Origin of the sequence: Microbacterium sp. Root280D1, from assembly GCF_001428975.1 — a bacterium.
GTDB lineage: Bacteria > Actinomycetota > Actinomycetes > Actinomycetales > Microbacteriaceae > Microbacterium.
In genome coordinates this window covers 1-56,952 of sequence record NZ_LMJK01000002.1, presented here as the reverse complement: position 1 = coordinate 56,952, position 56,952 = coordinate 1, and the positions used below count along the sequence as shown (strand labels likewise).

Genomic DNA, 56,952 nt, shown 5'->3' with positions numbered 1-56,952 from the left:
GATCACGTGCTCGCCGAGCGTGATGGGCCCGCCCTCGGCGGTGATCACGGCGCCGTGCAGCACTTGGCAGTCCGGTCCGATCGTCACGTCTCCGGAGATCACGGCGGTGGGAGCGACGACGGCGGTGTCATGGATCCGGGGCCGAGCCCCGAGGTGCTCGTACAACATGACGCCAGCGTAGTGGTGCAGCGCACGGGACGAGAAGGCCGACGGCGGCGTCCTGCTACGCTGACGCCCATGCAATGCAGGTGACTCGATCTCTCCCCCGCCTCCGGCCGCCCCTCGGCATGCCGCGGCATCCTCGATCGAAAGGCATCCTCATGCACTCCGCCGACCTTCCCCTGCTCGGACGCACCGCGCTCGTGACCGGCGTCTCGCGCAGGCGCGGCATCGGATTCGCGACCGCCACGACGCTCGCCTCCCTCGGCGCGAACGTGTTCGTCCACCACTTCCGCCCGCATGATCTCGACCACCCCTGGGGCGGCGACGATCTCGACGCCGTCCGCACCGGCATCCGGGACTCGCTCGCATCCGGAGCGGTGATGGGCGACGCCGAGGCGGATCTCCGTGACCCCGACAGCATCGAACCGCTGCTCGATGCGGCGTCCTCGCTGTCAGGACGGCTCGACATCGTCGTCTGCAATCAGGCGATGAGCGGAGGCGACGGGACGATCTTCGACATGACCGCCGACCGGCTGGACGCGCACTGGCAGGCGAACGCGCGCGCATCGCTGCTGCTCACCGCGGGCCTGGCGCGTCGAGTCCGGGTCGAGCTCGGCGGCGCGGACACCCCCGTCGCCCGCCCGGGCGACAGCATCCCCTCACTCGGCCCGTTCGAGAAGCCGACGGCGCACGTCATCTGGATGACCTCCGGTCAGGGCCACGGAGCGATGCGCGGAGAGATCTCCTATGCGACGAGCAAGGCCGCGCTCGCGGGCATCACGCGGTCGACGGCGGCGGAGCTGCTCGACGTCGGGATCGTGCTGAACACCGTCAACCCGGGCCCCGTGAACACGGGCTACCTCGATGCGGACACCACGGATCGCGATCTCTCCGGCGTCGACGAATGGATCGCCGGCACGCCGTTCGGCCGAGTCGGTCGACCGGACGACCCGGCGCGGCTGATCGGCTGGCTGTGCACCGACGCCGGCTCCTGGGTGGTGGGTCAGGTGCTGACCACGGACGGCGGGTTCTCGCTGTGACGCACGCGAGGTCGCTGCGCCGCGCCTAGGCGTCGACGGTCTTCTCGGCCGAGACGGGCTCGGGGAAGATCGCGGTGAACAGCTGCCCGACCCACTCGAGCAGCTCGGCCGCCTGCAGCGGTTCGAGGCCGACTCCCACGGCGGCCGGCACGGTGGGCATGGGCACCACGAGGGCCTCACCCCCGGCGACCAGCTTCGCCTTGGGATACAGCCGCTGCAGACGCACCTTGATCGAGTCCTCGAGCCGCGCCGGCGCGATGCGCAGGTTCGATCCCATGACCACCACGTCGGAGAGTCCTGCTCTGGCCGCACGCCGACGCAGACGTGCGACGGCGATCAGACCCTCGACCTCGTCGGGCGGGGTGCCGTAGCGGTCGGTGAGCTCGTCGATGACGAGGTCGATCGCGTCGTCCTTCGCCGTGGCCGCCGAGGCGGCGGAGAGCTTCTGGTAAGCCTCGAGACGGAGTCGCTCGCTGTCGATGTAGTGCTCGGGAATACGCGCGTCCAGAGGCAGCTCGAGTCGCAGCTCCTGTCCCGACTCGACATCCTCGCCCCGGAACGTCGCGACGGCCTCGCCGATCATCCGAAGATAGAGATCGAATCCGACGCCGGCGATATGCCCGGCCTGCTCGCCGCCGAGCAGGTTGCCCGCACCGCGCAGTTCGAGGTCCTTGAGCGCGACCTGCATGCCGGAGCCGAGGTCGTTGTTCACGGCGATCGTCTGGAGTCGGTCAGCCGCCGTCTCGCTCAGCGGCTTCATCTCGTCGTAGAGGAAGTAGGCGTACGCACGCTCGCGACCTCGCCCGACACGTCCGCGCAGCTGATGCAGCTGGCTGAGTCCGTACTTGTCGGCGCGGTCGATGATGATCGTGTTCGCGTTCGAGATGTCGAGGCCGGTCTCGATGATCGTCGTCGACACAAGCACATCGAACTTGCGCTCCCAGAAGTCGTCGACGACCTGCTCGAGCGCGTGCTCGCCCATCTGACCGTGTGCGACCGCGATGCGCGCCTCGGGCACGAGCTCGGCGAGCTGCGCCGCGACCCGCTGGATCGACTGCACACGGTTGTGCACGAAGAACACCTGTCCCTCGCGCAGGATCTCGCGCCGGATCGCCGCCGCGATCTGTTTGTCGCTGCGGGGGCCGACGAACGAGAGGATCGGATGCCGGTCCTCCGGCGGGGTGGCGAGCGTCGACATCTCGCGGATGCCGGTGACCGCCATCTCGAGCGTGCGCGGGATCGGCGTCGCACTCATCGCGAGGATGTCGACGTTGGTCTTCATCTTCTTGAGGGTGTCCTTGTGCTCGACGCCGAAGCGCTGCTCCTCGTCGATGATCATCAGACCGAGGTCCTTGAACATGACCTGGTCGGTGAGGATGCGATGCGTGCCGATCACCATGTCGACCGTGCCGTCGAGCAGGCCGTCGAGCGTGAGACGAGCCTCCTTGTCGGTCTGGAAGCGGGACAGCGGCCGCACCTTGACCGGGAATCCGGCGAAGCGCTCGGTGAAGGTCTCGAGATGCTGCTTCACGAGAAGCGTGGTCGGCACCAGCATCGCGACCTGTTTGCCGTCCTGGATCGCCTTGAACGCCGCACGCACGGCGACCTCGGTCTTGCCGAACCCGACATCGCCCGAGAGCAGGCGGTCCATCGGGATCGGCCGCTCCATGTCGGCCTTGATCTCGTCGATGGTCTGCAGCTGATCGAGGGTCTCCGCGAACGGGAACGCCTCTTCGAGCTCGCGCTGCCAGGGCGTGTCCGGACCGAAGGCATGCCCCTTGGCGCTCATCCGCGCCGAATACAGCTTGACGAGCTCGACGGCGATGTCGCGCACGGCCTTGCGCGCCTTGCCCTTCGCCTGCGACCAGTCGCTGCCGCCCATCTTCGAGAGCGTGGGGCCCTCGCCGCCGACGTACTTCGAGAGCAGGTCGAGCTGGTCGGTCGGCACGTAGAGCTTGTCGCCCGGGTAGCCGCGCTTCGACGGCGCGTACTCGAGCACGAGGTAGTCGCGCACCGACTTGGTCGCATTGCGGCCCCCCGTGGAGACCTCGCGCTGCGTCATCTCGACGAAGCGGCCGATGCCGTGGGTGTTGTGCACGACGAAGTCGCCCTGTTTGAGCTGCAACGGGTCGACGACGTTCTTGCGACGCGAGGCGAGCTTCTTGACGACCCGCTGGTCGCCGCCGATGGTGCGGCCGTAGAACTCGTTGTCGGTGAGGACGGCGAGCTTCGCCTCGCCGATCTGGAAGCCGGCCTCGACGGATCCTGTGACGAGCGTCGCGACGCCGGTGTCGGGCGCCTCGATGAGCTCGGAGACGATGCGCGCGGCGATGCCGCGGTCGGAGAGCACGTCGCGGGCGCGGTCGACGAGTCCGGCACCGGCGGCGATGACCACCACGCGCCACCCCTCGGCCACCTTGGCGTCGACGAACGAGATCGCGCCGTCGACGTTGCCGTGGAACGACGGGATGACCTGGGCGTCGATGGTCTCGGCGTCCTCGCCACCCATCGCGAACGGGCTCAGCCGCCACCACACGCCGCCACGGTCGCGGACGACCTCGCGCAGTCGGGCGATGGTGAGGAAGTCGCCGGCGCCGAGGTCGATGGGAGCCGATGCGCCGGACGTCGCCGCACTCCAGGCCGCATCGAGGAACTCGCGGTTCGTCTCGCCCAGCGTGATGGCCCGCGCGCTGGAGCGCTCGGGATCGACGACCGCGGTCGCGCTGCCCTCGGGCAGATACTCGGCCAGGGACTTGAGCGGACCGGACACCGCCGGGAGCAGCGACTCCATTCCCTCGACCGGAATGCCCTCTGCCATCTTCTCGAGCATGCCGGCGATCGCCGGGAAGCCGCCGATCAGCGCCCGCGCACGATCGCGCACATCGGGGGTCAGCAGCAGCTCGCGGCTCGGAGGCAGATCGACGCCGTCGACGTCGCCCGGAAGCGAGCGCTGGTCGGCGACGGAGAACGCGCGGATCTGGTCGACCTCATCGCCGAAGAACTCGACGCGGAAGGGGTGTTCCGAGATCGCGGGGAAGACGTCGAGGATGCCGCCGCGCACGGCGAACTCGCCGCGACGCGACACCATGTCGACGCGCGAGTAGGCGCGCTCGACCAGCTGCTCGACGACGCGGTCGAGCTCATGACCGCGCGTGCCGGCGCGCAGCTCGAGCGGAGCGATCTCGCCGAGGTTGCCGGCGATGGGCTGGAGCGCTGCTCGCACCGAGGCGACGACGACGAGGGGGTGATCACCCGACCACTCGGCGACGCGACGGAGGGTCTGCAGTCGCTGACCGACGGTGTCGGGGCTGGGACTCAGTCGCTCATGCGGCAGTGTCTCCCACGCGGGGAAGGTCACGACCTCGGCGTCGGGGATGTAGGCGCCGAGCGCCGCGGCGAGGCTCTCGGCGCGCCTCCCCGTGGGGACGACGGTCAGCAGCGCTGCGGGATGACCCGCGGCGCGGCGCTTCTCGAGCAGGCCGGCGAGCGCCGGCGCGTCGAGGCCGTCGACGAGGCCGAGATCGGCATCGGTCTGCGCCCAGCCGAGGGCGTCACGAAAAAGAGACGCCTCTTCCAAGGCGCGCAGAATCCCCGGAACAGTCACCGGACAAGCCTAGTCGCGGCCGCCGACACCGGGACCGGGAGCCGCGCGCACACGCGTTCTCCGACCCGTAGGATTCCGGGATGGAACCGGTCACCCTCACCACGGACCGCCTCACGCTGCATGTGCCGGACGAGTCGGACATCGACGCGATCGTCGCAGCCTGCCAGGATCCGGAGATCCCGCGGTGGACGACCGTGCCGAGCCCCTACACGCGAGAGCACGCCGCGGACTATGTGCGCCTGATCGGCGAGTGGTGGGCCGACGGGAGCCAGACGATCTGGTGCGCGTATCGCGACGAGGAGCTCGTCGCCTCGATCGGGTTGCACCACATCACGCCGCACCACACCGGCGGGCACGCGGAGCTCGGATACTGGGTCACCTCTGCCGCGCGCGGCAACGGCTACCTCGTCGAGGCCGCGCGCGCCGTCGTCGACTGGGGCTTCGACGAGCTCGGTCTCGCACGGCTGGGCTGGCGGGCGGTCGCGGGCAACATCCCGTCGGCACGATCGGCGAGGGCGCTCGGGTTCCGCTACGAGGGATTCGCACGCCAGGCGCTCACGAGCGAGCGCGGCCGCGACGACGGGTGGTTCGGCGGACTCCTCGCGTCCGACGACCGCACACCGGTCGACTGGCCGGTGCTCTAGTCGCGTGTCCGACCCCGATGGCAGGATGAACGCATGCCGGAGATGCCGGAAGTACAGGGCCTGACCACATTCCTCACCCAGCGCGCGGTGGGGCGGACGATCGTGCGAACCAGCGTGGGCGCGATCGCCGCGCTCAAGACATACGACCCGCCGAACTCCGCACTGCACGGTCAGCAGATCACTGCGGCCTCCCGACGGGGAAAGTTCGTCGTGCTCTCGTGCGGCGACGACCTGCATCTCGTCTTCCACCTGGCCAAGGCGGGCTGGCTGCGCTGGTACGAGACGCTGCCCACGACGCCGATCAAACCCGGCAAGTCACCCATCGCCGTCCGTGTCGGCCTCGACGACGAGAGCGGATTCGACCTCACCGAGGCCGGCACCAAGAAGTCGCTCGCTGTGTATGTCGTGCGCGACCCGCAGGACGTCCCGGGGATCGCCCGGCTCGGGCCCGACCCTCTCGACGAGTCGTTCACCCGGGAGGTCTTCGGCGGTCTGCTCCAGGGGCGGCGCACGCAGATCAAGGGCTTGCTCCGCGATCAGGGCGTGATCGCCGGAATCGGGAATGCCTACTCCGACGAGATCCTGCACGCCGCGCGGATGTCGCCGTACGCGATCGCCGACAAGCTCGACGACGACGAGGTCGATCGCCTGTATGCCGCCATGCAGACGACTCTCGCGGATGCGGTCGCCGAGGCCTCGGGCAAGCCGCCGGCCGACCTCAAAGACGCCAAGCGCCGTGGGATGCAGGTGCATGCCCGTCGTGGCGAGGCCTGCCCCGTGTGCGGCGACACGGTGCGCAGCGTCTTCTTCGCAGATCGCTCGATGGAGTACTGCCCCACGTGCCAGACCGGTGGCAAACCGCTCGCCGATCGCCGGTTGTCACGGCTGCTCAAGTAGCACTTCGACGCGGAATGAAATGCATCCGGATGTGTTGAGTACACTCAGAGCATCAACGTGCTCCGGGGTCGGTGAGAATCCGAACCGGCGGTGACAGTCCGCGAGCGTCTCGGTTCTCCGAGATGCCGATCCGGTGGAATTCCGGGACCGACGGTGGTGCGAGGCCCAGCCTCGCTAGTCCGGAAGGGAGGCAGCACGGTGCGCCGCCGCGCGCGCGTACTGCCGACGTCTCCCTCGAGGAGATCCCCCGGAGCCTCAGAGAGGACCACGGATGGCAGTGAACGAGGCGGAACGCCGGGCGATGACCCGTGCGCTCGAGCTCGCGACGCTCGGCCCTCGCGGAGTGAACCCGCAGGTCGGCGCCGTCATCCTCTCCCCCGACGGCGAGATCATCGCCGAAGGCTGGCACCATGGCGCCGGCACCCCGCATGCCGAGGTCGACGCCCTCTCGAAGCTCGCACCGGGAGCCGCGCACGGCGCGACGGCCGTGGTGACTCTCGAACCCTGCAATCACACCGGGCGTACCGGTCCCTGCGCGCTCGCGCTCATCGATGCCGGTGTCTCGCGGGTCGTCTACGCGCTCGACGACCCCGGTGCCGTGTCGGGCGGCGGCGCCGATCGCCTGCGTTCGGCGGGTGTGAGCGTCGATGCCGGCGAACAGGCAGGAATCGCGCACTCGATCATCGACGGCTGGCTCACCGCGCAGCGCCTCGGCCGCCCGCACGTCACCGTAAAATGGGCGCAGTCGCTCGACGGTCGCGCCGCGGCATCCGACGGCTCGAGCCAGTGGATCACCGGGCCGCAGGCCCGAGCCGACGTGCATCGGCGTCGTGCCGCAGCAGATGCGATCGCCGTCGGAACCGGCACCGTGCTCTCCGATGACCCTTCTCTCACCGCTCGCGACGGCGATGTGCTGTTCGAGAACCAGCCGGTGCCGGTCGTCATCGGCTCGCGGCCCACGCCCGACGATGCCGCGATCCGGCGGCACCCGCAGACGCCGCTCTTCTACGACACCCGCGATCTGCACTCGGTTCTCGCAGACCTGCACTCCCGCGGAGTCCAGAGCGTGTTCGTCGAAGGCGGTCCGACGCTGGCGAGCGCCTTCATCGCCGCAGGTCTCGCCGACCGGGTTCTCGCCTACATCGCCCCGGTGCTGCTCGGCGGCGACCGTCTGGCACTCACCGACATCGGCGTCGGCTCGATCGACGCCGCCCGCCGTCTGACGATCGACGAATGGCTGCCCCTCGGAGCAGATCTTCTCGCGATCGCCTCCCCCGCGAATCATCTGGAAGAAGGAGCCCCCTGATGTTCACCGGAATCATCGAGGAGATCGGCGAGATCACTGCGATCGCACCCGCCGGAGACGGGTGGCGTCTGACCGTGCGCGCTGCGAAGGCCGCATCGGACGCGATCCACGGCGAATCGATCGCAGTGTCGGGCGTGTGCCTCACCGTCGTCGGCTCGACCGCCGACACCTTCGACGCGGATGTGATGAAGCAGACCCTCGACGTCGCAGCCCTCGGCGGAGCATCCGTCGGCACCCGGGTGAACATCGAGAAGGCGATGCCGGTCGGGGCGCGCCTCGGCGGCCACATCGTGCAGGGTCACGTCGACGGCGTCGGCAGCATCGTCGAGGTGCGACCGGGAGAGCAGTGGAGCGTGCTGCGCGTCTCACTGCCCGACGATCTCGCCCCGCTCGTCGTAGACAAGGGATCCATCTCCGTCGACGGCACCTCGCTCACCGTGAGCGCAGTCAGCGAGGCCGGTGCGACCGAGCACTGGTTCGAGGTGTCGCTGATCCCTGAGACCCTCGCCGCCACCACCCTCGGCTCTCGCACGGTCGGAGACCGCGTGAACCTCGAGACCGACATCCTCGCCCGCCATGTCGAACGCCTTCTGGCGTTCCGGGCAGCACCGGAAGGAGGCTCGCTGTGAGCCTTTCCACCATCCCCGAGGCCCTCAAGGCCCTGCGCGCCGGGCGCCCCGTGCTCGTCGCGGACGACGAGAACCGCGAGAACGAGGGCGACGTCATCCTCTCGGCCGAGCTCGCGACGCCCGAGTGGGTGGCCTGGACGGTTCGCTGGTCGTCGGGATTCATCTGCGCGCCGATGCCGACCGATCTCGCCGACAACCTCAACCTGCAGCCGATGGTCGCCGCCTCCGAAGACGCGCGCTCGACCGCGTACACCGTGAGCGTCGACGCCGCAGAGGGCGTGACCACCGGGATCAGCGCACACGACCGCGCGCACACGCTGAACGTGCTGGCGAACCCCGCGTCGACCGCGACGAGCATCATCCGCCCCGGTCACGTCCTGCCCCTGCGGGCGGTCGACGGCGGTGTGCGCGAGCGCAGCGGTCACACCGAAGCCGCGGTCGATCTGATGAAGCTCGCGGGGCTCCGCCCGGTCGGCGCGATCGCCGAGGTCGTCGCCGAGGACGGCAGCATGATGCGTCTTCCCGGCCTGCTCGAGCTCGGGCAGCGCGACGGCGTGCCCGTCATCACCATCGAGCAGCTCATCGCCCACCTCAATGAGATCGACCCCACCGGCTGGGCTCCCGAACGCGCCAGCCGCAGAGTGAGCCTCAGGGCCGACGCGACCGTGCCGACGACGCACGGCACCTTCCGCTTCCTCGCCTACAAGGACCGGGTCACCGGCACCGACCACATCGCCGTCGTCTCGGGCGAACCGGGTGAGACCGCCCTCGTGCGGGTGCACTCGGAGTGCTTGACCGGCGAGGCCTTCGGGTCGCTGAAGTGCGAGTGCGGCCCGCAGCTCGATGCGGCACTCGACGCGATCGAGCAGGACGGCGGCATCGTCATCTACATGCGCGGCCACGAGGGTCGGGGCATCGGTCTCATCAACAAGCTCCGCGCCTACAGCCTGCAGGAGGAGGGCCTCGACACGGTCGATGCCAACCTCGCACTCGGGCTTCCCGCCGATGCCCGCGACTATGCGGCCGCCGCCGGCATCCTCGCCGACCTCGGGGTGTCGAAGGTGCGCCTGCTGACGAACAACACCGACAAGGTGAACCAGCTGCGCGGCCTCGGACTCGACGTGGTCGAGCAGGTGCCGCTGATCGTCGGAGTCGGCCCGAACAACCACCAGTACCTCGAGACCAAGCGTGACCGCATGGGTCACATCATCGGAGAGGCAGAGCTCGCTGAGGCTCTCGCCGAAGGAAAGAAGGACGACGCATGAGCGGCGCAGGAGCACCCCAGACGGAGAAGATCGACGGACGCGGACTCGATGTCGTCATCGTCGCAGGCACGTGGCACGAGACCATCTCGAACGGCCTGATCGCCGGCGCCGAGCGCGTGCTGAACGAGGCCGGCGCCACGCACCGCCTCGTGCGCGTGCCCGGGTCGTTCGAACTCGCGCTCGCGGCGCAGGCCGCCTTCGCCGGCGGCGCGGACGCGGTGATCGCACTCGGCGTGATCATCCGCGGCGGCACCCCCCACTTCGAGTACGTCTCGGCGGCCACGACCGACGGGCTGACGAGGGTCGCACTCGACGCGGGCAAGCCGGTCGGCTTCGGCGTCCTCACCCTCGACGACGAGAAGCAGGGCCTCGATCGTGCCGGACTCGAGGGATCGAAGGAAGACAAGGGTGCGGAGGCTGCGGATGCCGCGCTGCGCACCGCGCTCGTCACGCGCGCGCTGCGCGGCTGAGGTCAGCCTGCCCTTGCTGGCGTGCGCACCCCGCGTGCTCATAGCGTGAGGGCATGGAGACTCTGCGTCACGTCGTTCTGTTCGTCCACCTGATCGGCTTCGCCGTGCTCTTCGGCGCCTGGGCGGTGCAGGCCTTCGGCGGCAAGCGCGAGTTCACCCGTCTGATGAGCATCGGCATGACGATCGCCGCGATCGCAGGCCTCGCACTCGCCGCACCGTGGGGTCTCCCCGAGGGCGTCGAGATGAACTACGCCAAGATCGGCACGAAGCTCGTCGTGCTCCTGGTGATCGGCGCGCTCCTCGGCATCGGCACCTCGAAGCAGCGCAAGTCCGGCTCCGTGCCCGTCGCGATGTTCTGGCTCGTCGGCATCCTGACGGCGCTCAACGCAGGCATCGCGACCATCTGGCGCTGAGCCGCGCATCACTCGGTCACGAGCGCAGCGGCACCCGCACGTCGGCTCCGGCCTCCTCGGTCAGCCGTTCGCCCATCTGTGCGAACGTCGGCTGGGCGATGAACCCTCCCGCGAACAGCGCCTGCCCCTGGGCGAATCCCTGGGCCCGGCGGATGTCGTCCTCCCCGACGAAGCCGAACACGTCGGCCAGCTCGGCGATGTCCCGCGGGGCGTTCACGCGCATCAGGCCGAGGTTGTCGCACTGCGAGAGCACGTTGGGGTGGATCTTGGTCGGGCGCTGCGTCGACAGGAGGAGCCAGAGTCCGAACTTGCGTCCCTCCGCAGCGATCTGCACGAGCCTCTCGGTGAGAGCCCTCTCGACGGCGGTGCGCGGCTCGGGCGAGCAGAGGTTGTGCGCCTCGTCGATCACGATGAGAAGGGGGCGACGGCTCTCTCGCTGCGTCCAGAGGGACTCGAGCACCGCGAGGGCCGCGACCTTCGGTTCGGCGGGATGATCGAATCCTCCGAGATCCAGGACGGTCACCCGCGGCCGCTCATCGACCACGTCGACGACAGATCCCGCGCCTCGCGACCACAGATCCCACTCGAGCACCTGCAGGTTCTCCATCCGATTCGCGAGCCTGATATGCGCGGGATCACCCGTCGCGCGGAACCCCCTGAGCATCTCGTCGGCGTCGAAGTCCGTGGTGCTCACCGACCAGTGCAGCAGCGCGTTGTACTCTTCGGCGTCGGCGATCGGATCGATCTGCAGCACGGCGGCCTTCGCGGCGGGAGACAGATCGACATACCGGGCATGAACCCTGTCACCCTCCCCGTGGCCCGACCGGAACACGCGGATGTCGGTCTGCGCGATGGCGGCCGCATGCTCGGTCGACGCGCCCGCTCTCGTCTCCGCCAGCCTGACGAAGTCGGCGTTCGGATCGAGGATGAGCATCGGCAGCTCGGTGCGCAGCAGGAGCTGCTCGAGGACGACGCCGAGCGCATAGGTCTTGCCACTGCCGCTCTGCCCGCACCAGAACGTGTGCCTGTTGAAGCGACGTGCATCCAGCTGCACGGTTGCGTCCGCATCGTCCGTCATCGTGCCGATGGTCAGTTCGGTCATGCCCTGCCTCCAGCCCTTCGTCGGCTATGACGCCAGCGCCTTCGCCTTGAGCGTCTCGAACTCGGCCTGGGTGATCACGCCCGAGTCCAGGAGTCCGCGAGCCTTCGCGATGTCGTCCGCAGGCGAAGACCCTGCGGTCTCCCGGATGTAGGCGGCCTGAGCCGCCTGCAGTCCGGCGATCTGCTCCCCTCGCCGCTGCGCCATCCCCTGCCCTCGGGCGATGAGGTACACGAGTGATGTCAGGAACGGGAGGAAGACGAGGAAGATGATCCACACCGCTTTCAGCCATCCGTTCAGAGAGCTGTCTCGGAAGAGGTCACCGATGATCGTGAAGACGACCATGAGGTAGGAGATGAAGACGAAGGACCAGAAGAACCAGGCCACGAGATCCCAGATGGACATGCGCGATCCCTTTCGATCGGAGGTGGTGAGTACCAGGTCTGAAGTTAGCCAGGCGCGGATGCCCCCGCGTCACCCTGCCCGGGTGACCCGGCGTCAGATGCAGGGACCGGATTCACCGAGATGACCTCGATGTGGAGGTCGTCGAATGCCCCGAGCAGGCCCAGCAGGCGCGGCTGATCATCGATCGGTCCGAGGATGCTCGTCAGTCCACCAGGACGAGGCTGCACCGTGAAGCCATCCAGTGCCTGTGCGAGCTGGGGGCTCATTCGTCCGCGGACGAGCACTTCGAAGACCTGGGTCATGACGGCAGCCTCCCTGGGGTGCACGAGCGGCGTGAACGCGCGAGCGCGACGGTCCCATGATGGACGCGCGGATCGCGGGCGTCCTCATCCTCTGCGGATGATCTGAAGTCGCTGTGGATGACGCGGCCGCGCCCTGCCATACTGACACCGGATTCGCCGATGACAGCCATACCTCCCCCGCCGGCTCACGCCGTCGAGCGACCACGATTGCGTAGTCGACTCGACGCGGCGCTGAACGCGCCCCTCAGCGTGGTCGTCGCTCCGGCCGGTTCCGGCAAGACCGTGCTGGTGTCGCAATGGGCGGCATCGCACCCCGACGTGCGCGTCAGCTGGATCGGGCTGGAGCCGGCCGACAGCGATCCACGCCGCCCGCTCGATCACCTGCTGAGTGCGGTGCTGCCCCCCGGCCGCGGGACGAGAGACCTCGGACGGCCTCATGCAGTCAACGCGCGCGCCTTGGGGCGTCCTGTCCTCGAGTCTCTCGTCGGCGTCTTCCGCGAGCATCCCCCCGTCGTGCTCGTGCTCGACGACCTGCACCATCTCGCCGGATCGCCGCTGCTGCCCGACCTCTGGTGGCTCGCCGACAATGTTCCCGAGCACACCCACCTCATCTTCTCGTCACGTATCGACTACGGCCTCGGCTGGGGTCACCATCGACTGAGCCACTCGCTGATCGAGCTGCGACAGAGCGACCTCGCGCTCGATGAGGCCGCGAGTGCGACGCTGCTCGAGCGGATCATCGGCGCTCCAGTCAGTCCTCGCACCCTCACAGCAGTGATGGAGCGCACTGAGGGATGGGCCGCCGGTGTCGTGCTGACCGGTCTCGGTCTGCGCAATGAAGACGATCCGGAGCACTTCGCGAGTGAACTTCGCGGCACCGATCGCCTCATCTCCGAGTATCTCAGCGAACAGGCCCTGGCCCAGCAGCCGCCCGAGCGACGGTCGCTGCTGCTGCACCTGTCGGGCCTCGACCGGATGTCCGCGGAACTCGTCGAGTCGATCCTCTCCGTCGACGACGCGACCTCGCTGTTCGAGGAGCTCGAGAGAGAGTCGATGTTCCTCGTCGCCCTCGATCGAAACCGGGAGTGGTTCCGCTTTCACCCGATGTTCCGAGAGCTCCTGCGCTACCGGTTGAAGGCCGAGCACCCCGGAGCGGCGACCGAGATCTGCACGGCCGCGGCCGATTGGCACCTCGCCCGGGGTGATGCGCCTTCAGCCATCGACTACCTCCTCGAGGCCGGATCGTGGGAGCGGGCGGCGACCGTCATCTCCGGACACGGCCGCGAGGTGCTCGAACGCAACGACACGGTGTCGGTCAGTCGGTGGCTCGATGCTTTGCCGGCAGAGTTCCGTGCGACCCGACCTGACGTCGAGATCCTCCGCGGGATGCTGCTGATGATGAACGGAGACGCGGCCCGAGCCGAGGACGTGCTGCGCGAACAGGCCGATCGGCCAACGCTCACACCGGGCCGTTCGGTGGTCATTCATACGTTCCTCGCCGCGCGGGCGCAGTTCCGGTCTGACCCCCGCATCGCACTGCAGGCTGCGGAGTCGGCTGCGGCACTGCTCAGCGAGCATCCCGATCTGCACCCGCCCGAGCTGCTGGGCCTCACGCACCCGCACCTGCTGCGCACGAGTTCGCTGACCTCGGCGGGCCGAGCGCTCTTCCTCTCGGGCGATCTCACCGCGGCGCGACGACGATTCGACGAGGCGCTCGCCGCGCCAGGGGGCCAGTACAGCCTGTATCGCATCCATCTTCTCGGCTCGCTCGCACTGCTGGAAGCGTGGGCAGGACGGCTGCGCCGTGCCGCGGCGGTCTCCGAGGAGGCACTGGATCTCGCCGCCGAGACCGGCCTGCTCGCACATCCGTCGCCGGCGGACGCCTTCCTGGCGGCGGCACTCGCATCGATCGAGCGAGCCACGCCGTCCTTCGCCGCGGTGTCCCTGCACGAGGGTGCGCTCCGCGCCGCCGCGAACCACCGCACTCAGCTCATGTGGATCGCGCACCTTGAGACGGTTCTCAGCAAGGGAGACGCCGTGGACCCGGTCGAGCGTCTGCCGTCGACCCCGCCTCCGATCGTCGCGGTGGCGCTCGAGGCCGAAGAGGCTCGCGCACTCCGCCTCGCGCATGCACCGAACGGCGGGTTGCGCCATCCGACCGCAGGACGCTGGTCTCCTCTGACCTTCGAGGCGACAGCCGCCGCACTGACGCGCAACCGTCCCGACCTCGCTCGTGCCCACCTCGATGTGGTCACCCCGGAGCCGCCCGAGTCGATGCCGCGCGCCCGTGTGGAACAGCTCCTCCTCCGCTCGTGGCTCGATGCCCGCGAGCGTGGGACGGGCGCGGGTGCGGAAGCCATGCACAAGGCCCTCGATCTGGCGTCACGGCATGATCTGGTCGCCGTCTTCGTGCGCGCCGGCCCCGAGGTCATGCGCCTGATCGCCGACCTCCCCGGCACCTCGACGCCGTTCCGCGCCACCGTGCTGGAGAGGGCGAGCCTGCTCCGCCGCGCCCGCGCGACCTCGCCCGAACTGGCCGAGCAACTGACCGACCGCGAGCTCGAGATCCTCACCTACCTTCCGACTCGCATGACCAACACCGAGCTGGCAGCCCGCTGCTATGTGTCGCCCAACACGATCAAGACCCACATGGCTCACATCTACCGAAAGCTCGCGGTGCCCAACCGCAACACGGCCGTCGCGCGCGCACAGGACCTCGGCCTGATCTGACCCCGCGGTATATCGCCCTGAAAGGGTGACGCGGCCGTGCGCCCTGCGCCCGAGAGTGGCACCGTGAGCGATGCGAGCGTGCCTGAGGAGTCACCCCCTCAGCTTCGGCGCGCCACACGCGGGCCGCGACCACGCAGCATCCAGATCACCGTGACGCGCCCCCTGCTGTTCGGCTTCGCGCTGGTTCTCGGCGGGCTCGGCGCGTTCGTCCTCGGCGTCGCCGCGAGCTCGGTCGCCACGATCCTCATCTACATCGCGATTGCCCTCTTCGTCGCCCTCGGCCTCGACCCGGTGATCCGCTGGCTGGAGGCACACCGGGTGTCGCGAACGCGCGGACTGCTGATCGTCTCGGGCGGCTTCCTCGTCTTCCTCGCCGTCGTGATCGGGTTCATCCTCCCGCCCGCCCTGGTGCAGGTGGGCGAGTTCGCACGCTCCATCCCCGCGGCCATCGCCGACTTCCGCACCTCGGAGGCGTACACAGCCTTCGAAGCACAGGTCGGAGATGTCGTCGGAACCGCACTCGATCAACTCGCGGCGTTCTTCGCGGATCCCGGCAACCTGCTCGCCGTCGGAGGCGGAGTGCTCGCCGTGGGTTTCGGCGTCGGCAACGCGATCTCCGGTGTGATCATCGTCGTCGTCCTCACGCTGTACTTCCTCGCGTCGCTGTCGTCCATCAAGTCCGCGTTCTACTCGCTCGCACCCGCGCGCGATCGAGCCAGACTCCGATCGCTCACGGAACAGATCACCGACTCGATCGGCGGATATCTCATCGGGATGGTGGTGCTCGCCGCCTGCAATGCGGTGTTCGCGACCCTCCTGCATCTGATATTGGGGCTCCCGGCTCCTGCGTTCATGGGGCTGGCCGCCTTCCTGATCACCCTGATACCGCTCATCGGTCCGGTCGCGTACTGGATCTTCGCCTCGGTCGTCGCGCTGTTCAGCGACCCCCTGCTCGCGCTGATCTTCGCGGTGCTGTATCTGATCTACATGCAGTTCGAGGCATATCTGCTGACTCCGCGCATCATGAACAGGGCGATCGCGGTGCCAGGGTCGCTCGTGATCATCGGGGCGCTCATCGGCGGGGCCCTGCTCGGTCTGCTCGGCGCACTGGTGTCGATCCCGATCACCGCCGCGATACTTCTGATCATCAAGCAGGTCCACATCCCGCGTCAGAACGCGAGAGTCTGAGGACGGAGAATCACATGGCACGATCCACGGTCCAGGAGCTGCAGCGGCGCCTCGCTGCCCTCGAAGCCGAGAACAGCGCCCTCCGTGGCGGCATCCCGGCGGCAACCCCCGCCTCGACACCCGATCCGGTCGGGTCGCGCCGCCGATCCCGCGGGTGGGGACGCACTCTCTCGGCCACCGTCCTCATCGTGCTGGGAACGCTCATCGCACCCGTCGCCCTCGTCGCTGCCTGGGGCAACGTGCAGCTCACCGACACCGATCGATTCGTCGCGAGCTACGCCGTGCTCGCGAGCGATCCTGACGTGCAGTCCGCGGTCACCGATCAGGTTGTCGAGGCGATCGAGGGACAGGTCGACATACCGACCCTCACCACGGACGTGATCGACGGCATCATCGACCTCGGCACCGGCCCCGCGGCGACTCGTGCACTGGAGTTGCTGAAGGGACCCGCTGCGCAGGGACTGCAATCGCTCGTGGGAACCCTGGTCGAGCGCTTCGTCGAGTCCGAAGCGTTCGCGAACGTCTGGGCGTCGGCGCTCCGCATCAGCCACGCGCAGGTGGTGTCCGCGCTGCAGGACGATCCGGATGCGGCCATCGCACTCGGGTCCGACGGCACGATCGGGATTCAGCTGGCGCCGATCATCGACGCCGCGAAAGAAGTGCTCGTCGACCAGGGCGTCGGATTCGCGGCGTCGATTCCGACGGTCGATCGCACGATCACCGTCGCGCAGGTCGATTCCCTCGCCTCGGTCCAGCTCGCCTACGAGCTGGTGGTGGCCGCTGGACTCTGGTTGCCCTGGGTGGCGATCGTGTTCCTCGCCGCCGGCGTGGTCGTCGCGCGACGACGCTCGGTCGCGCTGGTCACCGCAGCGCTCTCCCTCGGTCTCGTGATGCTGATCGTGCTCGCGGGTCTCGCCATCGGCAGGGTGCTCTTCGACGCCGCTCTGCGCAGCAACGGCATCCCCGCGGATGCCGGGGGCGCGATCTACGAACTGGTCGGCGGCGCCATGCGCGACACCGCCGTGGCTGTGCTCGTGCTCGCGCTCGTCACCGCCGTGGTCGCGTGGTTCGCCGGCCCCTTCGACGTTCCACGACGACTTCGCGCCGTCGTCCACGGTGGCGCCGCCTCGCTGCGCGGCACCCTTGACCGGCGCGGCCTGAGCAGCGGACGCGTCGGCACGTGGATGTACTCGAGACGCGCTCTCCTGAGGGCTGCGATCATCGTGGCCGGTGCGGCGGTCGTGCTGCTCGTACGGCCGCTCACCCCCGCACTCGTGCTGTGGACTCTGGCCCTGTCGCTGCTCGTCGTCCTCGTCCTGGAGGTCGTCGAACGTCCGTCGTCCGACGATGACGATGCCGATGCCGATGCCGATGCCGATGCCATCGATGCCGTGGCGGCTGAGGACGACGCGCGGGACGAGATCTCGCGTGAGAAGGCTGCCCTCGCCTCCACCGACTCCCTTGGCCGAGCCAGCTCATGACTCGGTCCCCGGAGGTCGCGAAGCCGTTCGCCGAGCGGCGCGATGAAGGACGCGCCGCTCGATCGCGAATGCCCCGGTCGCAGCTCGCAGCATGGTCACCGGCCACGGACCGGCCGGATCCCATCTATCTGCTCGAGGAGCAGGGGCGATCACGGGTGCAGGAACTCACGCCGGTGCGGTACGCGCGCATGGCCGTGTCCCCGCTCGCCTTCTATCGGGGGGCGGCCCTGCACATGGCATCGGACCTCGCCTCGTCCGAGCACACCGGCATCATCGCGCAGCTCTGCGGAGACGCGCACCTGTCGAACTTCGGACTGTTCAGCTCCCCTGAGCGGCACCTGATCTTCGATATCAACGACTTCGATGAGACGCTTCCAGGGCCGTTCGAGTGGGATGTGAAACGACTCGCGGCGAGCTTCGCGGTGGCCAGCAGGCAGCGTGGATTCAGCGCTGACGAGGAGCGCGCCTGCGTCGTGGCCGCGGCACACGGCTATCGCACCGCGATGAGGGCGGCGGCCAAGTCGAGGGTGCTCGACGCCTGGTACGACCGACTCGACGCAGAGAGTGCGAGGCTGTCGACCCGTCAGGCACAGCTCGACCGGCAGGTGGGAGACGAGGAGGTGCGCCGGCTGGACGTGACGATCGACAAGGCGCGAAAACGCGATCATCGGAAGGCTTTCAAGAAGCTGGTGCGCGTCGTCGACGGCCACCTGCGCATCGTCGCGGCGCCGCCGCTGATCGTCCCCGTCGAGGATCTCATCCGCGACGCGGGGCGCGCGGCAGACGAAGCGGATGTGATGCACCAGGTGTTGGGCGCGTATCGGACGACGCTCGTCAGCGAACGGCATCCGATCGCCGAGTACAGGTACCGACACATGGCTCGAAAGGTCGTCGGTGTCGGAAGCGTGGGGACACGCGCCTGGGTGCTCCTGCTCAGCGGACGCGACGACGACGACCCTCTGCTCCTTCAGGCGAAGGAGGCTCAGGCATCTGTGCTGGAGCGCTTCCTCGGGCCGAGCGAGTTCGACGACCACGCGGAACGCGTCGTGCGGGGCCAGCGCCTCATGCAGGCATCCAGCGACATCTTCCTCGGATGGCAATCCGTCGTCGGTCTCGACGGGCAGCCCCGCGACTTCTACATCCGGCAGCTGCAGGACGGGAAGGGGGGAATCGACCCGGACACGATGAGCGTGCGGGGTGCGATCCTGTACGCGCGGATCTGCGGGGAGACACTGGCTCGAGCCCATTCCCGCTCGGGAGACCGGGTGCAGATCGCGGGGTACATGGGGCGGAGCGAGATGTTCGAGGAGGCGATCGCGGACTTCGCCGCGGCGTACGCCGATCAGAACGACAGCGACTTCCGGGCTCTGAAGACGGCTCTGGCATCGGGGCGACTGCCGAGCGAGCACGGACCGGTGTGAGGCGCCTCCATGGGATCCCGATACACGATGCGTGAACCCGCGATTCTCGGGGCACACGTCGCGAGGCCGGTGTCCGGATGGCCGTCCGGTTATTGGCTCGTGCTCGCGCTGCTCGTGCTCACCTACGGGCTGTGCGCCGCTCAGGGCACGACCGACCCGAGCCCGCCGGCGTTCGTGGTGCAACTGGTCACCGTCGCCGTCGTGCTTCGCGTGACCGAGGCCCACGCCCGGATGCAGCGCATCGCCTGGATCGTCCTCTCGGCGGCGGGCATCGCCGCGATCGTGGTCGCAGTGTTCGACCTGCAGGGACACGCACTCGACATCGCGCTGTCGGCGGCGTCGATGGTCGCGTTCCTCATCGCACCGGTCGCGATCATCAGACACCAGGTCACGCGGCGGGGCCTGGATGCCGAGGCTCTGCTCGCCGCGATCTCGGCGTACGTCCTGGTGGGCATGTTCTTCGCTCTCGTCTACAACCTCGGCGCGCTTCTGACCATCTCGCCGACCTTCGGTGAAGAGGTCGTCGATTCCCTCTCGAGCCAGCTGTTCTTCTCGTACACGACGCTCACGACCACCGGCTACGGCAACATCGTTCCGGTGAGCCCCGCCGTGCAGGGAATCGCCGTCGCCGAGGCGGTCACCGGACAGCTGTTCCTGATCACGGCCGTGGCGCGGATCATGCGCGGCAACCGCCGTCCCGCGTCCGAGGCGGCCCCCGAGGTATCGCCCGCACCTGCACACGCACCCACGCCCGAGGAGATGTCATGAAGAAGTGGAACGTCGTCATCGTGCTCGGCGCCGCGCAGTTCGTCATGGTGCTTGACGGAACCGTCATGAACGTGTCGATATCGACGGTCGTGAGCGATCTCGACACCTCCGTGACGGCGATGCAGGCGGCGATCACGTTCTACACCCTGACCATGGCGGCGTTCATGCTCTTCGGGGCGAAGCTCGGCGATGTGTGGGGTCGACGCCGCGCCTTCGTGATCGGTTCGTGCGTCTATGCCGCAGGCTCCCTCATCACGGCGCTGAGTCCGTCCGTGGGGTTCCTGTTCCTCGGGTGGTCGATCATCGAGGGGCTGGGCGCGGTGCTGGTGATCCCCGCAATCGCCGCCCTCGTCGCCGACAACTACCGAGGTGCCGAGCGCGTCACGGCCTTCGCCGTCATCGGCGCCGTGTCGGGTGCGGCCGTCGCGGCTGGTCCGTTGATCGGCGGAGCGGTGACCACCTACTCGAGCTGGCGGTTCGTCTTCGTCGCCGAGGTGGTGATCATGCTGGGCGTCGTGCTGTGCGCTCGCATCATCGCCGATTCCACCCCGCGACAGAGCATCCGCATCGACATCGGCAGCGTGCTGCTCTCGTCTGCCGGTCTCGTCCTGATCGTCTTCGGCATGCTGCAGAGCAAGACGTGGGGGTGGGTGCTGCCCCTGTACACGCCGGAGATCGCGGGCATCCCCATCGCACCCCTCGGAGTCTCTCTGACGACCTGGTGCATCGCGCTCGGCGCCGCTCTGATCACGCTCTTCATCAGGTGGCAGCGACGGCTGATGCGCGACGGCCGATCTCCTCTGATGCAGCCGGACCTGTTCTCCATCACGACTCTGCGCAGCGGGCTCTCGGTACTCGGCGCCCAGTACGCCGTGACGGCAGGGCTGTTCTTCATGGTCCCGGTCTACCTGCAGATGACACTCGGATTCGACGCGCTCGAGACGGGCATCAAGATCTTCCCGCTCTCGGTCTCGTTGATCCTCTTCTCGATCATCGGCACCGCTCTGTCTCGGCGGTGGTCGCCTCGCCGCATCGTGAGAGCCGGGCAGTCGACCCTCGTGCTCAGCGCCGTCCTGCTGCTCGGCTCGGTGACCGAGGACCTCCGCGGCGGCCTGTTCGCGGTCGGCATGTTCCTCGCCGGCAGCGCTCTCGGTCTTCTGGCCTCGCAGCTCGGCAACGTCAACATGTCGAGCGTGAGCGAGAAGGACACGAGTGAAGCCGGCGGACTGCAGGGCGTCTTCCAGAATCTCGGCTCATCGCTCGGAACAGCGTTGATCGGGTCGCTGCTGATCGGGGCGCTGTCGACCTCGTTCGCGTCGGGAGTCGCCGTGAGCGATCTTCCGAACGACGTGCGCGAGACGGTGAGCGCCGCGACAGACCGCGGCGTCACAGTGGTGCCCGCAGCCGACGTCACCGGAATCGGGGAAGCGGCCGGCCTCAGCGACGAGGACTCGAGCGAACTCGCCGACATCTACCGCGAGTCGCAGCTCTCGTCACTCCGCGTGTCGTTCGTCGGGCTGATCGTGATCAGCCTGCTGTCGATCCTGTTCTCGCGGGGCATCCCGGCAGGGTTGTCGATCCGGCGAAAAGACGGCGCCGACGTGGCGGAGAAGGCCTGATCGGCGTGTCCCTCGCCGTGTGAACTCAGATCCGCGGCGCTGCCGTGCTCTCGCGCACGATGAGCTCGGTGCCGACGAGCGGCGTCTGACTGCGCTCTCCCCCATCGAGCTCGGCGAGGAGGGCGTCGACCGCGAGAGCGCCGACCTTCTCGGGATGCTGCTGCACCGTGGTCAGCGGCGGCCACAGTTGGGCGGCATCCGGCAGGCCGTCGAACCCGACCACGCTGACGTCGCCGGGAATGTCTCGACCGGCCTCGCGGAATGCCCGCACGACGCCGATCGCCATCTGGTCGTTCGCCGCGAACACGGCGGTGACGCCGTCGTCGTCACGCAGGCGGAGCCCGGCGCGATAGCCGGATTCGGCTGACCAGTCGCCCTGCAGCGGCTCGGGTGCCTCGATGCCGCGATCCATGAGAGTCGAGCGCCAGGACTCGCGTCGACGCTCTGCGGAATAGGACTTCGCCGGTCCTGCGACGTGCCAGACGGTCTCATGGCCGAGGTCGAGCAGGTGCTCGGTCGCGAGGCGCGCACCCTGAGCCTGATCCGTGTCGACGAACGGGTGAGTCGTGCCGCGGTTCGAGTCGACGAGCACGACGGGCAGACCGTCGGGGATCTCGACCTCGGCCTCGTCGAGCTGATGCGCCTCGATCACGATGATGATCCCGTCGACGGCGTGCTCCTCCAGGCGGCGGAAGGCTCCCGCGACGGTGTCGCGGGCACTCGACTCGACGGGGATGAGGGTGAGGGCGTATCCCCTCTGCGAGGCGCGCACGGCGATCGCATCGAGCGTGCGCTGGTTGCCGTACGAGCTGAAGGAGAACATGATGACGCCGATCGCCCGGAATCGGCCGGATCGCAGCGCACGAGCCGCACTGTTGGGCCGGTAGCCGAGCCGCTGCATGGCGTCTTCGACGCGCTCCCTGGTGGCGGCGCCGACGTAGCCGCGCGCGTTCACGACGCGCGACACGGTCTGTCCGGAGACACCGGCCTCGCGGGCCACGTCCTCCATGGAGGGGTCTCGCCGCCGCTGCGGCGGCTCTGCCGACTGTACCGAGGTCACGAGCACTCATCCATTCATGTGTTGACGTTGACACACTAGCAGTGCATCGAATATGTTGACGTTGACACACGGCGCCGTGAGCGCCCGATCTCTAAGAAGGTTCTCGTCAATGACGACTCAAGATTCCGCAGCCCTGGCGGACCACGGCATCCGCCGGCGCGAGAAGCGCGACTGGAAGGGATGGGCCTTCGTCGGCCCGTTCATGGTCGTCTTCGCCCTGGTCTTCCTGACCCCGCTCGCCTACGCGCTCTACCTCAGCTTCTTCCAGGAGAAGCTGATCGGCGGCACGGCGTTCGTCGGGTTCGACAACTACGTCCGCGCGCTCACCGACCCGCAGTTCTGGGAGGCGTTCGGCCGCGTGGTGCTGTTCCTCGTGGTGCAGGTGCCGATCATGCTCGTCCTGGCGCTGGCCGCGGCGCTCGCCCTCGACAGCGCACGTCTGCGCGGCGCATCGTTCTTCCGCATCCTGATCTTCCTGCCGTACGCGGTGCCCGCGGTCGTCGCGGTGCTCATGTGGGGGTACATCTACGGCGACCAGTTCGGTCTGACGTCGAACTTCAACGACTTCCTCGGCAGCGACCTCATCACGCCCTTCGCCCGGGAGTGGATCCTGGTCTCGATCGGCAACATCGTGACCTGGCAGTTCGTCGGCTACAACATGCTGATCTTCTACTCGTCGCTGAAGACCATCCCCACCGACATGTACGAGGCGGCGTCGCTCGACGGCGCGGGCGCATGGCGCACGATCTTCTCGATCAAGATCCCCTCGGTGCGCGGTGCTCTCGTGATCGCCACGATCTTCTCGATCATCGGCAGCTTCCAGCTCTTCAACGAACCCAACATCCTGCGGCCCCTGGCTCCGAACGTGATCACGACGTACTTCACCCCCAACATGTACGCGTACAACCTCTCGTTCGCCGGACAGCAGTTCAACTACGCCGCGACGATCGCCATCATCATGGGCGTCATCACCGCAGTGATCGCCTACGTCGTGCAGCTGCGCGGCTCGAAGTCGGAGGTGCGCTGACATGGCACTCCCCCTCGCCCGTCCCTCGCAGAAGCGCCACGATCTAATGAATCCGCGCAAGTCGAAGATCCTGCTGATCGTCATGGTGATGTACGCCCTGTACACACTGGTGCCGCTCGTCTGGCTGCTGTTCAGCTCGACCAAGACGCAGTCCGGGCTGTTCAGCTCGTTCGGGCTCTGGTTCTCCGACGACTTCGCATTCGTCGACAACTTGGTGGCGACCTTCTCGTATCAGGACGGCATCTTCCTGCGCTGGCTCGGCAACACGCTGCTCTACGTCGTGGTCGGCGCCGGAGGCGCGACGCTGCTCGCCACCATGGCCGGCTACGGCCTGGCGAAGTACCGCTTCCCCGGCCGCCGCGCGGTGTTCGCCGTCGTGCTCGGCGCGGTCGCCGTGCCGGGCACCGCCCTCGCCGTGCCGACCTTCCTGCTCTTCAGCGAGCTCGGGCTCACGAACACCCCGTGGGCGGTGATCATCCCCTCGCTGATCAGCCCGTTCGGTCTGTACCTGATCTGGGTGTTCGCGTCGGAGTCCGTGCCGACCGAGCTGCTGGAAGCGGCCCGCATCGACGGCGCCGGAGAGTTCCGCACCTTCTTCACGATCTCGATGCGACTGCTCGCACCGGGCATCGTGACGGTGACCCTGTTCACCGTGGTCGCGACGTGGAACAACTACTTCCTGCCGCTGATCATGCTCTCCGACCCGGCCTGGTACCCGCTCACCGTCGGCCTGAACCAGTGGAGCGCTCAGGCGATCGGCGCCGGATCTCAGCCGATCTACAACCTCGTGATCATGGGCTCCCTCCTCACCATCATCCCGATCGTCATCGCCTTCCTGCTGCTGCAGAGGTTCTGGCAGTCAGGTCTCACCGCCGGAAGCGTCAAGCAGTAGCCTCCGGCACCCTCCGCACCGCCCCCTGTCGGTCCGACGCTGGACCGCACCCCCGAAAGGACACAGCAATGAAGCACCTTCCCTCACCCGGCGCACGGCGCACCCTCACGGTGCTCGCGGCCGGAACCGTGGCAGCGCTGGCGCTGGCCGGCTGCAGCACCGGCGACTCCGGCTCCGGCGGCAGCGCTGCCGGCGACGGCTCGTTCGACTCCGTCGAGGCCGCTCTCGAGAAGGGCGGCGAGATCACGTACTGGTCGTGGACCCCCTCCGCCGAGGCTCAGGTCGAGGCGTTCGAGAAGGAGTACCCGAACGTCAAGGTGAACGTGGTCAACGCGGGCACCAACAACGAGGAGTACACCAAGCTGCAGAACGCCATCAAGGCGGGCTCCGGCGCCCCCGACGTCGTGCAGATGGAGTACTACGCCTTCCCGCAGTTCGCGCTGACGGATGCCTTCGTCGACCTCTCGCAGTACGGCTTCGCCGACTTCGAGGACGACTACACCGCCTCGACCTGGAACTCCGTCACCGACGGCGACGCGATCTACGGCCTCCCGCAGGACTCCGGCCCCATGGCGCTCTTCTACAACAAGGCCGTGTTCGACGCCGCCGGCGTCACCGTACCCACCACGTGGGACGAGTACTACGAGGCGGCGAAGGCGATCCACGCCGCGAACCCCGACGCCTACATCACGAACGACACCGGCGACGCCGGCTTCGCGACCTCGATGATCTGGCAGGCCGGCGGCAAGCCGTTCGAGACGTCGGGCACCGACGTCACGATCGACCTGCAGGACGACGGATCGAAGAAGTGGACCGAGAACTGGAACCGCCTCGTCGAGGAGGACCTGCTCGCGCCCTACGGCAGCTGGAGCGACGAGTGGTTCCGCGCTCTCGGCGACGGCAGCCTCGCGACCCTCGTGATCGGCGCCTGGATGCCGGGCAACCTGATCACGGGCGCCCCCGACGGTGCCGGTGACTGGCGCGTCGCTCCGATGCCGACCTACGACGGCACCCCGGCGACCGCGGAGAACGGCGGCGGCGGCCAGGCCGTGACCACGCAGAGCAAGAACCCGGCACTCGCCGCCGGATTCCTGTGGTGGCTGAACAACTCGGAGGAGAGCATCTCGACGTTCCTCGAGTCCGGCGGATTCCCGTCGACGACCGCCGAGCTGTCGAGCGAGGAGTTCCTCGCCGACGCGCCCGAGTACTTCGGCGGCCAGAAGATCAACGAGGTCCTCGCCGCAGCGGCCGACGACGTGGTCGAGGGCTGGAGCTACCTGCCCTACCAGGTCTACGGCAACAGCATCTTCGGAGACACCGTGGGCCAGTCGTACCAGAACGGCACCGACCTGAACGAGGGCCTCATGACCTGGCAGGACGCGCTGGTCGAGTACGGCAACTCGCAGGGCTTCGCCGTCAACAAGTAATCGCACGTCCGGGCCGGACGGGGACTCGCTCTCCGTCCGGCCCTCCCCATCGAAAGCACCGCATCGTGACCTCCTTCTCCATCGGCGAGACAGACTTCCTCCGCGCCGGGCTCCCCCACCAGGTGATCTCCGGTGCCATCCACTACTTCCGGGTGCACCCCGACCAGTGGCAGGACCGCATCCGCAAGGCCCGTCTGATGGGACTCAACACGATCGAGACCTACGTCGCATGGAACGCTCACGAGCCTCGGCGCGGCGAGTGGGATGCCACGGGTTGGAACGACCTGGGCCGGTTCCTCGACCTGATCCAGGCGGAGGGCATGGATGCGATCGTGCGGCCCGGCCCCTACATCTGCGCCGAGTGGCACAACGGCGGGCTGCCGAACTGGCTCACCGCGGGCGAGCGCGAGCTGCGCTCCTCCGAGCCGACGTTCCTCGCCGATGTCAGCGACTACCTCCGCCGGGTCTACGACATCGTCGCGCCCCGGCAGATCGACCGTGGCGGCTCGGTCGTGCTCGTGCAGATCGAGAACGAGTACGGCGCGTACGGCTCGGACAAGGACTACCTCGAGGCGCTCGTCGCCCTCACCCGAGAAGCCGGTATCACCGTGCCCCTCACCACGGTCGACCAGCCGACCGATCGGATGCTGGCAGACGGCAGCCTCCCCGAGCTGCACAAGACCGGATCCTTCGGATCGCGCAGCGCCGAGCGCCTCGCCACCCTGCGCGCCCACCAGCCCACCGGCCCCCTGATGTGCTCCGAGTTCTGGGACGGCTGGTTCGACTGGTGGGGCGGCGTGCATCACACGACCGACGTGGACACCGCCGCCGCCGATCTCGACGAACTGCTGGCCGCGGGGGCCTCGGTGAACATCTACATGTTCCACGGCGGCACGAACTTCGGTCTCACGAACGGTGCCAACCACAAGGGCCGTTACCTGCCGATCGTCACGTCATACGACTACGACGCGCCTCTCGACGAGGCCGGCAACCCGACGGCGAAGTTCTTCGCCTTCCGCGACGTCATCGCGAAGTACGCGCCCGTCCCCGACGAGCTGCCCGCCGCGGCCACCGCGGCACCGGTCTTCTCCGTGCCGCTGAAGCCGGCGGGATCATGGACGGATGCCGCGGCATCGACGCCCGCATCCGCAGTTCCGCGGACATTCGACGAGCTGGAGCACCTGAGCGCTCTGATCCGGTACGACGTCGAGCTTCCCGAAGGGCGCGGCGGTCAGCTCGTGCTCGACGAGGTGCGCGACCTCGCCTGGGTGAGCGTCGACGGCCAGCCCGTCGGCATGCTCTCCCGCACCCGTCACGACCGTTCCCTGCGGATTCCCGCGGGACGGACGCTCAGCATCCTCGTCGAGGAGGGCGGCCGCGTGAACTACGACCACCGACTCGGCGAGCAGAAGGGTCTGATCGGCGCTCCTGCCCTCGACGGCACGCCGCTGACCGGCTGGCACTCGACCGCGCTGGACGTCGCAGGGATCGCGGCGGAGATCGGCTCCAGCGGCGGGAACACGTCGAGCGGCCCGGGAAGCGCACCCTCTGCGTGGGTCGCAGACTTCGCGCTCGACTCCGCCGCCGACCTGTTCCTCGACACCGTTGCCTGGAGCAAGGGCTATGCGTTCGTCAACGGGTTCTTCCTCGGACGGTACTGGCGCAACGGGCCGCAGCGCACCCTCTTCGTGCCGGCCCCGACGACGCGAGCGGGAGACAACCGGCTCATCGTGCTCGAGCTGGAGCAGCTGCTCGCGCCCACGGCCGACTTCGTGCCGGCGCTCGCTCTCGGCGACACCGAGGAATAGATCACAGGCACGGGCATCCGCCCAGTACCGTGTGTCTGTGCCGCGCCGAAGATTCTCCACCCCCACGCCCGCTGCGCGCGCCCGTCATGCGAAGCGGCGCCGGGGCCGGGTGGCCAGAGCGGACAACGACCTCACCGCCGAGCAGTGGGCCTCGCTGCAGGAGGCCTGGGGCGGATGTGCATACTGCGGAGCGGGCGACATCGCGCTCCAACGCGACTGCGTGATGCCGATCTCCCGCGGCGGTCGCTACACCGTCGAGAACGTGGTGCCCGCGTGCGGGTCCTGCAACGCGAGCAAGCGCAACGACGAGGTCACGTCGTGGCTCCGACGCAAGCGACTCGACGAGCGCGCTTTCCTCAGCCGGTATGACGCCATTCTCCGCGACCTGCGCCCGACCGACTGATCGGGCCCGTCACCCGCTGCGGCGGGACCTCCAGACGGCCGCGGTGAGGTGCGCGGCGTCGGCCCGGGTGATGCTCTGCCAGTTGCGACCGCCCCGCGCGAACGACTCGTGCACGCCGGACGGCACCGCGGCCGGCTCCACCGGACGATCGAGCCAGTCGCACGCGCGCACGTGCACGAGGTCGACTGCACGGGCTTCGCCCGACGCGTCGTAGCGCCAGGGCCCGGCGATCCGGCCGAGCCACAGCAGTCCGTCGACGTCGCGCGTCCAGACGAACGACCCCTCGGAAACCGAGGAGAACCTCTCGAGCCTGCGCGCCGCCCGCTCACCGAAGGCGGCATCGACTGCGGCGAGCGCGTCGGCCGGCGACTCCGGGATGCGGTCGAGGCGACCTCCCACTCCGCAGACCCCGATCCGCAGCGCGCGCTCGACCGCGAGCCCCTCGCGCACCCCGTCGTCGCGCGATCGCATCGGGGCGCGGTACGCCGCGGGAACCTCGATGTCGTTACCCGCGCGAGGTGCGGTGGTCATGCGAGCGGCACCAGCGTGGCGTCGACCCGTGCGCCGTCGATCGCCACCGACATCATCGTGCAGACGGGCTGCCTGCGGCGGTCGGTCGGCGACCCCGGGTTCAGCAGGCGCATCCCGGATGGGGCGACGGTGTCCCACGGGATGTGGGAGTGGCCGAACACGAGCAGGTCGACGCCCGGGAACGCCGCATCCATCCGCTCCTCGCGCCGCTGCTTCGGTCCGGTCTCGTGCACCACAGCGACCTCGACGTCCTCGACCGTCAGCCGTGCGATCTCGGGCAGTCGCTCTCGCAGCGCGGGGCCGTCGTTGTTCCCGTGGACGCCGACGAGCAGCCGCGACCGGGACTCGATCAGATCCAGCGTCGCGAGGTCGATCCAGTCCCCCGCGTGCACGACGATGTCGGCGTCGTCGACCGCTCGCAGCACCGCGTCGGGCAGTCGCTTGGCACGGGCGGGCACATGCGTATCGGCGATCAGCAGCAGTCTCGTCGTCACGGTTCTCCGTCTCGGGTGGGCACGGGCATCCGCCTCCGACTCTACGCACGCGGTCCAGCGGGATGTCATACGCACCCAGCAAACGTTCAGGAAGGCGTAGGATCTCTCGGTGCCTTGGTATACCGGGCCATGGATCTAAGGAGCTGTATGAGTACGTCCACCGCCCCCGCGAACCCGCGTTCGCGTGTCATCACGGCGAGCCTGGTCGGCACCACGATCGAGTTCTACGACTTCTACGCCTATGCGACAGCGGCCGTGCTCGTGTTCCCCGTGCTGTTCTTCCCCACCGGCAACGACACCACGTCGCTGCTGTCATCGTTCGCCGTGTTCGGCGCCGCCATGGTCGCCCGCCCCATCGGCGCGGTCGTCTTCGGCCACTTCGGCGACAAGTTCGGACGCAAGGCGACTCTCGTCGCCTCGCTGCTCACGATGGGCATCGCGACCTTCATCATCGGCCTTCTTCCCACGTTCCAGCAGATCGGCTGGTGGGCGGCACTGCTGCTGCTGATCCTGCGCCTCGCTCAGGGCTTCGCCCTCGGCGGCGAGTGGTCGGGTGCCGCGCTGGTCGCCACCGAGAACGCTCCGGCCGGCAAGCGCGCCTGGTACGGCACGTTCCCGCAGCTGGGCGCGCCGCTCGGCTTCATCATCGCCAACTTCCTCTTCCTCGGCATCAACTGGCTGCTTCCCCACGCCGACAACCCCGCACTGAAGTCCGAGGCCTTCCTGTCGTGGGGCTGGCGCATCCCGTTCCTCTTCTCGGCCGTCATGGTCATCATCGGCCTGTGGGTGCGTCTGAAGCTCGTCGAGTCCGACACCTTCAAGAAGGCCGAGAAGAAGGGCGCGATCCGCAAGCTGCCCCTCGCGACCGTGTTCCGCCACCACTGGAAGCAGCTGATCCTCGGCACGTTCATCATGCTGGCGACGTACGTGCTGTTCTACCTGATGACCAACTTCACCCTGGCGTACGGCACGAAGCCGGCCACGCTCGAGACGGCGTCCGCCGCCGCTCAGGCCGCTGCCGAGGCGACGGGCAAGGACTTCGACGCGTCGGCTTTCGCCGCGCAGTTCTATCCGGGACTCGGGTTCGCCTACACGGACTTCGTGCTCATGCAGATCGTCGGCGTCGTGTTCTTCGGCATCTTCACCCTGCTCTCCGGTCCCATCGCCGACACGATCGGGCGTCGCAAGCTGCTGCTGTGGGTCACCGGGCTCATCATCGTGTTCGGCTTCACGTTCAATGCGTTCCTGCTCCCCGCGATGGACCCGAAGTTCACGGGCGCCCTCGCGCAGGCGTTCCTCGTGTTCGGGTTCATGCTCATGGGCGCGACGTTCGGTCCGATGGGAGCGCTGCTGCCCGAGCTCTTCCCGACGAACGTCCGCTACACGGGATCCGCGATCTCCTACAACGTCTCGTCGATCCTCGGCGCAGCCGTCGCTCCGCTCATCGCGCTCTGGCTCTGGGAGCTCGGCGACGGCGCTCCGTGGCTGGTGGGACTGTACCTGTCGGCGATGGGCGTGCTGACCTTCATCGCGCTCCTGCTGTCGAAGGAGACCAAGGACAACGACTACGAATCGGACCTCGGAGTCGCGGCCGCCGTCGAACTCTGACGCGCTCGTCCACGCGAAGGGCGGCATCTCCTCGGGAGGTGCCGCCCTTCGTCGTCCGGCGGTCAGTAGGCGGCGTGGATGGTGCGCGTCGAGCCGTCGAGCACCATCGTCCCGCCGAACGGCACGATCCACTGCGGCCGCGTGTGGCCGAAAGGCACCCCGACGCAGACCACCGCGTCGGGGTTGTACCGCGAGACCGTCTCGATCACCGCATCCCGTTGCGCGGCGCGCAGCGCGTCTGCCTCGGTCGACGAGGGGAGGAACTCGAAATCGCTCACGGGCGGACGCGCGACGACCACTCCCGCGACCACATCGAGGATCCCACGCTCCCCCAGCCCGCGCATCCATCGCGCCACCCAGCTCGCCGGCGGACGCTCTTCGCTGGTCTCGAGCAGCAGGATCCCGCCGCGCAGGTCGTATGCCGAGGGCAGCCTGTCGGCGAGCGCGAGCTGATCGACGACCTCGAGGCAGCCGCCCCAGGTGCGACCTTCGACGCGGACAGCCGGACCCGACCAGGTCCAGTCCTCGGTCGCGACCCGATCGCCGTATTCGGTGAGAGCGCGCGGGTCCGTCCAGCGCCTCCCCACGTCCTCCGACTCTCCGGGCTCCGTGATCTCGACCGTGCCGCCGTCGAGCAGCGCCGCGCGCAGCGACCGCAGATGCACGTCGTCGACCGCGGGCCCGGGACCGAGATGCACGGCCGTGGATCCGCCGTAGTAGCCGCGGATCCCGAGGCTCCACAGCCAGTTGAGGATGTTGGTGTTGTCGCTGTAGCCGAGGAACGGCTTCGGGTCGGCCTGGGCGAGCGCGGCGTCGAGGTGCGGCACCACCAGGATCTGGTCGTCCCCGCCGATCGTCGCCAGGATCGCCCGGATGCTCGGGTCGGCGAAGGCCGCGTTCACGTCGGCGGCCCGGGCTTCAGGACTCGCATCGAGCTGCCGCGTGGTCGGATACTCGACCGGGATCAGTCCGGTCAGCCGCTCGAGTCGGCTGAGCGCCTGCTCGTGGAGCTCGGGCGCGACCGCGGGCGCGGCGAAGGCGGGCGACAGGACGGCGACGCGGTCGCCGGGCACGGGTTTCGATGCGGACAGCATCGGCCCAGTCTCGCATCCTGAGCACCGAGATAACGTCAATGCATGTTGACAAGGGGGCGATCGTCAACAAGTATTGACGCAGGAGGTTCCCCATGACCATGAAGACCGCCATCGCACAGGATGACGCCGGCGAGCCGCTCTCGGAGCTCCACCGCCTCGCCGCTCTGCGCAGCGAGCTGGCCAGGGCCGAGGAGACACAGGTGCGACGGGCGCGCAATCTCGGCTATTCCTGGCAGGCGATCGCGAGCTCCCTCGGCGTCTCGAAGCAGGCGGCGCACCGCCGTTTCGGCAGGCACTGACACTCATACAGCCCATCCACAGGATCCGCCCGCACACGAAGTACGGTCGAACTACCCCCTTTCAGAACGAGGTCCCGCATGTCCAGCACGGCGACATCACGCCGACGCGGACGCGGCGCGCACTACGACGGCCCGCGCGCCACTTTCCGCCAGCTCCTCCCCTTCCTCTTCGAGCACAGGCGCACGCTCATCGTCGTCGCTGTGCTCAGCGTCTTCGGGGCGGCCACCTCGCTCGCGCAACCGCTGCTGGTCGGGCAGCTCATCGAAGCCGTGCAGTCCGATCAGGGCCTCGGGATCCTGGTGTGGGTCCTCGTCGGTCTCGTGATCGTGTCGTCGATCATCTCCGGCTACCAGCACTATCTGCTGCAGCGCACCGGCACCGCGGTCGTGTACTCGAGCCGTCGCAAGCTGATCTCGCGCATCCTTCACCTGCCCATCAGCGAGTTCGACGCCCGCCGGACCGGAGACCTCGTCTCGCGCGTGGGCACCGACACGACACTGCTCTACGCCGTGCTCACCCAGGGACTGGCGGATGCCGTCGGCAGCGCGATCCTCTTCCTCGGCGCGCTGATCGCCATGCTCGTGATCGACCCGGTCCTGCTGCTGCTCATCGTCGTCGTGATCGGAGCCTCGGTCGTCGTCGTCACGGCGCTCAGCGGCCGCATCCGCACCGCGTCCACCGCTCAGCAGGAGAAGGTCGGCGAACTCGCCTCCGGGGTCGAGCGCGCCGTCGGCTCGATCCGCACCGTGCGCGCCTCGGGAGCCACCGAGCGCGAGACCGAGACCGTGTCGGCGCTCGCCTCGGAGGCCTACGGCATCGGGGTGCGGATCGCCAAGATCTCGTCGCTCGTGGTCCCCATCGCCGGAGTCGCACTGCAGGTGTCGCTCCTGGTGGTGCTGGGAGTCGGCGGCTTCCGGGTCGCGGCCGGCACGATCACGATCGCCTCGCTGATCACGTTCATCCTGTTCCTGTTCATGCTCGTGATGCCGCTCGCCACCACCTTCGGGGCGATCACCTCGGTGAACCAGGCACTCGGCGCCCTCGGCCGCATCCAGGAGGTGCTGAACCTGCCGACGGAGACCCAGCACGACGCCGAGATCGCCGCATCCGTCCCCCGCGATGCGGCAGACCCCCTCGCTCCGGCGATCGAGTTCCGTGACGTGCGCTTCCGCTATCCCGAGAACGTGGTCGCCGCTCGCCTCGCCGCCGCGAAGGAGGCGCAGACGCTTCTGGCCGACGCGCACCTCGAACCGACCGACGACTCGGCCGCCGTGGCGGAGCGCGAGGTGCTGCGCGGCGTCTCGTTCGCGGTGCCCCGAGGTGCGCGCGTCGCGCTCGTTGGGCCCAGCGGTGCCGGCAAGAGCACGATCCTCTCGCTCGTGGAGCGCTTCTACGACCCGACAGGCGGTTCGATCCGCCTCTACGGCCACGACTCGCGCACCTACCCGCGCGACGAGCTGCGCGCGCAGTTCGGCTACGTCGAGCAGGACGCCCCCACTCTCGCCGGCACGCTCGGCGACAACCTGCGTCTCGCCTCGCCGGATGCCTCGGATGCGGCCTGCGAACAGGTGCTGCGCGCGGTGAACCTGGGCGACGTGCTCGATCGCGATCCGCTGCGTCTCGATGCCCCCGTCGGCGAAGACGGCGTGATGCTCTCGGGAGGAGAACGCCAGCGTCTCGCGATCGCTCGCGCGCTGCTCACCGACGCACCGATCCTGCTGCTCGACGAGTCGACCTCGTCGCTCGACGGCGTGAACGAGCAGCGCATGCGCGAGGCCATCGACGCGGTCTCGACCGATCGCACCCTCATCGTGATCGCTCATCGACTGTCGACCGTCGTCGACAGCGATCTCATCGTCGTGCTGCAGGACGGCGCAGTGGTCGGTCAGGGCACTCACGCCGAGCTGATCGAGTCGACGCCGCTCTATCGCGACCTGGCTCGGCACCAGCTGCTCGCCTGAGCGTCGCGGCAGGGGCGCACGCGGTCAGCGCGGGAGAAGTACGCGAAGGCGGGATGCCGGAGACCACTCAGCCATGGGTTCGTCTCTGACGTCCCGCCTTCGCGGGTCTGGGGCCACGGGGGCCGTGGAGCGCCGGCTCCCCCGAACCGGCGCCCGCTCTGTCACGCCTTGTCGAGGCGGTAGCGCAGCGAGGCGAGCTCGGCCCGGAGGGCGGCGGGGACCTTGTCGCCGAAGGTGTCGTAGAACTCCTCGGTGAGGTCGGCCTCGGTCTTCCAGGCGTCGGTGTCGATCGAGAAGAGCTCCTCGAGGTCGGCCTCGGGCACGTCGATGCCGTCGAGATTGAGGTCCTCGATCAGCGGCAGGCGACCGATCGGGCTGTCGACCGTCGAGACCTCGCCGGAGACGCGACGGATGATCCAGTCGACGACTCGCGAGTTGTCGCCGAATCCGGGCCACAGGAAGCGGCCGTCCGCGCCACGACGGAACCAGTTCACCTGGAAGATGCGCGGTGCGCGGTCGAACCGGAGACCACGGCCGACCTTCAGCCAGTGACCGAAGTAGTCGGCCATGTTGTAGCCGCAGAACGGGAGCATGGCGAACGGATCGCGACGCAGCTCGCCGACCTTGCCCTCGGCGGCCGCGGTGCGCTCGGACGAGATGTTGGAGCCGAGGAACACGCCGTGGGTCCAGTCGGTGGCCTCGACGACGAGCGGCACATTGGTCGCCCGACGTCCGCCGAAGAGGATCACGTCGAGCGGCACCGCCTCCTCCCAGTCCTCCGAGATCTGCGGGCACTGCGCGGCCGAGACCGTGAAGCGCGAGTTCGGGTGCGCGGCGGGGCGGCCGGAGTCCGGCGTCCAGTCGTTGCCCTCCCAGTCCGTGAGGTGGGCGGGCGCCTGATCGGTCAGCCCCTCCCACCAGACGTCTCCGTCGGGCCGGAGCGCGACGTTCGTGAAGATCGTGTTGCCCCAGAGGGTCTCGACCGCCGTGACGTTCGTCGACTCGCCCGTGCCCGGCGCGACGCCGAAGAATCCGGCTTCCGGGTTGATCGCCCAGAGGCGGCCGTCTTCACCGGGGCGGATCCACGCGATGTCGTCGCCGAGCGTCTCGACGCGCCATCCCGGGATGGTCGGGCGCAGCATCGCGAGGTTCGTCTTGCCGCACGCGGAGGGGAACGCCGCAGCCACGTGGTACGCCTTGCCCGTGGGATCGATCACCCGGATGAGCAGCATGTGCTCGGCGAGCCAGCCCTCGTCGCGGGCGATGACCGAGGCGATGCGCAGGGCGAAGCACTTCTTCGCGAGGATCGCGTTGCCGCCGTAGCCCGAGCCGAAGGAGTAGACCTCGAGCGTCTCGGGGAAGTGCACGATGTACTTGTCGTCGTTGCAGGGCCACTCGACGTCGGGCTCTCCCGCAGCGAGCGGCGAGCCGACCGAGTGCACGGTCTTGACCCACGGAGCGCCGTCGGCGATCTGGCGGGTGACCGCATCGCCGACGCGCGTCATGATGCCGATCGACGCGACGGCGTAGGCGCTGTCGGTGACCTGGACGCCGATGTGCGAGAGCGGTCCCCCGACGGGCCCCATCGAGAAGGGCACGACGAACATCGTGCGGCCTCGCATGGATCCCTCGAAGATCTCGGTCATCTTCTCGCGCATCTGCGCAGGAGGAGCCCAGTTGTTGGTCGGGCCGGCATCCTCTTCGCTCTCGGACGAGATGTAGGTACGGCCCTCCGTGCGTGCGACGTCGCTGGGGTGCGAGCGGGCGAGGTACGAGCCGGGACGCCACTCGGGGTTCAGCTTGATCAGCTTGCCCTCGTCGACGAGCCCGCGCAGCAGCCAGTCGTTCTCGGCACGCGAGCCGTCGACCCAGTGGATCGAGGCCGGCTGCGTGAGCGCCGCGATCTCATCGACCCAGGCGGCGAGCTCTGCCATCGCAGGGGTGTCATACGTCGGAGCCGTCCCGAAGGTGCGCACAGGTGCGACAGATGATGCTCGGGGGGTGAAGACTTCGGCGATCGCCATGACTACTCCTTTGAAGTGAGGGGCGTTTGTTCCATCTTCTTCCGGTTCGTGCACGACTTTCTGCCATTCCGGGCGATAAGAATCGCGCTTCTTTCGCTAGTATCAAGGAATGGCTCCTTCCGGCATCCACCTCGCGACTCTCGGCCACCGCATCAGGCACCACCGCCTCGAGAAGGGCTTCACGCTCGATGAGCTGGGCGCACTCGTCGGCGTCGCCGGTTCGCAGCTGAGCCTGATCGAGAACGGCAAGCGCGAACCGAAGCTCTCGCTGCTGCAGGCCATCGCGCTGGCGACGGGCACCGAGGTCACCGACCTCATCTCGGGCGAGCCGCCGAACCGTCGCGCCGCTCTCGAGATCGAACTCGAACGCGCCCAGGAGAGCCCGGTGTTCCGGCAGCTCGGCATCGCCCCCGTGCGCGTCACGAAGGGGATGAGCGACGAGACGATCGAGTCGCTTCTGGGCCTTCATCGCGAACTCCAGCGACGCGAACGAGAGGCGATCGCCACGCCCGAAGAAGCCAGACGAGCGAACACCGAGCTGCGTCTGCGGATGCGCGAGCAGAACAACTACCTCGCGGACATCGAGAGACTCGCTGAGAAGCAGCTGCGGTCCGCCGGGCACGTGCAGGGCGCGCTGACGCACCGCACCGTGAGCATCATGGCCGACAAGCTCGGCTTCGAACTGATCTACGTCAACGATCTGCCGCACTCGACCCGCTCGGTCACCGACCTCGAGAACGGGCGCATCTACCTGCCGCCCGCATCGATCCCCGGGGGTCACGGCCTGCGGTCCATGGCGCTGCAGGCGATGGCGCACCGACTGCTCGGACACACCCCGCCCACCGACTACGCCGACTTCCTGCAGCAGCGGCTCGAGATCAACTACTTCGCCGCCGCGTGCCTGATGCCCGAGACGGCGTCCGTCGCCTTCCTGCAGCAGGCGAAGAAGGATCGCAACCTCGCGGTCGAAGACTTCCGCGACGCATTCGGCGTGACCCACGAAGCGGCCGGGATGCGCATGACGAACCTCCTCACCCAGCACCTGGGCATGTCACTGCACTTCCTCCGTGTCGACGCCACCGGTGCGATCACGAGGGTCTACGAGAACGACGACCTCCCCCTGCCGATGGACGTCACGGGCGCTGTCGAGGGCCAGCGGGTGTGCCGGAAGTTCCAGGCGCGCGCGGCGTTCACGCAGCAGAACCGCACGAACGAACACCACCAGTACACCGACACACCCTCCGGCACCTTCTGGTGCTCGACGCAGACCGGCGCCTCGACCGACGGCGAGTTCTCGATCACGGTGGGCGTTCCCTTCGACGACGCGCGCTGGTGGCGTGGGCGCGAGACCGCCGACCGCGCGGTCTCGACCTGCCCGGATGAGGCGTGCTGCCGCCGCCCCTCGGCCGACCTCACCGAACGGTGGAACGGGAAGGCCTGGCCGAGCGCCCGCGTGCACACCCACATGTTCTCGCCGCTCCCCCGTGGCGCGTTCCCCGGCGTCGATGACAACGAGGTCTACAACTTCCTCGGACGCCACGCGAGCGAGTGATCCGCGCCGACTCGGCGACTCAGCCGTCGAGGAAGCGCGTGAACCGAGCGAGGGCCGCCCGCACCGCCTCGTCGTCGACCGGCCGCGAATCCGGCACTGACTCGAAGAGCTCCGGCGGAGACCCGAGCGAGGCGCTCGCGTGCGTCCAGCATCCGATCACCCGGCCGTCGGCGACGAGCGTCGCCCGCACCATGCCGTTCTTGCCCGGTCCGACGAGAGCGAGATGCTCAGGGGCGCAGACGTCCGTGCGGTCGGCGTAGGAGATGTAGTACTCGTCGAAGGCTCCGAGCGCCCGCACCGCCGGGGCACTCGATGACCGCCGCGGACGAGCGACGCCGACGAACACCCCCTCGTCGACCTCGACCACGCGCGCCGCCGCGCGATCCCGCGCCTCGCGCGCCTGCCCCAGCGTGAGGCCGGACCACCAGGCGAAGTCCGCGACCCCAGCCGGACCGTGCCCGTCGATGTAGCGCACGAAGAGCTCGGCGAGCGGATCGTCGGGCGCCGCATGCTCGCTGATGTGCTGCTCGACGAGCACGAAGCGCTGCTCCCGGCTCACACCATCGCGCGCGACGACCGGACCCTGGCAGATCAGCCCGTCGAGGGTGAGCTCGCTCAGCAGATGGATGCCGCGCTGCCCGGCGGGATCGATGCCGATACCGGCGAACACCTCGAACATCTCGGCCCGCGTGAGTCCTCCGTCGCGCAGACGCGGCACCGCCGCCGCCACGACCGCGGCGACCATCGACGCATCGATCCCGAGATCGCGGCGCCTGCCCGCCGCCTGCTGACGCTGCCGCGCGGCGGTCACCGAGAGCACCCAGCGCAGGTCACGCGCCGGGATGATGTGCAGCGTGCCGCGCATGGTCCACGCGCGCACCAGGTCGCCCCGGGCGAAGGCCCGGTCGACCGCGTGGAGCGGCGGCTCGCCACGGGTGCGCGAAGCCAGGACCCACCGTCCGGCGGTGAAGTCCTGGCTCTGCACCGCGAGCATGTGCGACGCGGCATGCGTCACCGTGCGCGCCGGAGCGCTGAGACGATGCGAGCGGAGCCGCTCGGCGCGCAGAGTCGCGGTCTTCATGCCCTCATCATGCCGGGCACGACCGACATCGCGCACTCACCCGTGCAACGTCACCTCGCGACGTTCCGGCAGCACGATGGGGTGCGAGCCCGCCATGACCTCGAGCACGCGGATCACCTGGCAGGAGTAGCCGTACTCGTTGTCGTACCAGACGTACAGCACGACGTCGCGGTCGTTCGCGATGGTCGCGAGACCGTCGACGATGCCCGCGCGATGCGAGCCGACGAAGTCCGTCGAGACGACCTCGGGGCTCTCGACGTAGTCGATCTGCTGACGCAGCTTCGAGTGCAGCGAGACGCGACGCAGGTAGTCGTTCAGCTCGTCCTTGACCGCGGGGCGCTCGAGGCCCAGGTGCAGCACGGCCAGCGAGACGTCGGGGGTCGGCACGCGGATCGCAGAGCCGGTGAGCTTGCCCTCGAGCTCGGGCAGCGCGCGCGCGACGGCCTTGGCCGCCCCCGTCTCGGTGATCACCATGTTGAGCACGGCCGAGCGGCCGCGACGATCGCCGCTGTGGAAGTTGTCGATCAGGTTCTGGTCGTTGGTGAACGAGTGCACGGTCTCGACGTGCCCGCGCACGATCCCGTAGGCCTCATCGATCGCCTTGAGCACGGGGGTGATGGCGTTCGTCGTGCAGGAGGCGGCGGTGATGATGCGGTCGTCCGCCTCGATCGTGTCGTCGTTGATCCCGTGCACGATGTTCTTCAGCGCGCCCTTGCCGGGTGCCGTGAGCAGCACGCGAGCGACGCCGGTCGATTCCAGGTGCCGGCTGAGTCCTGCGTCGTCGCGCCAGCGTCCCGTGTTGTCGACGACGATCGCGTCGTGGATGTCGTACGCCGTGTAATCGATCGTCGAGGGGTCGTCCGAATAGATCACCTGGATGCGGGTGCCGTTCGCGATGATCTGGTCGGCGTCCTCATCGACCGTCACGGAGCCTGCGAAGCGGCCGTGCACCGAGTCGCGCAGCAGCAGCGACGCGCGCTTGACGAGATCGTTCTCCGAACCGCGGCGCACGACGATGGCCCGCAGACGCAGGCCACTGCCACCACCCGTGTGCGCGATGAGGATGCGCGCAAGCAGGCGCCCGATGCGTCCGAAGCCGTAGAGCACGACATCGGTGGGGGCCGCTGCGACCGCTCCGACCGCCGGCGCGAGCGCCTCGGCGAGATAGGCGTCGAGGGGCAGCTCGCTGTCGGAATGACCTGCGGCGAGGCGCGCGAGGTCGAGCGAGGATGCACCGGGGGCGAGTTCGTGGACGCCCTCGAGCACGGCCAGAGTCTCGTCGACGGCGAGTCGCTCATGCCCGAGCTGCGCCACCCTGTCGTGCACCTCGACGATGCCGGTGGCCGACAGACCGAGAAGTCGGTGTCCGTGGAGGGAGGTGACCACATCACGCTCGCGCTTGAGGGCGCCGATGAGCGGGATCATCCGCTCGGCCAGCTCTTCTCTCGCCGTCCAGTCGTCGTGGGGTGCAGCGGTTACGTTCATCTGCGTCCTTGCATGTGTGAGCGCGCCGAGGTCGTCGGCGCGCGAGATTGCCGGGTGAGCTTCGGGGGATGCCTCCAGGGTACGCGCCGGGCGCGAGGGTTCTGAAATCAGAGGCCACGCGCTGCCCCGACCGGCCTCGGTGGCGGATCCGACTGGCCGGCCGTCAGAACCCGAGGCACATGACGGAGACTCCCGCCGCCATCGCCCACGACTCGACCGCGAGCAGGCGGGCGGTACGCCCCTGATGCACGGGGACGAGCACCCACTCGGCGACGACCGTCCAGAGCACGACGCCGATGACGCCGACGATCACGAGCGCCGAGAGGAGCCCGCCGAGCCCATGCCCACCGTGGGCCCCGACCTCGGCCGCCCCCGCCATCGCCTGGCCCGTCGACAGGCTCTCGAACGAGCAGATCGCCATGACGAGCGACACCAGTGCACGGTGACAGCAGGTGGCGGCCGCGGGCGTTCCACGCACGCCCGCCGTGCCGAGCATCGCGGAGACGAGGAGCACGAGTGCGGCCACCAGGCCGATCAGCGGATCGCCACCGCTCACCGCGATCACGATCATCGCCGCTGCCATGATCAGGGCGCTCTGCCTCCCCTGCCACGGCACAGCCCGCCAGACGGCGATGCACGCAACGGCCGAGACGACGGCGGCGAGCGCCATCAGCCACGGTGCTGCGGGGAGGACGTGATCCACACACGCATCATATTGATCAATCGCTCAAAATAGCGAGACCCATGGCTCATGCACCAGGATGGGGCATGTGCCCCGCGTCGTAGACCACGATGAGCGCCGCCGGCAGATCGCCGAGGCGCTGCTCGCCGTCGCCGCTCGCGACGGACATGAAGCGGTGTCGTCTCGCGCGGTCGCCAAAGAGCTCGGTGTCGCCACCGGCTCTCTCTGGCACTACTTCGACGGATTCGACGACGTCGTGCGTGCAGCCGCTGTGGAGATCACCCGACGCACCGACGAGCGCATCCGGTCGGTGACGACCGGGCTCCGCGGGCTGAGCAGACTCGACGCCCTCATGCGGGAGGTCCTCCCCGTCGACGCGGAGACGCGCACGGAAGCGTATGTCGTCGTCGGATTCTGGGGGCGCCTCGCGACTCTCGCCTCAGACCCGGACGCCGGCTCCCCCACTCGCGCGACCTGGCAGAACGGCATCAGCGAAGCCATCGACGAAGCGGTCGCCGACGGCGAGCTGTCCCCCACCACGCCGAAGCACGCGGTGATGTCGCTGCTCCGTTCGATCACCTACGGACAGCAGGTGCTGGAGGTCACCGAGCCCCGTGGCGCGGACGCTCACCTCGCGGTGCTCGACAGCATCCTCGCGCCCTGGCGCGCCTGAGTCACTGCCACACCCCGCACGCTCGCGCCACCTGCCAGCCGCGCACGCTCACTCGGCCTGCTGACGATGTGCTCTTGTGCGCCTCGTCGCGCCGTCGTACCATCGACCCAATCCGTTTATTGAGCGAACGCTCGAAATAGTGAGGTACGCCGATGTCCCACCCCCAGCCCGTCACCATCGACAAGATCGCCGCGCCGCACCCACTCGACCCCCTCACCGGCGAGGAGATCGCGGCGGCCCGAGCCGTGCTCGAGTCCGCCGGACTGCTCGGCGAGACCGTCCGCGTGCCGATGCTGCTGCCCGATGAGCCCACCAAGGAGGAACTCGCCGCATGGAGGCCGGGCGCCCCCATCGATCGCCGCATCGACGCGACCCTGCTCGACACCGCGACCGGCGTCGCGAGCGAAGTCGTCGTCTCGATCACCCGCGGCGAGGTGCTGCGCGCCGAGCGGGTCCCCAACGATGCGCCACCCTACGGCCAGCCCCAGTACCTCTTCGAGGAGTACGAGCGCGCTGAGGCGATCGCGAAGGCGTCACCAGAATGGCAGGCGGCGATGACGCGCCGAGGGCTCGCCGCGCACATGGCTCTCGCGTTCTGCGGACCGCTCGCACCCGGGTACACCGGCCGCGCCGATGAGGTGGGCCGCCGGGTCATCCGCTCTCTCACCTTCCTCAAATACGACGAGCACGACTCCCCCTGGGCGCATCCCGTCGAAGGGCTGGTCGTGCACATCGACCTCACGACGAACAGCGTGATCCGCATCGACGACGAGGGCGACGTGCCTGTGCCGGCGGGCCACGGAAACTACTACCCCGAGGTGCAGGGCGCCGCGCGCACCTCGCTCAAGCCGATCGAGATCACGCAGCCGGAAGGCCCCAGCTTCGCCGTCAGCGGCTCGCTCGTCGAGTGGGAGAACTGGTCGATGCGGGTGAGCTTCAACGCTCGCGAGGGTCTCGTGCTGCACGACGTCAGGTTCGACGGACGGTCGGTGCTCAATCGGGCGAGCGTGCCCGAGATGGTCGTGCCCTACGGCGACACCGCACCCGGGCGCTTCTGGATCAGCTACTTCGACGCCGGCGAGTACCTTCTCGGCAAGAACGCGAACCACCTCGAGCTCGGCTGCGACTGCCTGGGGGTGATCCGCTACCTCGACGGCTATGTCGCCGATGACCACGGCCATCCGGTGCGCATCCCGAACGTGGTGTGCATGCACGAGGAGGACTACGGCATCCTCTGGAAGCACACCGACCTCGCCGGCCGCTCGGACGTGCGCCGCTCGCGCCGCTTCGTGGTGTCGTACTTCTCGACGATCGGCAACTACGACTACGGGTTCTACTGGCACTTCTCCCTCGACGGCTCGATCGAGGTCGTCGCCAAGGCCACCGGGATCGTGTTCGCCGGCGCCGGCGAACCGGGGGTGCGGCAGAAGCACGCCACCGAGCTCGCGCCGGGCGTCTTCGCGCCGGTGCACCAGCACCTGTTCTGCGCACGGCTCGATGTCGCCGTCGACGGCGAGGAGAACCGTCTGGTCGAGATCGACGCGCAGCGCATCCCGATGGGGCCGGACAACCCGTTCGGCAACGCCTTCACGTGGTCGGAGACTCCGTTGCTCTCCGAGGGCGGGGCGCAGCGGGAGGCGGACACCTCGGTCGCGCGCGCGTGGGAGGTGCAGAGCACCACTCGGACGAACCACGTCGGCCGCCCCACGGCCTATCACCTGATCCCGGAGCCCACCGCTCTGCTGATGGCCGACCCCGCGTCATCCGTCGCCGCGCGTGCGGCGTTCGCGACCAAGCATCTCTGGGCCACCCGCCATGAACACGGGCAGATCTGGCCGGCCGGCCGGTATCCGAACGCGCACCAGGGAGGCTCCGGCCTGCCGGAGTACTCGGCGGGCGACCGTTCGCTCGACGGCGAGGACATCGTGCTGTGGCACACCTTCGGACTCACGCACTTCCCGCGCCCCGAGGACTGGCCGATCATGCCGGTCGACTATGCCGGATTCTGGTTCAAGCCGAACGGCTTCCTCGATCAGAACCCCGCGATGGATGTTCCTGAGTCGTCTCAGGCGCACGTCACCGAGGACGCCGGATGCTGCGGAGGTGGCGAGGGCTGCACCTGCTCCCATTGAGCCGCGGCGTCGGCCTCGGCGGTCGACGCGGCGTCGTCATCGGGAACGCCCTGGCGGAAGCACGCGGCGAAGGTACCCCTCACGACAGTGCGGCGATCGCGACACGGAGGATGCCGTCGGCGCTGTCGAGCGCGTGGGCCGAGGCTTCTGCGGACGCCCCCGTGGCGACCATCAGGATCGCGAGCTTGACCGATCCCCCCGCCGCATCCAGGGCGGCGGAAGCCTGGTCGACCTCTGCGCCGGTGAGCTCCGTCACGGTGCGGATCGAGCGCGCGCGCAGCTTCTCGTTCGTCGCCTGAAGATCGACCATCACGCCGTGATAGGTCTTGCCGAGCTTGATCATCGACAGCGTGGTGAGCATGTTCACGACGAGCTTCTGGGCTGTTCCCGACTTCAGACGCGTCGATCCCGAGATGAACTCGGGCCCCGTGACCACCTCGATCGCGATCTCGGCGACCGCACCGATCTCGGATGCCGGATTCGAGGCGATCGCCACGGTGAGCGCGCCGACTCCCCGAGCGAACTCCAGACCGCCGACGACGTACGGGGTGCGACCCGACGCCGAGATCCCGACGACGGCGTCGCGCTCGGTGAGGCCGAGCTCGCGCAGCGAGGCCGCTGCCGCCGCGTCGTCGTCCTCGGCATTCTCGACCGCCGACCGGATGGCCGTCTCGCCTCCGGCGATCAGCCCCACCACCATCGAGGGGTCGGTGCCGAAGGTCGGCGGGCATTCGCTCGCGTCGAGAACTCCGACGCGGCCTGCGGTGCCCGCCCCGAGATAGATGAGTCGTCCGCCGGCGCGGAAGCGGGCGGTGATGCCGTCGACCGCCGCGGCGATCTCCGCACTCCGCTCGCCGACGGCCGCCGGCACACGATGATCTTCCGCGTTCATGCGCCGCACGAGCTCATCGGTGTCGAGCAGATCGAGGTCGCCGCGATCGGTCGTCGACGCCTCGGTGCCGAGCGTCGAGAGGACGTCGAGGAGCGCGGTCAGTCTGGCGTGTTCATTCGGCACGATGCACGAACCTTTCGTGGGGAAGATCGGTGCGCTCCGCGAGCAGGAGCGCACCGTCGAGGGCATCGCCGGAGGAGACGACGACCGTGCGGTCAGCGGCGCGGAGCGCCTGGGCGAGCGACGAGCGGAACCAGACGTGGTCGGTGAGCCCTCCGTGCAGGGCGACCTCGCGACTGCTCGAGGACGCCGCGATCGCCGACGCGACGAGCAGGCGGATGCCCTCGGCGGCGATGTCCGCGGAGACGGCGTCGCCGCTCTGCGCCGCATCGAGGAGCAGCGGCGCCAGAGTCGCGAGACGGCGAGGCACCGGCCCGTCCATGGAGATCCAGGCGGGAACCGCGGTGGGCTCGCCGATCGTCGCCGCGACCGCATCGGTGAGCACGGTCTCGACCGCGAGCCCGACCGAGGCGCGCAGGACGGCACGCAGCGCCTCGCGCCCGAACCAGGATCCGCTGCCGAGGTCTCCCAGCTCGGGACCCCACCCGTCGACCAGCGTCGCCACCTCGCCGTCGATGCCGAGGGCCGCAGCGCCCGTTCCGGCGATCAGCAGTACGCCCGCACCGCCCCCGAGCGATCCGGCATGAGCGGACACCACGTCGGAGGTCACCGCGACGGGCACGTGAAAGGCATCGGCGAGGACGGCGGCGAGCTCTGATGCGGCCTCGGGGGCGGCCCAGGCTCCGGCCGCACCCACGGAGACCGCGGAGATCTGTGCATCGAGATGATCTCTCATCGGCAGAATCGCGGCGAGAGCTGCGTCGACGCCGCCTGCGGCCGCGAGCCCGGGAGCCCCGATCCCGTCGTACACGGGACACCGGGGCACTCGACGCTCATCGGCGGCAGAGACGACGCCAGAGTCGACGCCGGATGATTCGGCGATCACGGCCCGGCAGCGCGACTTGCCGAGGTCGACGGCGACGAGAGCATGCGAAGAGGGCATGGAAATAGTCTACGCACGAGCATCCGATCATGAAAGAATTGTTCACACGCCCGAAATCCCCCTCTGACGCAGGAGAGCCATGAGCATCCAGACGACGATCGCCTCGGCCGCCGAGAAGCTGCCGCCGTCGCTGGCCCGCATCGCTCGGACGATCGCCGATGATCCCACCATCGTCGTCGACAGCACGATCACCGAGATCGCGGCGAGGTGCGACACGTCGGTCGCCTCGGTCGTCCGCTTCTGCCGCACCATCGGCGTGAACGGCTACGCCGCGCTGCGGATGGCGCTGGCCACAGAGCTCGGTCGCGAATCCGTGCAGTTCCCCGCGGCATCCGGTTTCGGATCCGAGATCTCCGCGGCCGACACCCTGCGGGAGGCGACCGCGAAGGTCGCCGCACTCGAGCTGCTGGCCATCGAGGAGACCGTCGCGAACCTCGACTACGACGAGCTCGCGGCCGCGGTCGAGGCGATCGACGACGCCGACCGCGTCCTGCTCTTCGGGATCGGCGCGAGCGGACAGGCGGCTGCGGATCTCGGCCGCAAGCTGCTCCGCATCGGACATGCGGCGATCGTCCTGACGGACGCGCACGAGGCGAGCGCCGCCGCATCGCTCGGAGCGAGGAAGACCGTGGCGATCGGGTTCTCCCACTCGGGAACGACCCGCGAGACCGTGCACTTCCTCCAGACGGCACGGGCGGCATCCGGCACCACGATCGGCGTCACGGGTGGGCCGGCCTCGCCGCTCGCCGAGAACTGCGACCACGCCCTGCTCACGCGGGCGCGTGAGCCTCGCCTCCGCGCGGGCGCGATGGTGAGCCGCATCGCGCAGCTCGCACTGGTGGACTGCCTGTTCGTCGGCGTCGCCCAGCGCCGGCACGCGCACACCGTCCATGCGCTGCAGCGCACGGCGGATGCCACGCAGCCGCTGCGCTGAGGACCGACGCTCAGGCCGGGGTCGGACCGGGCCGCTGCCCCGCGTGCACGGACCCGGCGGGGTGCGCTGATGCGGCGGGGTGCACCGATCCTGCGGTCCGGAGGAACACGATGATCCAGCTGAAGATCAGCACCGCCGCGATCAGCTCGACCGCCGTGAGGTTGTAGTAGCCGACGGCGAAGAACACGCCGAGCAGCACGATCACGAGCACGTAGATCCACCCGAGCACCACGAACACCCGTGGGATCGTGCGCACGAACCAGGGCAGCCCGACGACGATCACGGCGAACGCGACGGTCATCCCGGTGGCGACGGTGTTGTGCACGAGGAAGAACTCGTCGACCGGGAAGATCCCGACGCACGCGAGGAAGATCCCGATCAGGATCAGCCCGCCTCGCACCACGCGCCGTCCGCGACGATCGACGTGGTCGTCGACCGGCAGCCCCGCCGTGGCATAGCGGGCGATCGTCGTCACCAGGACCCCGGCGATGATCAACGTCGCGTTGAACGCCAGAGACGCGCTGTTGCTGCTCATCCCCAGCGCCGACAGGTTGTCCTGCCACCAGTGCACATCGCTGGAGGCGAGCATCGCCGCGAAGGCGCCGACCACGAGGAAGACCGCCAGGACGAGGGAGAGCACCATCGGCGTGAGCGCCACCGCGCTCAGGAACGTCACATAGGCGGTGAGAGCGAACGCGACGGCCACCAGGATCGCCCCGGGGAAGGCGAACACCGGGGCGTCGGTGAAGCTGCGATCGAGCAGTTCGGCGATTCCGAGCCATCCGAGGTACGCGATCGCGGCGTGCGCGAAGGCGATGGCGGCCAGGTCGTACCAGCGCAGCCGATCCCCGGGGACGCTGAATCCATCGCGGGCGCCGTCCGGCGCGACCGCCGCCGGTCGCACGACGAGACGCCCGAGCGCGAACGCCAGGACGGCGGTGATCGCGCCGCCGTAGGCGGCGAACGCGCCGATCGAGCCGGTGCCGCTGATCGCCATCTCCTGACCCCAGAAGACCGGCCACCCGATGGCGAAGCCGAGCACGAAGAACACCGCCCCGACTATGAGCGCGGTGGCCTCGAAGACCGCATCCGCTGTGTCGGGTCCGCGCAGCTGACGCAGGACCTGCATGACCCTCTCGCCGACATATCGCATCACTGGCCTCCGCCCACATCATAGAAGCCTCGCCCTCCGGACCGCGCCGGTGATAGCATCACGGCACGGATCGTATACAACGTCGTCGTTCCACCACCCGAGGTGATCAGTCATGAACGGTGCACTCGCCGCCCCCGCCGAATCGGTGTCGACGCTCGTCGCGCGCAACATCAGCGAGTTCCGGGCCGCCGTCTCGGAGTCCTTCGTGCCGCTCCAGGTGTCGACGGCCGGGCCCGACCACTTCCGCGGGATCATCCGCGGCGCCTCGGTCGACGAGGTGCACGTCAACGAGGTGCGCGCCACCTCGCACGTCGTCGAGCGGACACCCGAGCTCATCGCACGCAGCGACCGGTCGTACTTCAAGCTGAGCCTCATGCTCGCCGGCACCGGGATGCTGATCCAGGACGACCGGGAGGCCGTGCTCCAGGCCGGCGATCTCGCCGTCTACGACACCGACCGCCCGTACTCGCTGGTCTTCGACGACGACTTCCGCACGATGGTCGTGATGTTCCCCAAGCACCTGATCAGCCTGCCCTCCGACATGATCGGCCAGCTCACCGCGGTGCGCATCTCGGGTCAGGGTGGCCTCGGCGGAATGGTCGTGCCGTATCTGACGCAGCTCGCCGGCAACCTCGACCAGCTCGCCGGCACGACAGGGGCACGACTGGCGCACAGCGCGCTCGACCTCGTCACGACGGTGTTCACCCGCGAGCTGGGCCTCGACGAGGTGTCGGCCGACCCTCATCGCGCGCTCGTGCAGCGCATCCGCTCGTACATCGACCGCAACCTCGCCTCGACGGATCTCGGACCCGCGACCATCGCATCGGCGCACTTCATCTCGACCCGTCACCTGCACGGCCTGTTCCAGGAGCAGGGCGTGACGGTGTCGACCTGGATCCGCACCCGCCGCCTCGAGCAGTGCCGTCGCGATCTGCTCGACCCGATGCTCGCCGACCGGCCCGTCGCCGCGATCGCGGCCCGATGGGGCTTCGTGGATGCGGCGCACTTCAGCCGCGCGTTCAAGTCGGCGTTCGGCATCTCCCCCAGCGAGTACCGCGCGGCGCACTGAGCGCAGCGCAGCGGGAGAACGTCCGTCAGGGGACGTAGACCGGCGGCGCGAACATCGTGCCGCCGTACAGCATCTGCACGGCGACGAAGCCCGGCAGAGACACGGCCGCCACGAGCGCGAGAGCGAGCATCGCACTGAGAAGCCCCCCCGCGGCGTCCTCCGTCCCGGACGGCGAAGAAGGCGCCGATCGCGATCAGGGCGTGGAGCACCAGCACGGGCACGAGGCCGATGGTGAACCCCCAGCCCTCCATCGTCGACCCTGCGGAGACGGCCTTCGGCTGCTCGCTGAACTCCTCCTCGTACGACATCCCGCACCAGACCCACGCGACGGCGAAGAACAGGAGAGCGAAGAAGACGGATGCCGTCCAGGCGACCGCCTTGACCGCCGGCGAGAGGGCGGCCCGGGGTTCTGTTCGCATGACTCATCCTGACACCCGCCCGGAGCCGCGCCGCTGACGCCACGGCGGATTCCCAGGCCCGTCCTTGCTCTGCAGGGCACGCCGGTTGACTGTCGGCGCGCGATGGCGCCGCTTCTCTTGAGCGGATGCCAGGGCGAGCCGGAGCATGAGGCAAGCACACCGCGAGGATGCGGTGCCCGGAGCGAGGACGCTCCGCCGCATGCGACGTCAGGACTCCCATGACCGCTCCCGTCACGACCGATCCCGCACTCGACGAATGGCGCACGTACGACGAGTTCGCCGCCGGGATCGACACCTTCCGACTGCCGAACACCTCGCTGTCGGGCACCGCGCTGACGCTCACGCTCGACGATGGATCCGCGCTGGCGCTGACGTTCGATGCGGTCGCTGTCACCTGGTCAGGACTCGGCGAGTCGGGCACCGACCCGTACGACGCCGTCGCGGTGCGTGACGACGTCATCTTCGTGAACATCCCGATCGAGAGCCGTGAACGCGAAGCGATCACCGTCGTCTATTCGACCTCGACCCACCGGGCCACCGTCGTGCGATCACGCATCGCGCCGGAGGCTGTCGAGGGCACACCGCAGGTCGGTCAGGACTTCTGGGCGGCGACGACCGATGCCGGTCCCGCGACGGGCGAGGTGCCGGGGCCGAGCCGAGACCTCATCGGCAAGCGCAACATCTATCGGTACAGCCCGCACCACCTCTACGAGCACGTCTACATCTCGAGCCGGCGCTACGCCTGGCAGTGCCTCGAGGGCGTGCAGCGGGGCCACGGCGACATGGACCTGTCGACCGTCTGGAAGTTCGCCGACGGCCTCTACCTCTTCTGCTTCCGGGAGTTCCGCATCGCGGTCGCGAGCGTCTGGCTGCACGACCTCGGCTACCAGCTCATGACGACGGGGATCTTTCTCGGCCTCACCGGCGACGGCGCCGCGGAGCACTCCCGCGGCGGCGGTCACATCTATCCGCTCGGGTCCGTCGACTACCCCGACGCCCAGCCCGTCTGACCCCGCGACGAGATCCAGGAGAGGACCTCCCATGAGCAACGCCGACATCATCGCAGCGCATTACGCGGCCAGCGACCGCAGCGACCTCGACGGCATGCTGGCGCCGCTCGCCGACGACGTGAGCTGGACCGAGGCCGCCGGTTTCCCGTACGCCGGCACGTACATCGGGCCGGATGCGGTCGCGGCAGGCGTCTTCCAGCGCATCCAGGACGAGTGGGACGACTACACGGTCGCGATCGACGAGGTCATCGACGGCGGGGACGTGGTCGTCGGCATCGGCACCTACTCGGGCACGTACCGCGCGACCGGCCGATTCTTCGCGGCACGTGTCGCGCATGTCTGGCGCCTGGCCGATCACCGGGTCGTCGCGTTCGAGCAGTTCACCGACACCGAACTGGTCAACCGCGCGCTGCGCGACTGACCGCAGCACGACAAGCACACGAGAGGCAGGAATCACATGAACAAGCGAGTATCCGGCACTGCGGCGCTCATCGCCGTGGCAGCCCTCACTCTGGCAGGTTGCGCCAGCGGAGACGGCAGCGGAGGTGGCGGCGACGCCCCGATCGTCGTCGGCTCCGTGAACACGATCAGCGGTCCGGCGACGTTCCCCGAGGCGTCGCAGGCGGCGGCGGCGGTGTTCGACGCCTTCAACGAGGCCGGAGGCCTCGACGGACGCACCATCGAGTACAAGACCCTCGACGACAAGGGCGACCCGGCCACAGCCACCGCGTCAGCCCGAGAGCTCGTCGGCAGCGACGGGGCCGTCGCGCTGGTCGGATCAGCGAGCCTGATCGAGTGCGAGATCAACGCGAAGTACTACGAGCAGGAGGAGATCCTCTCGCTGCCCGGCATCGGAGTCGATACCGGCTGCTTCGCGAGCGACAACATCTCCCCCGCCAACGTCGGTCCGTTCAACGACATGACCCTCACGCTGCAGTACGGCTCGGAGGTGCTCGGACTCGACGACATCTGCATCCTGCTGGAGATCGCAGGATCCACCCGACCCACCTACCAGGCGGCGATCGACAAGTGGACCGAGATCACGGGCAAGGAGCCGAAGTACGTCGACGACACCGTGCCGTACGGCGCCTCGGACTACACGCCCTACATCGTGAAGGCCCGCGAACAGGGCTGTAAGGCGCTCGCGATCAACCCCGTCGAGCCCGACGCGATCGGCCAGGTCAAGGCCGCGAACGCGCAGGGTTGGGACGACGTGACCTGGCTCTATCTGACGAGCGTCTACAGCGAGAACTTCGCGGATGCGATCGATGACGCCGGGGCCGGCATCTACGTGCCCGCCGAGTTCTACCCGTTCACGGACGACGACGAGATCAACACCGACTGGCGGGAGCTGATGGAGGCCAACGACATCCCCCTCACCTCATTCAGCCAGGGCGGATACCTCGCCGCGACCTACTTCATCGAGGTGCTCGAGGGCATGGACGGCGACATCACCCGCGAGACGGTCACCGAGGCGCTGCGCGGAATGGATCCCATCGAGAACCCCATGGTCGGAACGCCCTACGCCTTCGGCACGCAGAACACCGCGGGATGGCCGATCATCCTCGAATCCGGCACGAACGCCTGGGAGAAGGTCGCCGACGACTGGCTCCGCATCGGCGAGTAGCCGCCCTTCACCTGCCGCCGAGCGCATTCTCGGCGGCAGGTCCTCTCCCCCTCACACCAGAAAGGACGCCTCATGCTGCAAGGCGCCATCGCCGGTCTCGCCGCCGGCGGTCTCTATGCGGTCCTCGGAGTGTGCCTGACCCTGATGTCGCGCCTCGTGCGGGTCGTCAACTTCGCCCAGGCCGCGACCGGGATGTTCGGCGCCTTCAGCGCCGTGTGGTTCGTCAGCGAACTGGGGGTGCCGATCTGGCTCGGCTCCGTGCTCGGCGTCGTCGTCGGCGGGGCGCTCTCCGCCACCATCGGGTGGATCGCCGCGACCTGGCTCTCCGAGGCCTCCACCACCACTCGCTCCGCGATGACCGTCGGTCCGCTTCTCCTGCTCATCTCGATGTCGTTCATCCTGTTCGGCAACAAACCGCAGCCGTTCACCCCGATCATCGCGGGCCCCGCCTTCTCGTTCGGGGGCGTGGTGATCAGTCAGGTCACCGTCGCCACCGTCGCCATGGCGGTCGTCACGGCGGTCGTGGTGCGGATCGTGCTGCGCCGGACGAGAGTGGGCACGCAGCTGCGCGCGCTCTCCGAGCGCCCCACCACCGCCGAGCTGCTCGGCATCCGTTCCCGTCCGCTCTCCATCGCGGTGTGGTTCGTGACCGGTGTGATCAGCGCGATCGCCATCATGATCGTGGCGCCGTCGCAGTCGAACGACGCGACCAGCCTCGCGATGCTCATCGTCCCCGCCGCAGCCGCTGCGCTGCTCGGCGGCTTCCGCCGTCTCGACCTCGCCGTCGTCGGCGGAGTCGTACTGGGCGTTCTGGGAGGGCTCGTCGCGCAGATCGACGAGGTCGCGCTCGTGCGCAACTTCCTCCCGTTCCTGTTCATCGTCGTCCTGCTCCTGTGGACGCAGCGCAAGGAGGTGTGGGATGCCGCTCGCTGACCGTCCCTGGTTCCGTCTGTCCTGGCCCCTCGCCGTCGCCGCCGCGGCGGTCGGACTGGGTGCCATTCTGAGCGCGGCGCTTCCGGGCTACTTCGTGTTCCTCGCGATCAGCGCAGTCGTCGCGGCCATCGCGATCCTGGGACTGGGCATCGTCACGGGCTCCGCCGGCATGATCGCGCTGTGCCAGCTCACGTTCGCCGCCGTGGGCGCCTGGATCGTCTCGCTGCTCAACGTCATGCAGGCGCCGGGCGGCTTCGTCGTCTGGCTCCTCCTCGGCGGCATTGCCGCCGGTCTTGTGGGCATCCTCGTCGGGCTCCCCGCGCTGCGGCTGCGCGGCGTCAACCTCGCGGTCGTCACGCTCGGCTTCGCTGCGGCGGCGGATGTCACCCTCGTGCAGATCCAGTTCCCCGGGTCCGCCGACGGCACGGCTGTCGAGCGCCCGACGCTGTTCTCGAACGATCGCGAGTTCTTCTTCCTCTCGGTCGTGGTGCTCGCCCTCTGCGCGCTGGGAGTCTTCTTCCTGCAGCGCGGACGGTGGGGCTCGAGCTGGAAGGCGGTCGCCTTCTCGGAACGCGGCACCGCGGCTGCAGGGCAGAGCGTGCAGAGCGCCAAGCTCACCGCGTTCGCCGTCTCGGCTGCGCTGGGAGGCATCGCCGGAGGACTCCTCGCCGGCCAGGTGCAGCTTCCGTTCGCATCGAGCTTCACCCCGTTGCAGTCGCTGGCGCTCTACGTCCTCGCCGTCATGTCGGGGGCCCATCTGATCGACATGGCGATCCTCGGCGGCATCCTCTGGGTGCTCGTGCCCGAGCTGCTGAAGCGCTGGGGCGTGCCGCAGGACTGGGCGTTCGTGGTCTTCGGCGTGCTGGGCGTGCAGGCGCTCACCAGCGGGACCAACCTCGGTCAGGGCATCCGCAATCTCATCTGGAAGCGCGCGGATCGCAGGACCGCCTCGGCGAAGCTGACCGCGTTGCCTCCCGATGCGGATGCCGAGGATCGAGCGATCACGACAACGACCACCGCGACGGTCGATGAGCGCGCGCTCGATGGTGCACCGGTGCTCACTGTCGACGGACTCACGGTGCAGTTCGGTGCTCTCACAGCGTTGGACGATGTGTCGTTCCAGGTGCCGGCGGCGTCGATCATGGGCCTGATCGGTCCGAACGGGGCAGGCAAGTCGACGTTCGTGGATGCGATCAGCGGGTTCCTGCCGAAGCACGGCGGTCGAGTACTGCTCGGAGATCGCGATCTGGCCGGCCTGTCTCCGACGCGTCGCGCCCGGCTCGGGCTGCGCAGGACCTTCCAGCAGGACAGGGTCCCGCCGTCGCTCACAGTCGGCGCGTACGTGAGGTTCGTCGCTCGACGCCGACTCGCCGCATCCGACATCGATGAGGTTCTCGAGTTCTTCGGATGCCCGCCGGCGGGTGCGCGCCTGTCGAGCGTCGACGTCGGCACCCGGCGACTCGTCGAGGTCGCGGCGAACGTGATCTCTCGTCCGCGGCTGCTGATCCTCGACGAGCCCGCGGCCGGCCTGTCGCACGATGAGCACCTGGCTCTCGCCGCGCGTCTGCGCGAGCTGCCGGCCCGGTTCGGCGTGGCATTGATCATCATCGAGCACGACCTCGATCTCGTGCGCTCGGTGTGCCCGACGCTGACTGTGCTCGACTTCGGTCGAGTGCTCGCGAGCGGTCCGCAGGCCGAGGTGCTCGCGAACCCGGAGGTCGTGAAGGCGTACATGGGAGAGACGGAGCTGCTGAAGTGAGCGAACTGGTGCTGGACGGGGTGACGGTCAGCCGGGGCGCGGGGCCGGTGATCTCGGATGTGTCGCTGACCGTGCGCGGAGGCGAGGTGCTGGCGCTCGTCGGACCGAACGGGGCCGGCAAGACCAGTCTGATCGAATCGGTGTCGGGGGTGACCCCGCACTCCGCGGGATCGATGATGCTCGACGGCGAGCCGCTCGACAAGCTGTCCCGGGTGTCGAGAGCGCGGCGCGGCATCGTGCACATCGAGCAGGGGCGAGCGGTGTTCCCATCGCTGACCGTGCGCGAGAACATCTCGCTCACCGCGCGGACGCCTGCGGAACAGGATGCGGCGCTCGCGCAGTTCCCTGAGCTCGAGAAGCGCATCGACTCCCCCACCGCGCTGCTGTCGGGTGGCGAGCAGCAGATGGTGGTGCTGGCACGTGCCTTCGCCGCGAAGCCGCGGATCCTGTTGATCGATGAGATGTCGCTCGGTCTCGCGCCTGTCGTGTTCATGCGGCTCATGCCGATCGTGAAGTCGATCGCCGAGTCGGGCGTCGGGGTGCTGCTCGTGGAGCAGTTCACGCAGCTCGCCCTGAGCCTGGCTCGCGAGGCCGTGGTGGTGGCCGGTGGGCGCGTCTCCTTCCAGGGCACCGCCGAGGCGTTGAAGGAGGATTCGCAGCTGCTGCACCGCGCGTACCTCGGTGGGTAGCGCCGTCAGGTCGGGCTTCAGATGCTGCGGCAGTAGCCTGAGGGGATGACCGAGACCATCAGCGCCCGCGCCGTCCTGCTCGACATGGACGGCACTCTCGTCGATTCGACGGCTGTCGTGGAACGGCTCTGGCTGGCGTGGGCCGAGCCCCACGGAATCGCTCCCGAGACTGTCTTGAGCGTCGTGCACGGCCGGCAGGGGCATCAGAGCATGGCGATCATGCTGCCGGAGCGCGACCACGAGATCAACATCCGCGAGAACGCGGTGATGCTCGCGAACGAGAGCAAGGATGTCGATGGCGTCATCCCGATCGAGGGTGCGGATGCCCTGCTCGCCGCCCTGCTCCCCTACCCCCACGCGATCGTCACCTCGGCCGACGTGACGCTGATGAACGCGCGGATGGGCCAGGCCGGCCTGACCGTGCCCGCACTGACGGTCACGGCCGAGAACGTGTCGGCCTCCAAGCCCGACCCCGAGGGCTTCCTGCTGGGTGCGGAGCTGCTCGGCGTCGACCCCGCCGACTGCGTGGTGTTCGAGGACTCGGGCGCCGGCATCCAGGCCGCGCATGCTGCGGGGATGCGGGTCATCGGCGTGGGCGCGCACGCGACGTCTCATCAGCCGACCTTCCATGTCGATGACCTCACCCAGGTGGCCGTCATTCCGACGGCGGACGGTTTCGAGCTCGCGATTCGCTGATGCGCTGATGCGCTGATGCGCTGATGCGCTGCTGCGGTCGCATCGGTGACGCTCACCCGCGTCATCCGGTGCGGGTGAGCGGCGCGGGGAGTGTGAGTCGCGCCACGCTGAGCCTCGGTGTGCGCCATCCCCGGTCCCCGCACCTGCGGGACCCCGTCGTCCATGCGGATCTCCCACCCCGAGGTCCCGAGGGATCGGTGGTGCCACCAGCACAACGGCACCCCGTTGTCGGTATGCGTCGGACCACCCCTGGCATGCTCGACGACATGGTGGATCTCGCACCACGATGCCGGAACGTGGCATCCGGGAATGAGGCATTCTTTGTCGCGGGCGATGATCGCCCGGCGTTGGTGCACGGTGAACACCCGGTCGGTGGTCGTGATCCCGATGATCCGCCCCTCATCGGTTAGCACCCGTTGAATCGTCCCCGCGCATCCGACGTGCGCGGCGACGGAAACCGGGACGTGGGCACCGGATCCGACGACCGTCGCCCACCCACCGTTGCCGCCCATTCCGCCCACGAGATCACTCGCGTCGACGTTCACGACCAGGACCGGTGCCGCTCCACCGAGGGTGGGCATGTCCGTGTGNCTCCGGCGACGGTCGCGTGGATGCCTTCACTTCGGGGACGTGGGCACCGGATCCGGCGACCGTCGCCCACCCACCGTTGCCGCCCATTCCGCCCACGAGATCACTCGCGTCGACGTTCACGACCAGGACCGGTGCCGCTCCACCGAGGGTGGGCATGTCCGTGTGYCGSGCGGCGATCCCGAACACCATCGCGAGAGCGTCGTGACGCTTCTGCGACGCGGTGCGGTCATCGAGCACACRCCGCGGATCCGAGTTGAACTGATCCCTATCGTCACAGTCCGCACCAGCACCAGCACCAGTACCAGCACCCGCATCCGCATCCGCATCCGCATCCGCGCCCTCGCTCGGGGCGAAGTGCACTCCGGGCATGGGCGCGCCGCCACCTTTGGGGTTGAGGATCGCGTCCAGGATCAGCTGCAGCTGCGCCGCGACGTCCGGGG

Annotated in this window: 51 protein-coding genes and 1 pseudogene (1 of these 52 only partly in view); 35 read left to right on the top strand and 17 right to left on the bottom strand. The window is 68.8% G+C overall.

Going from position 1 to position 56,952, the window contains the following annotated elements; translation table 11 throughout:
• On the bottom strand, positions 1-168 hold the start of the coding sequence (locus ASE34_RS06390; RefSeq protein ID WP_056277903.1) for a gamma carbonic anhydrase family protein. It extends 459 nt beyond the left edge of the window; only the first 168 of its 627 coding nucleotides appear in the window; it begins with the start codon at positions 166-168; its stop codon lies beyond the left edge, outside the window.
• Between the two features lie 152 nt (positions 169-320).
• On the opposite strand from ASE34_RS06390, the gene ASE34_RS06385 reads away from it, so the two are divergent.
• A complete protein-coding gene (locus tag ASE34_RS06385; protein ID WP_053095491.1) occupies positions 321-1,202 on the top strand; it encodes an SDR family oxidoreductase in 882 nt (293 codons plus the stop codon).
• 25 nt (positions 1,203-1,227) lie between these two features.
• On the opposite strand, the gene mfd is transcribed toward ASE34_RS06385, so the two are convergent.
• On the bottom strand, positions 1,228-4,806 hold the full coding sequence (gene mfd / locus ASE34_RS06380; protein ID WP_056277900.1) for a transcription-repair coupling factor: 3,579 nt from the start codon (positions 4,804-4,806) through the stop codon (positions 1,228-1,230).
• An 80-nt stretch (positions 4,807-4,886) separates the two neighbouring features.
• Here mfd and ASE34_RS06375 point away from each other — a divergent pair, with 80 nt between their 5' ends.
• The 7 genes from ASE34_RS06375 to ASE34_RS06345 all read left to right on the top strand — a co-directional run bounded on the left by ASE34_RS06375 (position 4,887) and on the right by ASE34_RS06345 (position 10,430).
• Positions 4,887-5,450 carry a GNAT family N-acetyltransferase gene (locus ASE34_RS06375; protein ID WP_056277897.1) on the top strand — a complete coding sequence of 188 codons (564 nt, stop codon included), beginning with the start codon at positions 4,887-4,889 and terminating at the stop codon, positions 5,448-5,450.
• A 33-nt stretch (positions 5,451-5,483) separates the two neighbouring features.
• A complete protein-coding gene (locus ASE34_RS06370) occupies positions 5,484-6,347 on the top strand; it encodes an Fpg/Nei family DNA glycosylase (RefSeq protein ID WP_056277894.1) in 864 nt (287 codons plus the stop codon).
• A gap of 271 nt (positions 6,348-6,618) precedes the next feature.
• Positions 6,619-7,653 carry a bifunctional diaminohydroxyphosphoribosylaminopyrimidine deaminase/5-amino-6-(5-phosphoribosylamino)uracil reductase RibD gene (ribD, locus tag ASE34_RS06365; protein WP_056277892.1) on the top strand — a complete coding sequence of 345 codons (1,035 nt, stop codon included), beginning with the start codon at positions 6,619-6,621 and terminating at the stop codon, positions 7,651-7,653.
• Positions 7,653-8,282: a riboflavin synthase gene (locus tag ASE34_RS06360; protein WP_056277889.1), complete on the top strand. Its 630-nt coding sequence runs from the start codon at positions 7,653-7,655 to the stop codon at positions 8,280-8,282. Before ribD ends, ASE34_RS06360 begins: the two co-directional genes overlap by 1 nt.
• Positions 8,279-9,547, top strand: coding sequence for a bifunctional 3,4-dihydroxy-2-butanone-4-phosphate synthase/GTP cyclohydrolase II (locus ASE34_RS06355; RefSeq protein WP_056277886.1), 1,269 nt, complete (start codon positions 8,279-8,281; stop codon positions 9,545-9,547). Before ASE34_RS06360 ends, ASE34_RS06355 begins: the two co-directional genes overlap by 4 nt.
• Positions 9,544-10,017 carry a 6,7-dimethyl-8-ribityllumazine synthase gene (ribH, locus tag ASE34_RS06350; protein ID WP_056277883.1) on the top strand — a complete coding sequence of 158 codons (474 nt, stop codon included), beginning with the start codon at positions 9,544-9,546 and terminating at the stop codon, positions 10,015-10,017. Before ASE34_RS06355 ends, ribH begins: the two co-directional genes overlap by 4 nt.
• Before the next feature lie 53 nt (positions 10,018-10,070).
• A complete protein-coding gene (locus tag ASE34_RS06345) occupies positions 10,071-10,430 on the top strand; it encodes a hypothetical protein (protein ID WP_056277880.1) in 360 nt (119 codons plus the stop codon).
• 16 nt (positions 10,431-10,446) lie between these two features.
• Here the strand turns inward: ASE34_RS06345 and ASE34_RS06340 are convergent, their stop codons facing one another.
• From ASE34_RS06340 to ASE34_RS06330, 3 genes are read right to left on the bottom strand one after another with little or no spacing between them, the layout of a single operon-like run.
• Complete coding sequence (locus tag ASE34_RS06340; RefSeq protein ID WP_056277877.1) at positions 10,447-11,532, bottom strand: ATP-binding protein; 1,086 nt, start codon at positions 11,530-11,532, stop codon at positions 10,447-10,449.
• Positions 11,533-11,556: 24 nt separating this feature from the next.
• Positions 11,557-11,934, bottom strand: coding sequence for an SHOCT domain-containing protein (locus ASE34_RS06335; protein ID WP_056277875.1), 378 nt, complete (start codon positions 11,932-11,934; stop codon positions 11,557-11,559).
• 44 nt (positions 11,935-11,978) lie between these two features.
• Positions 11,979-12,236 (bottom strand): hypothetical protein, encoded by a 258-nt coding sequence (locus tag ASE34_RS06330; protein WP_056277873.1) that lies wholly within the window; start codon positions 12,234-12,236, stop codon positions 11,979-11,981.
• 207 nt (positions 12,237-12,443) lie between these two features.
• On the opposite strand from ASE34_RS06330, the gene ASE34_RS06325 reads away from it, so the two are divergent.
• From ASE34_RS06325 to ASE34_RS06300, 6 genes are all read left to right on the top strand, one after another.
• Positions 12,444-14,966 carry a LuxR C-terminal-related transcriptional regulator gene (locus tag ASE34_RS06325; RefSeq protein WP_157538130.1) on the top strand — a complete coding sequence of 841 codons (2,523 nt, stop codon included), beginning with the start codon at positions 12,444-12,446 and terminating at the stop codon, positions 14,964-14,966.
• Positions 14,967-15,029: 63 nt separating this feature from the next.
• Positions 15,030-16,154: an AI-2E family transporter gene (locus ASE34_RS06320; protein ID WP_235567447.1), complete on the top strand. Its 1,125-nt coding sequence runs from the start codon at positions 15,030-15,032 to the stop codon at positions 16,152-16,154.
• Between the two features lie 14 nt (positions 16,155-16,168).
• Entirely contained in the window at positions 16,169-17,635 is a 1,467-nt protein-coding gene (locus ASE34_RS06315) for a hypothetical protein (RefSeq protein WP_200955161.1), read from the top strand.
• Complete coding sequence (locus tag ASE34_RS06310; protein WP_056277868.1) at positions 17,632-19,056, top strand: DUF2252 domain-containing protein; 1,425 nt, start codon at positions 17,632-17,634, stop codon at positions 19,054-19,056. Before ASE34_RS06315 ends, ASE34_RS06310 begins: the two co-directional genes overlap by 4 nt.
• A gap of 9 nt (positions 19,057-19,065) precedes the next feature.
• Positions 19,066-19,824, top strand: coding sequence for an ion channel (locus ASE34_RS06305; RefSeq protein WP_235567446.1), 759 nt, complete (start codon positions 19,066-19,068; stop codon positions 19,822-19,824).
• Positions 19,821-21,443, top strand: a complete 1,623-nt coding sequence (locus ASE34_RS06300) for an MFS transporter (protein ID WP_056277862.1) — start codon at positions 19,821-19,823, stop codon at positions 21,441-21,443. The genes ASE34_RS06305 and ASE34_RS06300 overlap by 4 nt, the downstream gene beginning before the upstream one ends.
• A 25-nt stretch (positions 21,444-21,468) precedes the next feature.
• Here the strand turns inward: ASE34_RS06300 and ASE34_RS06295 are convergent, their stop codons facing one another.
• Complete coding sequence (locus ASE34_RS06295; RefSeq protein WP_082586541.1) at positions 21,469-22,452, bottom strand: LacI family DNA-binding transcriptional regulator; 984 nt, start codon at positions 22,450-22,452, stop codon at positions 21,469-21,471.
• Between the two features lie 160 nt (positions 22,453-22,612).
• On the opposite strand from ASE34_RS06295, the gene ASE34_RS06290 reads away from it, so the two are divergent.
• From ASE34_RS06290 to ASE34_RS17760, 5 genes are all read left to right on the top strand, one after another.
• On the top strand, positions 22,613-23,530 hold the full coding sequence (locus ASE34_RS06290) for a carbohydrate ABC transporter permease (protein WP_056277859.1): 918 nt from the start codon (positions 22,613-22,615) through the stop codon (positions 23,528-23,530).
• Between the two features lie 46 nt (positions 23,531-23,576).
• Positions 23,577-24,422 carry a carbohydrate ABC transporter permease gene (locus ASE34_RS06285; protein WP_056277856.1) on the top strand — a complete coding sequence of 282 codons (846 nt, stop codon included), beginning with the start codon at positions 23,577-23,579 and terminating at the stop codon, positions 24,420-24,422.
• A gap of 68 nt (positions 24,423-24,490) precedes the next feature.
• Positions 24,491-25,849, top strand: coding sequence for an ABC transporter substrate-binding protein (locus ASE34_RS06280; protein WP_056277853.1), 1,359 nt, complete (start codon positions 24,491-24,493; stop codon positions 25,847-25,849).
• Between the two features lie 65 nt (positions 25,850-25,914).
• Positions 25,915-27,657 carry a glycoside hydrolase family 35 protein gene (locus ASE34_RS06275; RefSeq protein ID WP_056277850.1) on the top strand — a complete coding sequence of 581 codons (1,743 nt, stop codon included), beginning with the start codon at positions 25,915-25,917 and terminating at the stop codon, positions 27,655-27,657.
• Between the two features lie 37 nt (positions 27,658-27,694).
• Positions 27,695-28,060, top strand: coding sequence for an HNH endonuclease (locus tag ASE34_RS17760; protein ID WP_053099033.1), 366 nt, complete (start codon positions 27,695-27,697; stop codon positions 28,058-28,060).
• Positions 28,061-28,069: 9 nt separating this feature from the next.
• On the opposite strand, the gene ASE34_RS06265 is transcribed toward ASE34_RS17760, so the two are convergent.
• Positions 28,070-28,591: a hypothetical protein gene (locus tag ASE34_RS06265; RefSeq protein WP_056277847.1), complete on the bottom strand. Its 522-nt coding sequence runs from the start codon at positions 28,589-28,591 to the stop codon at positions 28,070-28,072.
• Entirely contained in the window at positions 28,588-29,085 is a 498-nt protein-coding gene (locus ASE34_RS06260; protein WP_056277844.1) for a metallophosphoesterase family protein, read from the bottom strand. The genes ASE34_RS06265 and ASE34_RS06260 overlap by 4 nt, the downstream gene beginning before the upstream one ends.
• A 147-nt stretch (positions 29,086-29,232) precedes the next feature.
• Here ASE34_RS06260 and ASE34_RS06255 point away from each other — a divergent pair, with 147 nt between their 5' ends.
• Positions 29,233-30,693, top strand: coding sequence for an MFS transporter (locus tag ASE34_RS06255; protein ID WP_053095475.1), 1,461 nt, complete (start codon positions 29,233-29,235; stop codon positions 30,691-30,693).
• A gap of 62 nt (positions 30,694-30,755) precedes the next feature.
• On the opposite strand, the gene ASE34_RS06250 is transcribed toward ASE34_RS06255, so the two are convergent.
• Positions 30,756-31,787: a S66 peptidase family protein gene (locus ASE34_RS06250; RefSeq protein ID WP_056277842.1), complete on the bottom strand. Its 1,032-nt coding sequence runs from the start codon at positions 31,785-31,787 to the stop codon at positions 30,756-30,758.
• A 92-nt stretch (positions 31,788-31,879) separates the two neighbouring features.
• Between ASE34_RS06250 and ASE34_RS06245 the strand changes: the two genes are divergently transcribed.
• Entirely contained in the window at positions 31,880-32,086 is a 207-nt protein-coding gene (locus ASE34_RS06245) for a hypothetical protein (protein WP_053095473.1), read from the top strand.
• 78 nt (positions 32,087-32,164) lie between these two features.
• The gene (locus ASE34_RS06240) at positions 32,165-34,048 is read left to right on the top strand and encodes an ABC transporter ATP-binding protein (protein ID WP_056277840.1); all 1,884 of its coding nucleotides are present in this window, start codon (positions 32,165-32,167) and stop codon (positions 34,046-34,048) included.
• Positions 34,049-34,209: 161 nt separating this feature from the next.
• Here ASE34_RS06240 and ASE34_RS06235 read toward each other — a convergent pair whose 3' ends face one another.
• Entirely contained in the window at positions 34,210-36,072 is a 1,863-nt protein-coding gene (locus ASE34_RS06235; protein ID WP_056277836.1) for a phosphoenolpyruvate carboxykinase (GTP), read from the bottom strand.
• A 109-nt stretch (positions 36,073-36,181) separates the two neighbouring features.
• On the opposite strand from ASE34_RS06235, the gene ASE34_RS06230 reads away from it, so the two are divergent.
• Complete coding sequence (locus tag ASE34_RS06230; RefSeq protein ID WP_056277833.1) at positions 36,182-37,624, top strand: XRE family transcriptional regulator; 1,443 nt, start codon at positions 36,182-36,184, stop codon at positions 37,622-37,624.
• A 19-nt stretch (positions 37,625-37,643) separates the two neighbouring features.
• Here the strand turns inward: ASE34_RS06230 and ASE34_RS06225 are convergent, their stop codons facing one another.
• From ASE34_RS06225 to ASE34_RS06215, 3 genes are all read right to left on the bottom strand, one after another.
• The gene (locus ASE34_RS06225; protein WP_056277829.1) at positions 37,644-38,705 is read right to left on the bottom strand and encodes a winged helix DNA-binding domain-containing protein; all 1,062 of its coding nucleotides are present in this window, start codon (positions 38,703-38,705) and stop codon (positions 37,644-37,646) included.
• A gap of 36 nt (positions 38,706-38,741) precedes the next feature.
• Positions 38,742-40,190, bottom strand: a complete 1,449-nt coding sequence (locus tag ASE34_RS06220; RefSeq protein ID WP_056277826.1) for a glyceraldehyde-3-phosphate dehydrogenase — start codon at positions 40,188-40,190, stop codon at positions 38,742-38,744.
• 163 nt (positions 40,191-40,353) lie between these two features.
• Positions 40,354-40,893 carry a hypothetical protein gene (locus tag ASE34_RS06215; RefSeq protein ID WP_056277822.1) on the bottom strand — a complete coding sequence of 180 codons (540 nt, stop codon included), beginning with the start codon at positions 40,891-40,893 and terminating at the stop codon, positions 40,354-40,356.
• 67 nt (positions 40,894-40,960) lie between these two features.
• Here ASE34_RS06215 and ASE34_RS06210 point away from each other — a divergent pair, with 67 nt between their 5' ends.
• Entirely contained in the window at positions 40,961-41,545 is a 585-nt protein-coding gene (locus tag ASE34_RS06210; protein WP_053095466.1) for a TetR/AcrR family transcriptional regulator, read from the top strand.
• 152 nt (positions 41,546-41,697) lie between these two features.
• The gene (locus ASE34_RS06205; protein WP_056277818.1) at positions 41,698-43,677 is read left to right on the top strand and encodes a primary-amine oxidase; all 1,980 of its coding nucleotides are present in this window, start codon (positions 41,698-41,700) and stop codon (positions 43,675-43,677) included.
• Between the two features lie 79 nt (positions 43,678-43,756).
• Here ASE34_RS06205 and murQ read toward each other — a convergent pair whose 3' ends face one another.
• Together murQ and ASE34_RS06195 are read right to left on the bottom strand one after the other, a co-directional pair.
• A complete protein-coding gene (gene murQ / locus ASE34_RS06200; RefSeq protein WP_056277815.1) occupies positions 43,757-44,692 on the bottom strand; it encodes an N-acetylmuramic acid 6-phosphate etherase in 936 nt (311 codons plus the stop codon).
• Positions 44,682-45,632 carry an N-acetylglucosamine kinase gene (locus ASE34_RS06195; RefSeq protein WP_056277812.1) on the bottom strand — a complete coding sequence of 317 codons (951 nt, stop codon included), beginning with the start codon at positions 45,630-45,632 and terminating at the stop codon, positions 44,682-44,684. The genes murQ and ASE34_RS06195 overlap by 11 nt, the downstream gene beginning before the upstream one ends.
• 79 nt (positions 45,633-45,711) lie before the next feature.
• On the opposite strand from ASE34_RS06195, the gene ASE34_RS06190 reads away from it, so the two are divergent.
• On the top strand, positions 45,712-46,566 hold the full coding sequence (locus ASE34_RS06190) for a MurR/RpiR family transcriptional regulator (RefSeq protein ID WP_056277809.1): 855 nt from the start codon (positions 45,712-45,714) through the stop codon (positions 46,564-46,566).
• 10 nt (positions 46,567-46,576) lie between these two features.
• Here the strand turns inward: ASE34_RS06190 and ASE34_RS06185 are convergent, their stop codons facing one another.
• A complete protein-coding gene (locus ASE34_RS06185) occupies positions 46,577-47,719 on the bottom strand; it encodes a DUF998 domain-containing protein (protein WP_056277805.1) in 1,143 nt (380 codons plus the stop codon).
• A gap of 112 nt (positions 47,720-47,831) precedes the next feature.
• Here ASE34_RS06185 and ASE34_RS06180 point away from each other — a divergent pair, with 112 nt between their 5' ends.
• From ASE34_RS06180 to ASE34_RS06140, 9 genes are all read left to right on the top strand, one after another.
• A complete protein-coding gene (locus tag ASE34_RS06180) occupies positions 47,832-48,788 on the top strand; it encodes a helix-turn-helix domain-containing protein (RefSeq protein WP_053095460.1) in 957 nt (318 codons plus the stop codon).
• A 228-nt stretch (positions 48,789-49,016) separates the two neighbouring features.
• Entirely contained in the window at positions 49,017-49,244 is a 228-nt protein-coding gene (locus tag ASE34_RS06175) for a hypothetical protein (RefSeq protein WP_056277801.1), read from the top strand.
• 181 nt (positions 49,245-49,425) lie between these two features.
• Positions 49,426-50,217 (top strand): MoaF C-terminal domain-containing protein, encoded by a 792-nt coding sequence (locus tag ASE34_RS06170; protein ID WP_056277798.1) that lies wholly within the window; start codon positions 49,426-49,428, stop codon positions 50,215-50,217.
• 31 nt (positions 50,218-50,248) lie between these two features.
• Positions 50,249-50,638, top strand: coding sequence for a nuclear transport factor 2 family protein (locus tag ASE34_RS06165; protein ID WP_056277795.1), 390 nt, complete (start codon positions 50,249-50,251; stop codon positions 50,636-50,638).
• A gap of 36 nt (positions 50,639-50,674) precedes the next feature.
• Positions 50,675-51,844 carry an ABC transporter substrate-binding protein gene (locus ASE34_RS06160; protein ID WP_056277792.1) on the top strand — a complete coding sequence of 390 codons (1,170 nt, stop codon included), beginning with the start codon at positions 50,675-50,677 and terminating at the stop codon, positions 51,842-51,844.
• Positions 51,845-51,916: 72 nt separating this feature from the next.
• The gene (locus ASE34_RS06155) at positions 51,917-52,777 is read left to right on the top strand and encodes an ABC transporter permease subunit (protein ID WP_053095455.1); all 861 of its coding nucleotides are present in this window, start codon (positions 51,917-51,919) and stop codon (positions 52,775-52,777) included.
• Entirely contained in the window at positions 52,764-54,536 is a 1,773-nt protein-coding gene (locus ASE34_RS06150) for an ABC transporter permease subunit (RefSeq protein WP_056277789.1), read from the top strand. The genes ASE34_RS06155 and ASE34_RS06150 overlap by 14 nt, the downstream gene beginning before the upstream one ends.
• Entirely contained in the window at positions 54,533-55,225 is a 693-nt protein-coding gene (locus ASE34_RS06145; RefSeq protein WP_056277784.1) for an ABC transporter ATP-binding protein, read from the top strand. Before ASE34_RS06150 ends, ASE34_RS06145 begins: the two co-directional genes overlap by 4 nt.
• A gap of 45 nt (positions 55,226-55,270) precedes the next feature.
• On the top strand, positions 55,271-55,921 hold the full coding sequence (locus ASE34_RS06140) for an HAD-IA family hydrolase (protein ID WP_053095452.1): 651 nt from the start codon (positions 55,271-55,273) through the stop codon (positions 55,919-55,921).
• 591 nt (positions 55,922-56,512) lie between these two features.
• On the opposite strand, the pseudogene ASE34_RS06135 reads toward ASE34_RS06140, so the two are convergent.
• Positions 56,513-56,952, bottom strand: a pseudogene (locus ASE34_RS06135) (hypothetical protein); the annotation flags it as partial.

Excerpts from the sequence above, each read along its gene's own strand:
- ASE34_RS06385 (WP_053095491.1), top strand. The coding sequence starts at position 321 with ATGCACTCCGCCGACCTTCCCCTGCTCGGACGCACCGCGCTCGTGACC.
- ASE34_RS06375 (WP_056277897.1), top strand. The coding sequence starts at position 4,887 with ATGGAACCGGTCACCCTCACCACGGACCGCCTCACGCTGCATGTGCCG.
- ASE34_RS06370 (WP_056277894.1), top strand. The coding sequence starts at position 5,484 with ATGCCGGAGATGCCGGAAGTACAGGGCCTGACCACATTCCTCACCCAG.
- ribD (WP_056277892.1), top strand. The coding sequence starts at position 6,619 with ATGGCAGTGAACGAGGCGGAACGCCGGGCGATGACCCGTGCGCTCGAG.
- ASE34_RS06360 (WP_056277889.1), top strand. The coding sequence starts at position 7,653 with ATGTTCACCGGAATCATCGAGGAGATCGGCGAGATCACTGCGATCGCA.
- ribH (WP_056277883.1), top strand. The coding sequence starts at position 9,544 with ATGAGCGGCGCAGGAGCACCCCAGACGGAGAAGATCGACGGACGCGGA.
- ASE34_RS06345 (WP_056277880.1), top strand. The coding sequence starts at position 10,071 with ATGGAGACTCTGCGTCACGTCGTTCTGTTCGTCCACCTGATCGGCTTC.
- ASE34_RS06340 (WP_056277877.1), bottom strand. The coding sequence starts at position 11,532 with ATGACCGAACTGACCATCGGCACGATGACGGACGATGCGGACGCAACC.
- ASE34_RS06335 (WP_056277875.1), bottom strand. The coding sequence starts at position 11,934 with ATGTCCATCTGGGATCTCGTGGCCTGGTTCTTCTGGTCCTTCGTCTTC.
- ASE34_RS06330 (WP_056277873.1), bottom strand. The coding sequence starts at position 12,236 with ATGACCCAGGTCTTCGAAGTGCTCGTCCGCGGACGAATGAGCCCCCAG.
- ASE34_RS06315 (WP_200955161.1), top strand. The coding sequence starts at position 16,169 with ATGGCACGATCCACGGTCCAGGAGCTGCAGCGGCGCCTCGCTGCCCTC.
- ASE34_RS06310 (WP_056277868.1), top strand. The coding sequence starts at position 17,632 with ATGACTCGGTCCCCGGAGGTCGCGAAGCCGTTCGCCGAGCGGCGCGAT.
- ASE34_RS06305 (WP_235567446.1), top strand. The coding sequence starts at position 19,066 with ATGGGATCCCGATACACGATGCGTGAACCCGCGATTCTCGGGGCACAC.
- ASE34_RS06300 (WP_056277862.1), top strand. The coding sequence starts at position 19,821 with ATGAAGAAGTGGAACGTCGTCATCGTGCTCGGCGCCGCGCAGTTCGTC.
- ASE34_RS06295 (WP_082586541.1), bottom strand. The coding sequence starts at position 22,452 with ATGGAGGACGTGGCCCGCGAGGCCGGTGTCTCCGGACAGACCGTGTCG.
- ASE34_RS06290 (WP_056277859.1), top strand. The coding sequence starts at position 22,613 with ATGACGACTCAAGATTCCGCAGCCCTGGCGGACCACGGCATCCGCCGG.
- ASE34_RS06285 (WP_056277856.1), top strand. The coding sequence starts at position 23,577 with ATGAATCCGCGCAAGTCGAAGATCCTGCTGATCGTCATGGTGATGTAC.
- ASE34_RS06280 (WP_056277853.1), top strand. The coding sequence starts at position 24,491 with ATGAAGCACCTTCCCTCACCCGGCGCACGGCGCACCCTCACGGTGCTC.
- ASE34_RS06265 (WP_056277847.1), bottom strand. The coding sequence starts at position 28,591 with ATGACCACCGCACCTCGCGCGGGTAACGACATCGAGGTTCCCGCGGCG.
- ASE34_RS06255 (WP_053095475.1), top strand. The coding sequence starts at position 29,233 with ATGAGTACGTCCACCGCCCCCGCGAACCCGCGTTCGCGTGTCATCACG.
- ASE34_RS06250 (WP_056277842.1), bottom strand. The coding sequence starts at position 31,787 with ATGCTGTCCGCATCGAAACCCGTGCCCGGCGACCGCGTCGCCGTCCTG.
- ASE34_RS06245 (WP_053095473.1), top strand. The coding sequence starts at position 31,880 with ATGACCATGAAGACCGCCATCGCACAGGATGACGCCGGCGAGCCGCTC.
- ASE34_RS06240 (WP_056277840.1), top strand. The coding sequence starts at position 32,165 with ATGTCCAGCACGGCGACATCACGCCGACGCGGACGCGGCGCGCACTAC.
- ASE34_RS06235 (WP_056277836.1), bottom strand. The coding sequence starts at position 36,072 with ATGGCGATCGCCGAAGTCTTCACCCCCCGAGCATCATCTGTCGCACCT.
- ASE34_RS06230 (WP_056277833.1), top strand. The coding sequence starts at position 36,182 with ATGGCTCCTTCCGGCATCCACCTCGCGACTCTCGGCCACCGCATCAGG.
- ASE34_RS06225 (WP_056277829.1), bottom strand. The coding sequence starts at position 38,705 with ATGAAGACCGCGACTCTGCGCGCCGAGCGGCTCCGCTCGCATCGTCTC.
- ASE34_RS06220 (WP_056277826.1), bottom strand. The coding sequence starts at position 40,190 with ATGAACGTAACCGCTGCACCCCACGACGACTGGACGGCGAGAGAAGAG.
- ASE34_RS06205 (WP_056277818.1), top strand. The coding sequence starts at position 41,698 with ATGTCCCACCCCCAGCCCGTCACCATCGACAAGATCGCCGCGCCGCAC.
- ASE34_RS06195 (WP_056277812.1), bottom strand. The coding sequence starts at position 45,632 with ATGCCCTCTTCGCATGCTCTCGTCGCCGTCGACCTCGGCAAGTCGCGC.
- ASE34_RS06190 (WP_056277809.1), top strand. The coding sequence starts at position 45,712 with ATGAGCATCCAGACGACGATCGCCTCGGCCGCCGAGAAGCTGCCGCCG.
- ASE34_RS06185 (WP_056277805.1), bottom strand. The coding sequence starts at position 47,719 with ATGCGATATGTCGGCGAGAGGGTCATGCAGGTCCTGCGTCAGCTGCGC.
- ASE34_RS06180 (WP_053095460.1), top strand. The coding sequence starts at position 47,832 with ATGAACGGTGCACTCGCCGCCCCCGCCGAATCGGTGTCGACGCTCGTC.
- ASE34_RS06175 (WP_056277801.1), top strand. The coding sequence starts at position 49,017 with ATGGTGAACCCCCAGCCCTCCATCGTCGACCCTGCGGAGACGGCCTTC.
- ASE34_RS06170 (WP_056277798.1), top strand. The coding sequence starts at position 49,426 with ATGACCGCTCCCGTCACGACCGATCCCGCACTCGACGAATGGCGCACG.
- ASE34_RS06165 (WP_056277795.1), top strand. The coding sequence starts at position 50,249 with ATGAGCAACGCCGACATCATCGCAGCGCATTACGCGGCCAGCGACCGC.
- ASE34_RS06160 (WP_056277792.1), top strand. The coding sequence starts at position 50,675 with ATGAACAAGCGAGTATCCGGCACTGCGGCGCTCATCGCCGTGGCAGCC.
- ASE34_RS06155 (WP_053095455.1), top strand. The coding sequence starts at position 51,917 with ATGCTGCAAGGCGCCATCGCCGGTCTCGCCGCCGGCGGTCTCTATGCG.
- ASE34_RS06150 (WP_056277789.1), top strand. The coding sequence starts at position 52,764 with ATGCCGCTCGCTGACCGTCCCTGGTTCCGTCTGTCCTGGCCCCTCGCC.
- ASE34_RS06140 (WP_053095452.1), top strand. The coding sequence starts at position 55,271 with ATGACCGAGACCATCAGCGCCCGCGCCGTCCTGCTCGACATGGACGGC.